The sequence below is a fragment of the Acinetobacter sp. YH12068_T genome, from assembly GCF_024606005.1.
Lineage (GTDB): Bacteria > Pseudomonadota > Gammaproteobacteria > Pseudomonadales > Moraxellaceae > Acinetobacter > Acinetobacter amyesii.
In genome coordinates, this window is the sequence record NZ_CP094555.1 from 173,015 (window position 1) to 230,685 (window position 57,671).

Annotated in this window: 49 protein-coding genes, 2 tRNA genes, 3 rRNA genes and 1 pseudogene (2 of these 55 running past the window's edge); 35 read left to right on the top strand and 20 right to left on the bottom strand. The window is 42.4% G+C overall.

Annotated elements, in window-relative coordinates:
* Window positions 1–349: the 3' portion of a hypothetical protein gene (locus tag MST18_RS00815; RefSeq protein WP_180105979.1), read on the top strand. The gene continues 119 nt to the left of window position 1, outside the view; 349 of the gene's 468 nt are visible here — the last part of the coding sequence; its start codon lies beyond the left edge, outside the window; its stop codon occupies window positions 347–349.
* 7 nt (window positions 350–356) lie between these two features.
* On the opposite strand, the gene MST18_RS00820 is transcribed toward MST18_RS00815, so the two are convergent.
* The 5 genes from MST18_RS00820 to MST18_RS00840 form a co-directional block, all read right to left on the bottom strand.
* The gene (locus tag MST18_RS00820) at window positions 357–1,370 is read right to left on the bottom strand and encodes a pirin family protein (protein WP_180133291.1); all 1,014 of its coding nucleotides are present in this window, start codon (window positions 1,368–1,370) and stop codon (window positions 357–359) included.
* Window positions 1,371–1,527: 157 nt separating this feature from the next.
* Window positions 1,528–2,151 carry a hypothetical protein gene (locus MST18_RS00825; protein WP_180133290.1) on the bottom strand — a complete coding sequence of 208 codons (624 nt, stop codon included), beginning with the start codon at window positions 2,149–2,151 and terminating at the stop codon, window positions 1,528–1,530.
* Window positions 2,152–2,297: 146 nt separating this feature from the next.
* A complete protein-coding gene (locus tag MST18_RS00830; RefSeq protein WP_257250150.1) occupies window positions 2,298–2,660 on the bottom strand; it encodes an RcnB family protein in 363 nt (120 codons plus the stop codon).
* Window positions 2,661–2,848: 188 nt separating this feature from the next.
* Window positions 2,849–3,394 carry a glutathione peroxidase gene (locus tag MST18_RS00835; RefSeq protein WP_078194016.1) on the bottom strand — a complete coding sequence of 182 codons (546 nt, stop codon included), beginning with the start codon at window positions 3,392–3,394 and terminating at the stop codon, window positions 2,849–2,851.
* A 144-nt stretch (window positions 3,395–3,538) separates the two neighbouring features.
* Window positions 3,539–4,297, bottom strand: coding sequence for a helix-turn-helix transcriptional regulator (locus tag MST18_RS00840; protein ID WP_180133289.1), 759 nt, complete (start codon window positions 4,295–4,297; stop codon window positions 3,539–3,541).
* 122 nt (window positions 4,298–4,419) lie between these two features.
* Between MST18_RS00840 and MST18_RS00845 the strand changes: the two genes are divergently transcribed.
* Window positions 4,420–5,301 (top strand): DMT family transporter, encoded by an 882-nt coding sequence (locus tag MST18_RS00845; RefSeq protein ID WP_180022164.1) that lies wholly within the window; start codon window positions 4,420–4,422, stop codon window positions 5,299–5,301.
* Window positions 5,302–5,739: 438 nt separating this feature from the next.
* Here MST18_RS00845 and MST18_RS00850 read toward each other — a convergent pair whose 3' ends face one another.
* From MST18_RS00850 to MST18_RS00860, 3 genes are all read right to left on the bottom strand, one after another.
* Entirely contained in the window at window positions 5,740–6,309 is a 570-nt protein-coding gene (locus tag MST18_RS00850; protein WP_180107636.1) for an L-threonylcarbamoyladenylate synthase, read from the bottom strand.
* Between the two features lie 31 nt (window positions 6,310–6,340).
* Complete coding sequence (gene dprA / locus MST18_RS00855) at window positions 6,341–7,522, bottom strand: DNA-processing protein DprA (protein ID WP_180107635.1); 1,182 nt, start codon at window positions 7,520–7,522, stop codon at window positions 6,341–6,343.
* A 110-nt stretch (window positions 7,523–7,632) separates the two neighbouring features.
* A complete protein-coding gene (locus MST18_RS00860) occupies window positions 7,633–8,787 on the bottom strand; it encodes a LysM peptidoglycan-binding domain-containing protein (protein ID WP_078191460.1) in 1,155 nt (384 codons plus the stop codon).
* A gap of 119 nt (window positions 8,788–8,906) precedes the next feature.
* Here MST18_RS00860 and def point away from each other — a divergent pair, with 119 nt between their 5' ends.
* The 3 genes from def to MST18_RS00875 all read left to right on the top strand — a co-directional run bounded on the left by def (window position 8,907) and on the right by MST18_RS00875 (window position 12,107).
* A complete protein-coding gene (def, locus tag MST18_RS00865) occupies window positions 8,907–9,437 on the top strand; it encodes a peptide deformylase (protein ID WP_078191459.1) in 531 nt (176 codons plus the stop codon).
* A gap of 90 nt (window positions 9,438–9,527) precedes the next feature.
* Complete coding sequence (locus tag MST18_RS00870) at window positions 9,528–9,947, top strand: DUF2946 family protein (RefSeq protein ID WP_180133352.1); 420 nt, start codon at window positions 9,528–9,530, stop codon at window positions 9,945–9,947.
* A 72-nt stretch (window positions 9,948–10,019) separates the two neighbouring features.
* Window positions 10,020–12,107, top strand: coding sequence for a TonB-dependent copper receptor (locus MST18_RS00875; RefSeq protein WP_180133288.1), 2,088 nt, complete (start codon window positions 10,020–10,022; stop codon window positions 12,105–12,107).
* Between the two features lie 47 nt (window positions 12,108–12,154).
* Here MST18_RS00875 and MST18_RS00880 read toward each other — a convergent pair.
* Window positions 12,155–12,973 (bottom strand): annotated as a pseudogene (locus tag MST18_RS00880) (oxygenase MpaB family protein); the annotation flags it as partial.
* 46 nt (window positions 12,974–13,019) lie between these two features.
* Between MST18_RS00880 and MST18_RS00885 the strand changes: the two are divergent.
* The 11 genes from MST18_RS00885 to MST18_RS00935 all read left to right on the top strand — a co-directional run bounded on the left by MST18_RS00885 (window position 13,020) and on the right by MST18_RS00935 (window position 26,698).
* Entirely contained in the window at window positions 13,020–13,427 is a 408-nt protein-coding gene (locus MST18_RS00885; RefSeq protein ID WP_373684468.1) for an AAA family ATPase, read from the top strand.
* Between the two features lie 215 nt (window positions 13,428–13,642).
* Window positions 13,643–14,686: a hypothetical protein gene (locus tag MST18_RS00890; protein ID WP_180133286.1), complete on the top strand. Its 1,044-nt coding sequence runs from the start codon at window positions 13,643–13,645 to the stop codon at window positions 14,684–14,686.
* A 452-nt stretch (window positions 14,687–15,138) separates the two neighbouring features.
* Window positions 15,139–16,677 (top strand): 16S ribosomal RNA (locus MST18_RS00895).
* A 61-nt stretch (window positions 16,678–16,738) separates the two neighbouring features.
* A tRNA-Ile gene (locus MST18_RS00900) sits at window positions 16,739–16,815 on the top strand.
* Between the two features lie 74 nt (window positions 16,816–16,889).
* Window positions 16,890–16,965 (top strand) — tRNA-Ala (locus MST18_RS00905).
* A 413-nt stretch (window positions 16,966–17,378) separates the two neighbouring features.
* Window positions 17,379–20,272, top strand: a 23S ribosomal RNA gene (locus MST18_RS00910).
* Window positions 20,273–20,462: 190 nt separating this feature from the next.
* Window positions 20,463–20,577: ribosomal RNA gene (gene rrf, locus MST18_RS00915) — 5S ribosomal RNA — on the top strand.
* Together the 16S, 23S and 5S rRNA genes with 2 tRNA genes alongside form the textbook arrangement of a ribosomal RNA operon.
* A gap of 155 nt (window positions 20,578–20,732) precedes the next feature.
* Window positions 20,733–21,932: an MFS transporter gene (locus MST18_RS00920; RefSeq protein WP_180133281.1), complete on the top strand. Its 1,200-nt coding sequence runs from the start codon at window positions 20,733–20,735 to the stop codon at window positions 21,930–21,932.
* A 317-nt stretch (window positions 21,933–22,249) separates the two neighbouring features.
* The gene (locus tag MST18_RS00925) at window positions 22,250–23,080 is read left to right on the top strand and encodes a M48 family metallopeptidase (RefSeq protein ID WP_180133280.1); all 831 of its coding nucleotides are present in this window, start codon (window positions 22,250–22,252) and stop codon (window positions 23,078–23,080) included.
* A 229-nt stretch (window positions 23,081–23,309) separates the two neighbouring features.
* Entirely contained in the window at window positions 23,310–25,721 is a 2,412-nt protein-coding gene (locus MST18_RS00930) for a YgiQ family radical SAM protein (RefSeq protein WP_180133279.1), read from the top strand.
* A 434-nt stretch (window positions 25,722–26,155) separates the two neighbouring features.
* A complete protein-coding gene (locus tag MST18_RS00935) occupies window positions 26,156–26,698 on the top strand; it encodes a DUF2726 domain-containing protein (RefSeq protein WP_078189487.1) in 543 nt (180 codons plus the stop codon).
* Window positions 26,699–26,774: 76 nt separating this feature from the next.
* Here the strand turns inward: MST18_RS00935 and MST18_RS00940 are convergent, their stop codons facing one another.
* From MST18_RS00940 to mdtD, 6 genes are all read right to left on the bottom strand, one after another.
* Window positions 26,775–27,131, bottom strand: a complete 357-nt coding sequence (locus tag MST18_RS00940) for a RidA family protein (RefSeq protein ID WP_180133278.1) — start codon at window positions 27,129–27,131, stop codon at window positions 26,775–26,777.
* Between the two features lie 29 nt (window positions 27,132–27,160).
* Complete coding sequence (shiA, locus tag MST18_RS00945; RefSeq protein WP_180133285.1) at window positions 27,161–28,477, bottom strand: shikimate transporter; 1,317 nt, start codon at window positions 28,475–28,477, stop codon at window positions 27,161–27,163.
* 235 nt (window positions 28,478–28,712) lie between these two features.
* Window positions 28,713–29,768 (bottom strand): DNA polymerase IV, encoded by a 1,056-nt coding sequence (gene dinB / locus MST18_RS00950; RefSeq protein ID WP_180133277.1) that lies wholly within the window; start codon window positions 29,766–29,768, stop codon window positions 28,713–28,715.
* A 63-nt stretch (window positions 29,769–29,831) separates the two neighbouring features.
* Window positions 29,832–30,773: an MBL fold metallo-hydrolase gene (locus tag MST18_RS00955; RefSeq protein WP_257250155.1), complete on the bottom strand. Its 942-nt coding sequence runs from the start codon at window positions 30,771–30,773 to the stop codon at window positions 29,832–29,834.
* A 130-nt stretch (window positions 30,774–30,903) separates the two neighbouring features.
* Window positions 30,904–31,689: a GH25 family lysozyme gene (locus MST18_RS00960; protein WP_180133275.1), complete on the bottom strand. Its 786-nt coding sequence runs from the start codon at window positions 31,687–31,689 to the stop codon at window positions 30,904–30,906.
* A 77-nt stretch (window positions 31,690–31,766) separates the two neighbouring features.
* Window positions 31,767–33,158 (bottom strand): multidrug transporter subunit MdtD, encoded by a 1,392-nt coding sequence (gene mdtD / locus MST18_RS00965; protein ID WP_180133274.1) that lies wholly within the window; start codon window positions 33,156–33,158, stop codon window positions 31,767–31,769.
* A 200-nt stretch (window positions 33,159–33,358) separates the two neighbouring features.
* Between mdtD and MST18_RS00970 the strand changes: the two genes are divergently transcribed.
* Window positions 33,359–33,496 carry a hypothetical protein gene (locus MST18_RS00970; RefSeq protein ID WP_180133273.1) on the top strand — a complete coding sequence of 46 codons (138 nt, stop codon included), beginning with the start codon at window positions 33,359–33,361 and terminating at the stop codon, window positions 33,494–33,496.
* Window positions 33,497–33,652: 156 nt separating this feature from the next.
* The gene (locus MST18_RS00975) at window positions 33,653–34,618 is read left to right on the top strand and encodes a hypothetical protein (protein ID WP_078189479.1); all 966 of its coding nucleotides are present in this window, start codon (window positions 33,653–33,655) and stop codon (window positions 34,616–34,618) included.
* Window positions 34,619–34,704: 86 nt separating this feature from the next.
* Here MST18_RS00975 and MST18_RS00980 read toward each other — a convergent pair whose 3' ends face one another.
* Window positions 34,705–35,325: a TIGR00730 family Rossman fold protein gene (locus MST18_RS00980; RefSeq protein WP_078192607.1), complete on the bottom strand. Its 621-nt coding sequence runs from the start codon at window positions 35,323–35,325 to the stop codon at window positions 34,705–34,707.
* Window positions 35,326–35,645: 320 nt separating this feature from the next.
* On the opposite strand from MST18_RS00980, the gene MST18_RS00985 reads away from it, so the two are divergent.
* From MST18_RS00985 to MST18_RS01010, 6 genes are all read left to right on the top strand, one after another.
* Window positions 35,646–37,217 carry a TerC family protein gene (locus tag MST18_RS00985; RefSeq protein ID WP_180133272.1) on the top strand — a complete coding sequence of 524 codons (1,572 nt, stop codon included), beginning with the start codon at window positions 35,646–35,648 and terminating at the stop codon, window positions 37,215–37,217.
* A gap of 130 nt (window positions 37,218–37,347) precedes the next feature.
* Entirely contained in the window at window positions 37,348–37,815 is a 468-nt protein-coding gene (locus tag MST18_RS00990; protein ID WP_180133271.1) for a YchJ family protein, read from the top strand.
* 59 nt (window positions 37,816–37,874) lie between these two features.
* Window positions 37,875–38,519 carry a trimeric intracellular cation channel family protein gene (locus MST18_RS00995; RefSeq protein WP_078189475.1) on the top strand — a complete coding sequence of 215 codons (645 nt, stop codon included), beginning with the start codon at window positions 37,875–37,877 and terminating at the stop codon, window positions 38,517–38,519.
* A 144-nt stretch (window positions 38,520–38,663) separates the two neighbouring features.
* A complete protein-coding gene (locus tag MST18_RS01000; RefSeq protein WP_078189474.1) occupies window positions 38,664–39,983 on the top strand; it encodes an MFS transporter in 1,320 nt (439 codons plus the stop codon).
* A gap of 163 nt (window positions 39,984–40,146) precedes the next feature.
* A complete protein-coding gene (parC, locus tag MST18_RS01005) occupies window positions 40,147–42,366 on the top strand; it encodes a DNA topoisomerase IV subunit A (RefSeq protein ID WP_180133270.1) in 2,220 nt (739 codons plus the stop codon).
* Window positions 42,367–42,515: 149 nt separating this feature from the next.
* Window positions 42,516–44,195 carry a long-chain-fatty-acid--CoA ligase gene (locus tag MST18_RS01010; RefSeq protein ID WP_180008091.1) on the top strand — a complete coding sequence of 560 codons (1,680 nt, stop codon included), beginning with the start codon at window positions 42,516–42,518 and terminating at the stop codon, window positions 44,193–44,195.
* 58 nt (window positions 44,196–44,253) lie between these two features.
* On the opposite strand, the gene MST18_RS01015 is transcribed toward MST18_RS01010, so the two are convergent.
* The gene (locus tag MST18_RS01015; RefSeq protein WP_180133269.1) at window positions 44,254–44,643 is read right to left on the bottom strand and encodes a hypothetical protein; all 390 of its coding nucleotides are present in this window, start codon (window positions 44,641–44,643) and stop codon (window positions 44,254–44,256) included.
* Window positions 44,644–44,751: 108 nt separating this feature from the next.
* On the opposite strand from MST18_RS01015, the gene MST18_RS01020 reads away from it, so the two are divergent.
* Together MST18_RS01020 and ppa are read left to right on the top strand one after the other, a co-directional pair.
* A complete protein-coding gene (locus tag MST18_RS01020) occupies window positions 44,752–45,150 on the top strand; it encodes an MAPEG family protein (RefSeq protein WP_180116065.1) in 399 nt (132 codons plus the stop codon).
* Window positions 45,151–45,265: 115 nt separating this feature from the next.
* Window positions 45,266–45,802, top strand: a complete 537-nt coding sequence (gene ppa / locus MST18_RS01025; RefSeq protein ID WP_078189469.1) for an inorganic diphosphatase — start codon at window positions 45,266–45,268, stop codon at window positions 45,800–45,802.
* A 103-nt stretch (window positions 45,803–45,905) separates the two neighbouring features.
* On the opposite strand, the gene MST18_RS01030 is transcribed toward ppa, so the two are convergent.
* Entirely contained in the window at window positions 45,906–47,198 is a 1,293-nt protein-coding gene (locus MST18_RS01030) for an OprD family outer membrane porin (protein ID WP_180084509.1), read from the bottom strand.
* 716 nt (window positions 47,199–47,914) lie between these two features.
* Here MST18_RS01030 and MST18_RS01035 point away from each other — a divergent pair.
* Both MST18_RS01035 and MST18_RS01040 read left to right on the top strand, forming a co-directional pair.
* Window positions 47,915–48,691, top strand: coding sequence for a TorF family putative porin (locus tag MST18_RS01035; RefSeq protein WP_180133268.1), 777 nt, complete (start codon window positions 47,915–47,917; stop codon window positions 48,689–48,691).
* A gap of 396 nt (window positions 48,692–49,087) precedes the next feature.
* The gene (locus MST18_RS01040; protein WP_180127000.1) at window positions 49,088–49,819 is read left to right on the top strand and encodes a TorF family putative porin; all 732 of its coding nucleotides are present in this window, start codon (window positions 49,088–49,090) and stop codon (window positions 49,817–49,819) included.
* A 43-nt stretch (window positions 49,820–49,862) separates the two neighbouring features.
* On the opposite strand, the gene MST18_RS01045 is transcribed toward MST18_RS01040, so the two are convergent.
* Together MST18_RS01045 and MST18_RS01050 are read right to left on the bottom strand one after the other, a co-directional pair.
* Window positions 49,863–51,353, bottom strand: coding sequence for a YifB family Mg chelatase-like AAA ATPase (locus tag MST18_RS01045; protein WP_180133267.1), 1,491 nt, complete (start codon window positions 51,351–51,353; stop codon window positions 49,863–49,865).
* Between the two features lie 66 nt (window positions 51,354–51,419).
* Window positions 51,420–51,647, bottom strand: coding sequence for an accessory factor UbiK family protein (locus tag MST18_RS01050; RefSeq protein WP_078189551.1), 228 nt, complete (start codon window positions 51,645–51,647; stop codon window positions 51,420–51,422).
* Window positions 51,648–51,925: 278 nt separating this feature from the next.
* Here MST18_RS01050 and glnK point away from each other — a divergent pair, with 278 nt between their 5' ends.
* The 7 genes from glnK to MST18_RS01085 form a co-directional block, all read left to right on the top strand.
* Complete coding sequence (glnK, locus tag MST18_RS01055) at window positions 51,926–52,264, top strand: P-II family nitrogen regulator (RefSeq protein WP_067763174.1); 339 nt, start codon at window positions 51,926–51,928, stop codon at window positions 52,262–52,264.
* 61 nt (window positions 52,265–52,325) lie between these two features.
* Entirely contained in the window at window positions 52,326–53,717 is a 1,392-nt protein-coding gene (locus tag MST18_RS01060) for an ammonium transporter (protein WP_078189464.1), read from the top strand.
* 138 nt (window positions 53,718–53,855) lie between these two features.
* On the top strand, window positions 53,856–54,314 hold the full coding sequence (gene nrdR / locus MST18_RS01065) for a transcriptional regulator NrdR (protein WP_067763170.1): 459 nt from the start codon (window positions 53,856–53,858) through the stop codon (window positions 54,312–54,314).
* A gap of 36 nt (window positions 54,315–54,350) precedes the next feature.
* The gene (gene ribD, locus MST18_RS01070; protein ID WP_180133266.1) at window positions 54,351–55,454 is read left to right on the top strand and encodes a bifunctional diaminohydroxyphosphoribosylaminopyrimidine deaminase/5-amino-6-(5-phosphoribosylamino)uracil reductase RibD; all 1,104 of its coding nucleotides are present in this window, start codon (window positions 54,351–54,353) and stop codon (window positions 55,452–55,454) included.
* On the top strand, window positions 55,451–56,743 hold the full coding sequence (locus MST18_RS01075; protein ID WP_078189462.1) for a DNA adenine methylase: 1,293 nt from the start codon (window positions 55,451–55,453) through the stop codon (window positions 56,741–56,743). Before ribD ends, MST18_RS01075 begins: the two co-directional genes overlap by 4 nt.
* A 33-nt stretch (window positions 56,744–56,776) precedes the next feature.
* Window positions 56,777–57,436, top strand: a complete 660-nt coding sequence (locus MST18_RS01080; protein ID WP_078192598.1) for a riboflavin synthase — start codon at window positions 56,777–56,779, stop codon at window positions 57,434–57,436.
* A gap of 112 nt (window positions 57,437–57,548) precedes the next feature.
* Window positions 57,549–57,671 carry the start of a VTT domain-containing protein gene (locus MST18_RS01085; RefSeq protein ID WP_078192597.1) on the top strand. 423 nt of this gene lie beyond the right edge of the window, so only the first 123 of its 546 coding nucleotides appear in the window; its start codon is at window positions 57,549–57,551; the stop codon falls past the right edge of the window.

The window sequence follows — 57,671 nt, forward strand, 5'->3', positions numbered from 1 at the left end:
GGTTGATAATGGCATCAGTACGGAGCTTAAAATCCCATATATGACCGCCTTTCGAAATCTGCGACAAGCCTATAATCACTGTGTTGCGTTTACCGCGAACAATCGCTACGTCTATACCGATAATCGTTTAGAAGAGCATTTGGAGCAGGGGACATTGATGGCACGAACTGAGCATGGGGCGTATTTGCATAAAATGTTGGTCGAAAGTTTAGATCCGCAGACGACACGTATTACCTTATTTTTACCGAAGCAATATAGCTTTGCCCAAGCACGTTTTAAACAAGATGTTCAGCGCGCACTTGGACAAGATAAAAACTGTAATACCTTTGAATTTGCTCAATCCAACTAATTGAACTTTAAGACGCTTGTGAGCTTTCCTGCTCTGGGTGTTCTACACGTTTACCGCCTTCATAACTGGCAAATCGAGCCTGATCACGTTTGAAGACCGGTGCGGGTGTTGGCCAAGGCCAATCTCCAAAATGGGTTTCACGATAGCGTTTAAAAGCCGCATCGAGTTCTTCCGTGGTATTGAGCACAAATGGACCGCGCATCGCCACGGGTTCATTAATCGGTTCACCTTCTAACCACAGAATCCGTGCTTCTAATCCACCTGCTTTGAGATGGACGTCGGCATCTGATTGGAGTTCAATCAAATGCTTCATCTGAATGGTTTGACCTTCTATTTCTAATGTATTGCCTTGATAGAAATAAGCAAAACGGTTGGAGCTACTTGTTGTTGCGGGAATCACCAACTCTGCACCTGCTTGCATGGTGATTAAATAAATGTTGACCTTATTTTCTGCGGCAGCCGCCCATGAGTGTGGCGGTCGGGAAATAGCATCAGTGGATTTAAACTGCCCTGAAATCACGCGAATATCCGATTTTTTTCCTTCACTATCCGTTTCAAAGACGTGAGGAATCTCTTCACGCCAAAACATTTTATAGTCGGCATCATGGGTTTTCTGTTCAGCTGATGAATTAAACCAAATTTGGAAAAGTTCAAAAGGATTGGCTTTATCTTCATGCAGTAGGGGGAACATTTCACAGTGTTCAACGCCATTGCCTGTAGACAGCCATTGCACATCACCTGCAGCATAGCGTCCGCCATTGCCTAATGAGTCAAAGTGATCGACATAGCCTTGTTCAACCAAGGTAATGGTTTCAAAGCCAGTGTGTGGATGCTCTGGGAAACCTGGAACCACATCGCCATAGTACATATTGAATTCATCTTTCTCTGCGGCTGTTTTTGGCCCCATGTCTGCATTTGCAGCAGGAAAATGATCGATATGATGAGCTGTAAATAAGAAAGGATCTTTTAAATCTAAACGAAAGGTAATGGGTGTAATGTTATAAATCACAGCGTTTGACATAACTGTTCCATCATTGGCTTTATTATTCAGCATTAATCTAAAAGGAAAAACAGTCGTGTTCTATAGCGGAACTGTAAGAAAAAAGCGTTAGCTCAAGGTCTAACGCTTTTTTGATTTACAACAGGTTGAATGCAATGGAAATGCTAGATTTAGCTATTTATTCAGTTTCAGTGGGTGCATTAGATGAGCTTTTAGCTGCTTGGTCTTGGATCAACATACCTGCCAATTTCAGCATTTCCGCTTGAATATTTCCCATTTGATTTTGGATTTTCTGAAAATCAACTTTGCTTAAATCGACTTGTCCATTGAGAAAAGGTGAGGCCAATACTTGCTGATTCGCTGCCTGTAGATTGCTGCGAATATCATTAATCTCAGTGCTTTTTAGATTTAAATCATTCAAAGCTTGATTGAAACCTTTGAGCTGCTGTTGCAGCTGGGTTGCCGCTTTTTGCAATTGGAGATGATCTTGGTTGCTGACTGCGGTTTCTAAATCGACCTGCGTTTGTTTGAGTTGTTCAACATAAGTGCCCGCTTTAAGTTGCATATCCGCAACATCGCGAACGATATAAAACATATTGCCACTTTTTAATTGGCTTTGATCGGTCGCCTGACTTTGTGTCGCGGATTGATTTTCACTTGTTGGTGCAGTTGCAGGATGATCATTTTCTGCAGCGATTTCTTGTTCCTGTTGCGGTGCTGTAGCAGGTTCACAACCAATCAGCACCAAAACACCACTAAAAATGGCAAAAGGGAGAAGAGCATTCTGCACGAGCTTTTTCATTCAATGATCACACTATAAATTAATTCTATACTTTAAATATAGGGGTAGAATATGGATTAAAAATAGATTGTTGCAAAGCAATAACAAAATAATCGCTTGAGCAAAAAAAAGAGGGCATTTGCCTTCTTTTGATATTTTATAATGTGTTAACCCGCAATGATTTTAATCATGGCATGGCTGACAGCATTCATTAAAATGTAGTCACTATTCACTTTAATCCATTGTTGGTTTTTGCCTGATTTAGACAATTTTTTATATTTGTTGAGGTCACCTTTGTAGCGATGACCACGGTATTCAGAAGATACTTTTCGTCCAGAACGCCAGGTATGTGATGGATTTACCACTTTTTTCTTGTTCTGGCTTTGGTTTTTACCCCGTGTGTATTGTTTAGTGTGCTGTTGGGTTTTCGCCTTTTGAGTATTTTGCCGTGCATCTATTGTTAGCGCAGATACACGTGCTGTCAAAAAATAGATAAAACGATAGCTTTCATTAATGTATTTTAAGTTCACCTGTTTACTGCTGGATGTGAATTGATAAGACTCATCATAATGAGTATTTACAGGGAAGCTTTGAACAATGTGTAAATTATCAATATATGGTAATTAATAGCTATTATTGTGATAATTTAAAATGATCAATCTCAGTTAAAATCATAATAATCTTAACTGAGATATTGAGATATTGAGATATTGTCGAATTATTTGGCTAACTCAGCGTTGATGGCATCGACAATACGTGCATCATCTGCCTTGATGTCGGGTGCAAATCGAGCCACAACTTCGCCTTGTTTATTCACGAGGAATTTTTCAAAGTTCCAGAGCACTTCAGGCTTTGGATTTGGTGTTAAACCGTATTCAACTAAATCATCCCACCATGGGCCTTCACCAATGCGTTCAGGAATGGCTTGGGTTAAGGTTTGATAAAGTGGGTGTTTATCCGCGCCTGCCACAGAAATTTTTGCAAAAAGTGGGAAATCAACCTTGTAGTTGATCGAGCAAAATTCTTGAATTTCAGCTTCAGAACCAGGTTCTTGTTCTAAAAAGTTATTGGCAGGAAAACCTAAGACTTCAAAACCTTGTGATTTCTTCTCTGTATAAAGTTTTTCTAGGCCTTCATATTGCGGTGTTAGCCCACATTTAGAGGCTACATTGACCAATAATAAAACCTTGCCTTGGTATTGATTGAGTGTGATGTCATCACCTTGGATGGTTTTTACTGGGATATCGTAAACTGAAGCTGACATATTCGTTCCTAATTAAAGTTGTGCCTTTCATCCTTGTTTTAAAGGGAAATCTGGTGAACAGCAAGCTTTTATCGATAGGCTTTTCGCATAATTTTTGTAGTAGTTTGCAGAATTCGAGCTGATGCTTGGTTTATTGCTTTGTATTTAACTTGAGGCACGATGTTGGTTCGGGGTTTTTCCTGTATAGCGTTTAAAAAACTCAATAAAGCTTGAACTGTGTTGATAGCCCAATTCATAGCTGAGAGCTTTAATAGACTGACCAGCACGGAGTTGTTGAATGGCATAAATAATTTTTGCACGGTTTCGCCATTCAGAAAGGCTCATTTGCAGTTCGTTCTGACTCAGCCGCAATAACTGACGCTCACTCAAACCGACATTGGATAAGCATCGTTGTAGGCTCAAACTAAAATGATCTACATCTGCAAGCTGCGCCAAGATCGGCTTTAACACCGCATCATGGCTTTGCGGTAAATAATGTTGATGTTTGGGCGCAGTTTTTAACTGGTCGAATAAGACCTGTAGCAGGTGTCGATAGGGTGGTGTGGTATGTTGCTCTGTAGGAAAGGCCAAAATTTCTTGCACCAATAAACGAAAGAAAGGCTGGATGCTAAATACTTCCGTCTGCTTGGGAAAATCTATGCAGAGATCTGGTGCCAGTCGGATTGCCACATAATGAATAGGTTGCTCATCAATTGCGACTGAGCAATGTTCTGTATGTGGAGGAATCCACACCCCATAACTGGCAGGTGAGAGATGGTGTTGCCCTTGTATCTCATATTCGAAAATACCATCGAGACAAAAATTAAAATCACCCCAAAGACAACTGTGCGGGTAGACCGTATCTAATGCTGTGTAGTGTGCTTCAAAAAGTTCGATCTGTTGTTCAATTGGTGGTGATGTCATATAAGCCTAAGAGTCAATGTCGGAACTACAATATAAATGTCTGAAATCATGTATTTCAATTAAAACAGACATCACTCAAAATACCTAAACCAATCTTTGCACGATATATTGAGGAGTCAGACATGTTGCTTCAAGCGCGTTGGGCGAAATTTGCAATTTGTTTGCCTCTGATCGCGGTATTTATATGGTCCTTGAATATTACCGTCACCCGCTATGTGACTGATTATATTTCACCAGTCAGTATTAGTTTTTATCGATGGTTTATTGCATTTTTGATTTTAACCCCCTTTATGCTGAAAACCGTTTGGCAGCAAAGACAGCTTATCAAGCAGCATTGGCAGCAATTGGCTGTGCTGAGTGCTTTTGGCATGGTGTTATATCAAGGTTTGGGCTATACCGCTGCGCATTATACGACGGCGACCAATATGGGCATCATCAATGCCTTTATCCCTGTTTTTACGATTGCCGTTGCATTTTTCATACTTAAAGATGTACCCAATCGCTATGCCATCTTGGGCTGTGCGATCTCATTTACAGGTCTTTTGTTTGTCATTGCACAAGGCGATTTCAGTCAATTACTGAATATGGGCGGACATTTCGGCGATATCCTCATGATCTTCGCAGTGTTCTTTTATGCCTTTTATGGGGTGTTTTTAAAAAAATGGCAATTGAAACTTCCGCTACTGTTGAGCTTATATGTACAAATTTTCTTTGCCGTTTTATATCACTTGCCATTCGTGTTGTATTTAGGCATTGACGCGATTAATCCTGCCAATGCGCCAAGTGTATTTTATGCGGCAATTTTTCCATCATTGATTGCACCGTTGGTATGGATGTTGGCTGTGCAACATCTCGGGCCGAATCGCACCAGTATTTTTATGAATTTGATGCCGGTATTTACCGCGATTATTGCCTATTTCTGGTTGGCTGAGCAGTGGATGTTTTATCATACCGTCGGCACAGTGATGGCGATTACTGGGGTGATCTTGGCGCAGCGTAAGTAAATCTAGTAAAAAGATGAAAATTTACGAGAAGTATTGATTAAAAAATAAACAAACAAATTTATTTTTTTATAGAGCAAATCTTTTGAAAATTGATTTTTGAGTGTAAAACTGAATTAAAAAAACAAATTCTCGTCTTAAAAATCAATCAAAAATAGATACATATTTTGACTAAGTATTTATAAAATCACAAATAAAGTGCTTATCAGTAGTTTTATTTATATAAAAAATATATTTGTTAAATTTAAAAAAATATTACATAATACTTTCATCGTAAATGATGAAGTAATTCTTAATAATTACTTGATATTTACCCAGAGATTGCAAGACCCTCTGGATGTGATTTTATACACATCCTTTTTTATGCTCAGCCATCCCTATATGGCTGAGCTTTTTTTTGTTTGTATTTTCTAAAAGGCAGGTATAGACAGGCATCCGAGCTTATGCACGGATGATGTCACCTGTTTCAGCATCAATAATTTTGCTTGGTTCTTGGCTTAGGCCGAGATCACCATTTAAGTAATTTAGTTCATTGGCAAAATACTGATTGGCTTCTTGTAAGGAACGTGCAGGGGTTAATCCCGCAGGATTGGCGCTGGTAGACACAATAAAGCCATTAAAAGCTTGGCATAAAGCCACACATAAAGAGTGGGTAGTCACACGGACTGCGACTTTTGGATGATTGCCTTTAATCCATGTTGGGATATGGTCGCCAGCCGGTAATAACCATGTGGTTGCACGTTCATTGGGTTTACGGTTGGTCCATGTCGCAACGACTTGCTGACGCATATCATCTGTTAAGCCTTGAAGCAGGTGTTCAACTTGAGCGACATTGGCCGCCAACAAAATCACACCTTTTTCAATGGGACGTTGTTTTAAGCGCAAAATTTCAAGAAAGGCTTGCTCATTGTAGGGATCACAGCCCAATCCCCAAACAGCCTCTGTAGGATATGCGAGAACCTGACCTTTTTTAAGACAGGAAGCTGCTTCTGCAACAGAGGTGGTAATCATTTCTATAGACCTTATCTGATTCGACAAAGGACTATTGTGAACCTAATTTACCCATTCGACAACGTAAGTAGTGTCCGGCTTGTTGTGCGGCATAGCCCATTAACTCTAATTCCATCAGTTGACTGGTCAATGTCGCGGTATCAATTTTGAGTTGAATGGACAATTGATCAAGGCTTTGGCCGACCCAATCAAGCTGCCGATACAGCGCAATTAAATGTTCTGGTATAAGTTCGGGTGGAGGGGTGTCTGGTGTTGCTGTTTTGGGTGTCTCGATTTCGGTGGTTGTTAAGGTTTCGGCAGCCTGCGATTGCCATTGTGTAGCCAATGCCAAGTCTTCAATAACCTGTTGTGGATGATCAATCAAAATTGCACCTTCGCGTATGAGTTGATGGCAACCTTGATGCGACTCACTATAAATATGGCCTGGAATGGCAAAAATAGATTTGCCTTGTTCGGCAGCGCGTTGAGCCGTGATCAGTGAACCACTTTTTAATGCCGCTTCCGCCACGATGACACCAAGGCTGAGCCCACTGACGATACGATTTCGATGTGGAAAATGGTGTTGCAGGGGTGGGGTATGTGGTAGAAACTCACTAATCACGGTGCCGCCATGTTGGATAATCTCTTGTCTTAAACGCTGATGTGCGGTCGGATAAGTTTGATCTAAACCTGTGCCCATCACGGCAATGGTTCTGTGGTGTTGTATGGCAGCGCGATGTGCCGCTTCATCAATTCCTTGTGCTAAACCGCTATTGATATAGAACCCTTGCTCACTCAGATAATAAGCAAAATCATAGGCAATTTGTCGACCTTGTGGGCTGGGTTTGCGGCTACCAACGATTGCAATCTGGGGTTGCATCAAGGCTTGGGCATTACCTTGCCCAAATAGAATGGGCGGCTTGTCGCTATAAGGTAACAGCTGTTGTGGATAGTTTAGGTCTTCAGGAATCAGTACAAAGTCACTGTATTGTTCAATATCCTTGAGACATTTTTCAAAGCTAAGCTGTCCACTTGGGCTGTGAAATTCCTCAAAGCGCTTTAAATGATTTTTATGCAGTCCTAATTTTTGCCATGTGGTGATTTGATTAGGCTTAAGGGCGTAGTGTAGGGCAGGATAGTGCTGCTGAATTTTATAGAAACTACGAAGTGAGTGTTGCACCACAAACCACAGGCGAATGTAATCTAAATGCAAGTCAGTCAATGAGTTGAGCATAATGAGACCTTTGAATATGTCTTCTTTTTATGGGTTAAAATTATTAGTGATATCGTTGTTGGATAATAAAAAATGAGGCTGAATACAGCCTCATTTTTATGGATTTGGTCTTAGTCATCCATCAGTGGTGGCTGAATCGTTGCACCCACTTTGATTGGTAATTCGCTCTCAAGTACATAAGCATAGCTTAAGTTATCAAACGTTTTGAATACCATGATGTTGCCAATACGTTGTCCTGGAAGTTGAACACGTTCTTTGGTTTTCGGATCAGTCACGATTTCACCTTTTTGGTTCACGCTAAAGACTTGACCAGATTGAACGCCTTGCAAGCTACCACGGTCGATTGTCACAACACTGTGAACCGCTGCAGTACCAATCGAGCCCATGACACGAACAATACTACCGCCAGCAGTGACATTTTCAGCATTGGTTGGATAGAACAGCGTTGGTAGCATTGGGTCATATTCAGGAAGAACACGATCGCCACGACGAACTTCGGCATTATAAGTATCGGTCAGTTCTAAAGTGGTAATGTCATTTTCACCACGAACGGCAACACCTGAAGCGACTTGAGTCAGTTCTAAACCTGCGTTGTATTTTTTGCCGTTTGCATCGGTAAAGATGTACGGTTCGCCTTCACGGTAAACAGCATAACGTTGACCGACTTGCATACCTTGGCCGCGTGCATAAACTGTTTGACCTTTGGCAGCTAATACGCGTTGATCAGCTGTACCTAAAATGTAAGGTGTGCCTTCAACAGAATCAGCGGCAACAATCATGCTGCGCTCAAGCCATTGCTTAATATATTCTAATGGGATAACCGGAATCGCACTGTTGAGGGATTCAACACGAACTTGTGGTTGAAGTTTAGTGCCACCTGTATAGCGACGAATAATACCTTCACAGCCATCACCTTCATCCTTACCGATGATTGGGCGGCCATTGTAGGTACACATTAATAGGCGGTCACCTGGGAAAATCCAGTGCGGATTTTTCACGTGTTTATTGCTCGCCCAGATTTCAGGCCAGCGCACGGGATTTTTTAAGAAACGCTTGGAAATATCCCACAACGTATCGCCTTTTTTCACCACATAAACTTGAGGCGCACCTGCCTTCAATGATGGTGGATTGACGTTACGAGCAGGGGCAGCTTCTGCAACACTGACCATTCCCATCCCCACACTTACACAGACTGTAAGTGCCAATAATTGTTTTTTAAACCCCAAGGCACTAAAAGTTGGCATGCCCTTCAAAACCTTTTTCATTATCATAATTCCTAAAATTATGTATGCAACTGCGTTATAATAACGATATTACACACAATTTTTTGATGAAGCATTCCTTCATTTTGTTTTTTGATCAATGGCATAAGTGAGGACGTCGTATGGCCTTATTACCTATTTTAAGTTTCCCCGATCCCCGTCTTCGTACCATTGCAAAACCAGTCGAAGAAGTTACTGATGAAATTCGTCAGTTAGCAGCCGACATGTTTGAAACTATGTATGAAGCACCGGGAATTGGCCTGGCAGCAACACAGGTAGATCACCATATTCAGCTGATAGTCATGGATTTATCTGAAGAAAAAGATCAACCCATGGTGTTTATTAACCCCAAAATTACGCCATTGACGCAAGAGACGCAGCCCTATGAAGAAGGCTGTTTATCAGTGCCTCAAATATACGATAAAGTTGAGCGCCCGTCACGTGTAAAAATTCAGGCAATTAACCTTGAAGGTCAATCATTTGAAGTGGAAGCAGACGGACTTCTCGCAGTTTGTATTCAACATGAAATGGATCACTTAAATGGTAAGTTATTCGTCGACTATCTATCGCCTTTGAAACGTCAACGTGCACGTGACAAAGTGGAAAAATTGGTGCGCCAACGCCAAAAAGATAAAGTCGCAGTTAAGCGTTAATTGATCGCGGTTAAAAAATACCTGAGACAAGCCCAATTTCGATTGGGCTTTGTTATACTTGGTTCAGACAAATGTTAGGGTTTGCCTGTATTGTTTCGTAGTGGAGTGCTGCTGTCCTTTGCAGCCGTTTTTTTGCAGATTGCTGTTTTTTTACAGCCATTGTTGCCCAAGCAATATCAAGTTGCTCCGGTCTGCGAAACCATTACGCGTGCACTTTTACTTCCCAATGTTCATGCTGAACATACCGCACATTCACACCATTCATCTTCCGTTCATGTAGAGCAAGTTCAAGTCGATCATACAGCCCATGAACATGATGCCAGTCATCAATGTCAGTATTGTACGGTCTATGGCAATTTGGTTTTGCCCCCTGAACTTGATGTGAAAGAAGTGCTTGATCGAATTCAAGTTCGTTTAATTGCTTTTCAAAAAGCTTTCAAGCATGTCTGGTTTGTTCTTCAACAACTCTTTTTACTTCCGCAAGGTCGAGCCCCGCCACTCGCTGCATAAATCCGACGTTTTTTTAACTTGGGTCTTTGAGGACTCAGGTACGCCTTTATTTATGTATTTTGTGAGATAAACATGGCTCAGCCTAAATTTTTTCTACAGCCTCTTGCGGCTGCAATTTGTGTTGCCTGCTATTCAACTACGGTGATGGCTGACGAGATGTCCGTAGAGATGACGGAAACCAATGCTGTTCAGACTTTGGCACCGATTGTGGTGACATCACATCAGGGTAATGATGCCAATGGCCTGATTGTTCGTGCCAATCCTAAACAGCCGATTCAACCGATACCTGCCAGTGATGGGGCCGATTATTTAAAAAGTATTGTGGGGTTTAGTGCCATTAAAAATGGGGGAACCAATGCAGATCCAACCTTCCGTGGCATGTTTGGTTCACGCATTAAAATTTTGACTGATGGTACTGAAAATTTAGGGGCTTGTCCGAGTCGTATGGATGCACCATCTTCTTATATTTCCCCTGAAAGTTATGACCGAATTTCAGTAATTAAAGGACCTCAAACGGTTCAATATGCCAATACAGGTTCTGCTGCAACAGTCTTGTTTGAACGTAAACCTGAACAGTTGGATGCTGATAAAAACTACCGTGGTCAAGCCAGTGTGATGATCGGTTCTTATGGTCGTTTAGATCATAATGTCGAAGCGGCCGTAGGGGATGAACATAAATATGTCCGTTTAAATGCTAGCCGGTCTGTTGCAGACAGCTACCAAGATGGAGATGGTAATACTGTGCCGTCAGACTGGGAGCGTTGGAATACAGATTTGGCACTCGGTTGGACGCCAAACGAAGATACATGGGTAGAACTTACTGGAGGTAAAGCCGATGGTGAGGCGGTATACGCAGGCCGTTCAATGGATGGTTCGCAATTTGCCCGTGAAAGCTTAGGCCTTCGTGTCGAGAAAAAGAATGTCACGGAGGTGATTAAAAAAATCGAAGCACAGGTCAACTATAGTTTTAATGATCATGTCATGGATAACTTCAGCTTACGTGAGTTTCAACCAAGTGGCATGATGAATATGCCAATGGCATCGAATGTTGCTCGCAGAACATTAAATGCACGTATGGCTGTGACACATGAATGGGATAAGATTGACTTTGTCACAGGCATTGACACACAGAACAATGAACATAGTATTCGCAAAGGGATGCGCAATAGCTATAAAGACAAAGCACGTGAAACAGATATGAAGTTTCAGTCATATGGTGGTTTTGGAGAAGTCAGTTATCAATTGAGTGACAACAATAAGTTGGTTTCAGGTCTTCGTCTTGATCAAGTGCAAGTGAAAGATGAGCGTGCCGCTTCGAAAGCGAGTGGCTATAACACGGAGCTGAATGAAACTTTGCCAAGTGCTTTTATTCGTTTTGAAAATAAGCACCCTGAACATGACAATGGTAAAACCTATATCGGTCTAGGCTATGTGGAACGCATGCCAGATTATTGGGAATTATTTAGCCCTAAACACGGTAATGCAGGCACAACAAACACCTTTAATGGCGTCGAGACTGAAAAAACCTTGCAGTTAGATGTGGGCTATCAACATGAACATGGCGCATTCAGTTCATGGGCGTCTGCCTATGCGGGACTGATTCAAGACTTTATTTTGATGAGTTATCACGATCATCCAAATACAGGTGAGCATGATCATGGTTCAACCTTTAGCGCGGGTGCGAAAAATGTCGATGCGACTATTGCGGGAGCTGAAGCGGGGATTGGCTATCAATTTAGCGATCATATTCAAGCCGATGTCAGCGCAATGTATGCGTGGGGTAAAAACACCACAGATGGCAAGCCATTACCGCAAATCTCACCTTTAGAAGCACGGATCAACTTACGTTATATCCAAGATAATTATACTTTGGGAGCGTTTTGGCGTGTGGTTGATGGACAAAATCGTATCAGTGCGCACCAAGGCAATATCGTGGGTTATGACCTGAAAGAAAGTACAGGTTTTGGCACACTGTCTTTAAATGGTACTTATCATATTAATGAGGGTGTAGATGTATCTATCGGTGTGGATAATCTCTTGAATAAAACCTATACCGAACATCTGAATAAACTGGGTGATGCAGGGACAGGTTTAGCGACCGATCAACAGTTTAATAATATCGGCCGCAATTATTGGGCACGTATTTCGATGAAATTCTAAATCTTGATATTTGTCATCCAAAAAGCAGAGCCATCGCTCTGCTTTTTTTATTGGTGCATACTCGCCAGTTGTTTGGCTTTACTTTGATACAGTGCTAAACCGAGTTTTTGAATTGTACGGCCTTTTTGCTGTAACTTTTGATTTAAACTCGGAACATGCTTAGCACCTGAATATAGGACGAGATTTCTAGCCAATAAATAATAGGCAAACCATGCGGCGGATTGGGGTTTGAGCCCTAATTTATGCATGCGTTTTTTGCCAATAAAAAATTGTGTCAGCTCCAGATGTTGTCGATAAGCCAGTTTTTGCTGAAATGGTCGGAGGTATTTGTATTGTCTTTCAAAAGGTTCTTTAGAGAGAGTGGCGCCGAGAGCCATACTGCTTGCATCAGATTGGGGGCATACAAATTGCATCCAATACAGCAGTTTCCAACCGTCAGATTCTTTTTCAATTAACTATTTTTCATCAATACCCATTAACCAACCCACATATCGCCAAAAATGCAAAAAGCTTTCGGTTTCTTGTTTTGATGGGAAAATTCCTAAAGCGCGAATGCCCAAAAGCACCACACTGCTAAAGGCAAGATTGGTCATCGCCAAGTCAAATTGATTCATCGGTGCCCCCCACGTTGCAAAATCCCAGTCTTTGCCTTTTTGGAGTTGATGCCGTACCAAAGCGTGAATAAAACGCACATAAATCGTCGATGTAAATCCCGCATGCAAACGTTCGAGTCCGCGTTCTTCAGTGATATCTACCCACCATTTGGTAGTTTCAGCCAGCCGTGTACCGGCTTGTTTATTTAAAGCACCGGTCAGCATGAGCGGCTGATTGAAACCGGGGAAAAGATAACCGACCATCATTTTGATTAATGATCAGCAATATGCCCCTCACAACAATGAATACAAGAAACTTGTGGCCTATGTGCCAGATAAAAGCCCTATTTATGATTTTTTACAAGGGCAGGAGTTTCTGAATTTAATGTGTGATATTCGAGGGATAGCGCATGAGCAGTATCAAATCTTCATTGAAAAATTTAAATTAGAACACTATTTAGCCACGCCGTTTGCTGACATGTCTTTTGGCACAACCAAAAAGTTTTTATTGGTTGCTGCCTTAATGACTTCGGCACCTTTACTGATTTTGGATGAACCGAGCACTGGCTTAGATCAAAACGCCTTGGCTGAATTAACAAGCATACTTTTACAGCAGAGCCAATCCAAATTGATTCTATTGTCTTGCCATGATCCTGTATTTAGAGACAGTCTTGCAGCAAAAATCATCGAGCTAGATCGGCTAAAGTCCAATGAGCAGGCGGCATGAATAGACAAAGACATGTTGGGCAGCGAACAATCATAAAAACGCTTTTGAAATACCGATGGGCATTTTATGTCAAAACCACAGCAGACGCAGTTGCACGGCAAAAGCATTTACTTATTTTAATCACATTAATTCTCGGACCAATGCTATTCGGACTTCTCTTATCTTTAGTGCAGCCCATTATTGATATGGTTTATTGCAAATCAATAATCACGAATGTGTTTATTTGGACAGGCTTTCTTGCCTTAAATGTCTTTTGGTGTGCGATACAACGTAAAGCTTTGAGCGGTGGAGAAGGGTATCGCTATCTAGCGCTATTGCCCATCACGCTCAAAAGTCGCTTTGCAGTGGAAATCAAATTTTTAGGCAGTTTAAGCTTTTTGCTGATACTGCCATTTATTTTAGCGCTTCTATATGTTTGGGTTGAGTATGAATTCTTAGCTTCCATTGGCATCAGTGTATTGATGCTACTTTGGATCTTTAATTTATTAATTTTACAAATGCTGTTTTTACAACAGAATCAATATTGGGTTTTAGTCTGTCTTTTGACATATTTGCCCATTTTGAGCCTAGCGATATTGGACGCTCAACTCGTTGCGGTGTTGTTATCTACTTTCATCTGTATAGCGGCAATAAAATTTTGGCTGCTCGGTAGGAAATCAAAACCAATTAAGCTGCAAGTACCTAGCGTATTTCTGATACAGAAATATAGCCCACTCTGGCTCAATCAAAATAAACTAATTATTCGTCAGGCATTTCATAAAAGATTTCTAACCCATCGTATTGTTAGTATCGGTATGTCCGTTACAGCGGTCGTGATTTTGTATTGGTTTGCCACACAGGCAGATACTTGGAACATCATGAGCCTTGATTTTACCGCTTCACAATTATTCCAATTGATGTGTGCCATCTATATTGCACTGAGTTTATTCAATCTAGGTGTGATAAAAATGGACTTAAAATCAAATTTTGAATCTGCAGAGCGATTCTGGATCATTCAGGGGTTCACACTTTGGCAGCTCAGGAAATACGAATACTGTGTTTTATTGATAATTGGCTTGGTGATGAGTGTGCCAGTATTGCAGTGGCTACTGCTGAAAGGTGGATTCATTGATGTGCTATTAATGGCGACATTATTTGGTATCGTCATTCCATTTATTCAGTGGTTGTATAGAAAGCCTGAAGAAGTGCACGGTGTTATGCCAGTTTTAATGTTTATCTTATGGGTGCCTCTGGCATATTGCATGCTTTCTGTACGCTAAAAGCACTTTTTTAAGTAAAAAACTTAATTTAGTAGAATAAATAAACAAACGTAATGAAAAATTAAAAATAAATGGAAAAGGGTGTTGCGTTGGATCAGAAATGCTGTAGAATGCACATCCATCGGCGGTGATGAAGATTAAAACTTCTGATAAAACAATGACTTGGTTGAATTGATTGAGTTGGGTTTTATTTAATGGGTTTAAAAATAATTTGAATTACCGGTTGACTCTTTAGAAATAAAGAGTAATATAGCCGACCTAGCTTGCTGGTGACGAACCAACAAGAAGATCATTAAGAGATTATGAAGAACAACTTGTGTGGATTTTTACTGGTTGATTGATCGAAATTATTTTCATTGATTGATGGTAGAAATTACTCGAAGTTTATTTGAGCAAATTTTTGTCAGTAATTGATGAGCCAAGATTGGTACACTATATGTACTATTGATTTTAAACTGAAGAGTTTGATCATGGCTCAGATTGAACGCTGGCGGCAGGCTTAACACATGCAAGTCGAGCGGGAATAGGTAGCTTGCTACCGATTTCTAGCGGCGGACGGGTGAGTAATGCTTAGGAATCTGCCTATTAGTGGGGGACAACATTTCGAAAGGGATGCTAATACCGCATACGTCCTACGGGAGAAAGCAGGGGATCTTCGGACCTTGCGCTAATAGATGAGCCTAAGTCGGATTAGCTAGTTGGTGGGGTAAAGGCCTACCAAGGCGACGATCTGTAGCGGGTCTGAGAGGATGATCCGCCACACTGGGACTGAGACACGGCCCAGACTCCTACGGGAGGCAGCAGTGGGGAATATTGGACAATGGGGGGAACCCTGATCCAGCCATGCCGCGTGTGTGAAGAAGGCCTTTTGGTTGTAAAGCACTTTAAGCGAGGAGGAGGCTACTTTGGTTAATACCTAGAGATAGTGGACGTTACTCGCAGAATAAGCACCGGCTAACTCTGTGCCAGCAGCCGCGGTAATACAGAGGGTGCGAGCGTTAATCGGATTTACTGGGCGTAAAGCGTGCGTAGGCGGCTTTTTAAGTCGGATGTGAAATCCCCGAGCTTAACTTGGGAATTGCATTCGATACTGGGAAGCTAGAGTATGGGAGAGGATGGTAGAATTCCAGGTGTAGCGGTGAAATGCGTAGAGATCTGGAGGAATACCGATGGCGAAGGCAGCCATCTGGCCTAATACTGACGCTGAGGCACGAAAGCATGGGGAGCAAACAGGATTAGATACCCTGGTAGTCCATGCCGTAAACGATGTCTACTAGCCGTTGGGGCCTTTGAGGCTTTAGTGGCGCAGCTAACGCGATAAGTAGACCGCCTGGGGAGTACGGTCGCAAGACTAAAACTCAAATGAATTGACGGGGGCCCGCACAAGCGGTGGAGCATGTGGTTTAATTCGATGCAACGCGAAGAACCTTACCTGGTCTTGACATAGTAAGAACTTTCCAGAGATGGATTGGTGCCTTCGGGAACTTACATACAGGTGCTGCATGGCTGTCGTCAGCTCGTGTCGTGAGATGTTGGGTTAAGTCCCGCAACGAGCGCAACCCTTTTCCTTATTTGCCATCGGGTTAAGCCGGGAACTTTAAGGATACTGCCAGTGACAAACTGGAGGAAGGCGGGGACGACGTCAAGTCATCATGGCCCTTACGACCAGGGCTACACACGTGCTACAATGGTCGGTACAAAGGGTTGCTACTCCGCGAGGAGATGCTAATCTCAAAAAGCCGATCGTAGTCCGGATTGGAGTCTGCAACTCGACTCCATGAAGTCGGAATCGCTAGTAATCGCGGATCAGAATGCCGCGGTGAATACGTTCCCGGGCCTTGTACACACCGCCCGTCACACCATGGGAGTTTGTTGCACCAGAAGTAGGTAGTCTAACCGTAAGGAGGACGCTTACCACGGTGTGGCCGATGACTGGGGTGAAGTCGTAACAAGGTAGCCGTAGGGGAACCTGCGGCTGGATCACCTCCTTAACGAAAGATTGACGATTGGTAAGAATCCACAACAAGTTGTTCTTCATGACGATGTATCTGAGGGTCTGTAGCTCAGTTGGTTAGAGCACACGCTTGATAAGCGTGGGGTCACAAGTTCAAGTCTTGTCAGACCCACCATTCTGACTAACGAAGTATTTGAATAAAATACGGAAGCAAACAGAGAATCAGAAACATTGACTTATTGATAAGCTGGGGACTTAGCTTAGTTGGTAGAGCGCCTGCTTTGCACGCAGGAGGTCAGGAGTTCGACTCTCCTAGTCTCCACCATACATTCCTTCGGAATGTATAAAGAACGAAGCTAAAATAAACAATCAAGCGATTGTTAGCTTAGTCCTTAAGCGATCAAGTGCTTAGGTTATAGAGCTTAGCAACAAAGTGGCGTATGATTCGCTGCATTGTTATTAAGCTCTGTGATTTATCACAGTTTCCTGACCTGACGAAGGCTGGAAAAATCATTAACAGAATATATTTGAGTTGAAATAATTTGTTCATACTCGTTTGATTTAACTTAACAAGCAATTGTGAAAGTTGAATGAAATGAGTTACTAGCGAAATTAACTGAATCAAGCGTTTTGGTATATGAATCTAATTGAAGCTGTACAGTGATTAAATTCACGAAGCTCTAAACTGTAATGTTGGTTGATCTACTTGTAGGATCAAACGACTGTTTGGGGTTGTATAGTCAAGTAATTAAGTGCATGTGGTGGATGCCTTGGCAGTCAGAGGCGATGAAAGACGTAATAGCCTGCGATAAGCTCCGGGGAGGCGGCAAATATCCTGTGATCCGGAGATTTCTGAATGGGGAAACCCACCCGCTATAAGGCGGGTATCATAAACTGAATACATAGGTTTATGAGGCGAACGAGGGGAAGTGAAACATCTCAGTACCCTTAGGAAAAGAAATCAATTGAGATTCCCTCAGTAGCGGCGAGCGAACGGGGAAAAGCCCATTAAGTTATCTAAGCTTTAGTGGAACGCTCTGGGAAGTGCGACCATAGTAGGTGATAGTCCTGTACACGAAAGGGCTTAGATAATGATGTCGAGTAGGGCGAGGCACGTGAAACCTTGTCTGAATATGGGGGGACCATCCTCCAAGGCTAAATACTCCTGACTGACCGATAGTGAACCAGTACCGTGAGGGAAAGGCGAAAAGAACCCCTGTGAGGGGAGTGAAATAGATCCTGAAACCGCATGCATACAAGCAGTGGGAGCCAACTTGTTTGGTGACTGCGTACCTTTTGTATAATGGGTCAGCGACTTACATTCAGTAGCAAGGTTAACCGATTAGGGGAGCCGTAGAGAAATCGAGTCTTAATAGGGCGTTTAGTTGCTGGGTGTAGACCCGAAACCGGGTGATCTATCCATGAGCAGGTTGAAGGTTGGGTAACACTAACTGGAGGACCGAACCCACTGTCGTTGAAAAGCCAGGGGATGACTTGTGGATAGGGGTGAAAGGCTAATCAAACTCGGTGATAGCTGGTTCTCCCCGAAAGCTATTTAGGTAGCGCCTCGGACGAATACCATTGGGGGTAGAGCACTGTTTCGGCTAGGGGGTCATCCCGACTTACCAAACCGATGCAAACTCCGAATACCAATGAGTACTATCCGGGAGACAGACTGCGGGTGCTAACGTCCGTAGTCAAGAGGAAAACAATCCAGACCGCCAGCTAAGGCCCCAAAATTATAGTTAAGTGGGAAACGATGTGGGAAGGCATAGACAGCTAGGAGGTTGGCTTAGAAGCAGCCACCCTTTAAAGAAAGCGTAATAGCTCACTAGTCGAGTCGGCCTGCGCGGAAGATGTAACGGGGCTAAAACTATATGCCGAAGCTGCGGATTTACACATTAGTGTAAGTGGTAGGGGAGCGTTCTGTAAGCCGATGAAGGTGGATTGAGAAGTCTGCTGGAGGTATCAGAAGTGCGAATGCTGACGTGAGTAACGACAAAACGGGTGAAAAACCCGTTCGCTGAAAGACCAAGGGTTCCAGTCCAACGTTAATCGGGGCTGGGTGAGTCGACCCCTAAGGCGAGGCCGAGAGGCGTAGTCGATGGGAAATTGGTTAATATTCCAATACTTCAGTGTAATGCGATGAGAGGACGGAGAAGGTTAAGTCAGCCTGGCGTTGGTTGTCCAGGTGAAAGGAAGTAGGCATGTATCTTAGGCAAATCCGGGGTACTCTATGCTGAGATCTGACAGCAAGCTGTACTTGTACAGTGAAGTGGCTGATACCATACTTCCAGGAAAAGTCTCTAAGCTTCAGTTACACTGGAATCGTACCCGAAACCGACACAGGTGGTCAGGTCGAGTAGACCAAAGCGCTTGAGAGAACTCTGCTGAAGGAACTAGGCAAAATGGTACCGTAACTTCGGGAGAAGGTACGCTGCTTTTGGTGATGGAACTTGCTTCCTGAGCTGAGAGCAGCCACAGAAACCAGGCCCCTGCAACTGTTTATTAAAAACATAGCACTCTGCAAACACGAAAGTGGACGTATAGGGTGTGATGCCTGCCCGGTGCTGGAAGGTTAATTGATGGGGTTAGCGTAAGCGAAGCTCTTGATCGAAGCCCCAGTAAACGGCGGCCGTAACTATAACGGTCCTAAGGTAGCGAAATTCCTTGTCGGGTAAGTTCCGACCTGCACGAATGGCATAATGATGGGGGCGCTGTCTCCAGCAGAGGCTCAGTGAAATCGAAATCGCCGTGAAGATGCGGTGTACCCGCGGCTAGACGGAAAGACCCCGTGAACCTTTACTGCAGCTTGACATTGAACTTTGATCTTACTTGTGTAGGATAGGTGGGAGGCTTTGAAACCGAGACGCTAGTTTCGGTGGAGCCAATCTTGAAATACCACCCTGGTAATATTGAGGTTCTAACTCTGCTCCATTATCTGGAGCGAGGACCATGTCTGGTGGGTAGTTTGACTGGGGCGGTCTCCTCCTAAAGAGTAACGGAGGAGTACGAAGGTGCGCTCAGCGTGGTCGGAAATCACGCGTAGAGTATAAAGGCAAAAGCGCGCTTAACTGCGAGACCCACAAGTCGAGCAGGTACGAAAGTAGGTCTTAGTGATCCGGTGGTTCTGTATGGAAGGGCCATCGCTCAACGGATAAAAGGTACTCTGGGGATAACAGGCTGATACCGCCCAAGAGTTCATATCGACGGCGGTGTTTGGCACCTCGATGTCGGCTCATCTCATCCTGGGGCTGAAGCAGGTCCCAAGGGTATGGCTGTTCGCCATTTAAAGAGGTACGCGAGCTGGGTTTAGAACGTCGTGAGACAGTTCGGTCCCTATCTACCGTGGGCGCTGGAAATTTGAGAGGATCTGCTCCTAGTACGAGAGGACCAGAGTGGACGAACCTCTGGTGTACCGGTTGTGACGCCAGTCGCATCGCCGGGTAGCTATGTTCGGAAGGGATAACCGCTGAAAGCATCTAAGCGGGAAGCCTACCTCAAGATAAGATTTCCCTTGGACTTTATGTCCACTAAAGAGCCGTTGAAGACTACGACGTTGATAGGTTGGATGTGGAAGTGCGGTGACGCATGAAGCTGACCAATACTAATTGCTCGTGAGGCTTGACTATACAACACCCAAACAGTTGTATGTAAAGCATCAATTGATTCGATATTAAGCAAAATAACTTGATTTAGTTAACGCTTAAGAACAAAATACTGCAACTCAGATATGATCTGTTAATAACTCATTTGGTAGAAAACTTAGCACGAAGAGCACTGCTCTGAGATTAGACTAAGCGAGTATCCATAAACAGTTGTGCTGGCGACAATAGCAAGAGTGAACCACCTGATCCCTTCCCGAACTCAGAAGTGAAACCTCTTAGCGCTGATGGTAGTGTGGGGTTACCCATGTGAGAGTAAGTCATCGCCAGCTCATTATTCGAAAACACCCCCTGATATCTCAGGGGGTGTTTTTTTATGCGGGGAGAAAAGGGGCGAAGAAAACAAAGAATTCTTCATTAATTTTTATGTGATTTTTAAATTAAAGGCTGAAAGGCGTATACTATCCTTGTCATTGATGGAAAGCTCATGTCTGATTTAGCCTCAAATTCTCCATATATTGAATATGGCACACGGCCATTTCATGCCATTTTATTTTCTTTATTCTTAGCTGGCTTCGCAATTTTTTCATCGTTGTATTGTGTACAACCGATGATGCCCATCCTTGCGGATTATTTTCATGTCAGTCCGACACATAGCAGTTTCCCTTTATCTTTTTCTACTATTGCTTTAGCAATAGGACTACTTTTCACTGGTTTAATTTCAGATCGATTCGGCCGCAAGCCTGTGATGGTCACCGCTTTATTTTTGGCGGCGTCACTTTTAATAATCAGTTCCATATTTCCACTTTGGGAAATATTTTTACTGAATCGCGTGCTGATCGGATTAAGTGTTAGCGGTGTAGCTGCTGTCGCAATGACTTATATTGGAGAGGAAATTGCGCAAAAAGATATAGGCTTTGCAATGGGCCTGTATATTTCAGGGACCGCTATTGGCGGAATGGGTGGTCGTCTCATTGCAGGGGTATTGATTGACTATATTAGTTGGCAAAATGCCATGATGATTATCGGTATCATTAATCTCTGTATAGCCACAGCGTTCTTCTTATTACTTCCAGCATCTCAACATTTTCAAGCTTATCCCATTCGTTTCAACCGATTTTATGAATCTTTCGTTAAAAATTTAGTAGATCCTAAGCTTAGAATTTTATTCCTTCAAGGTTTTATCCTCATGGGATGTTTTGTCTCTATATTTAACTATATGAGCTACCACCTATTAGAAGAACCTTATCAACTTTCTCAAACATGGATTGGCCTAATTTCAATAGCTTATTTGGCAGGAATATATAGTTCACCTCGGGCTGCAAGTTGGGGGAAACGCTTTGGACGGACAAAAGTTTTACCTTCGATGCTGATCATGATGTTGTTGGGGCTGTTGATCATGCTCATTCCGGCATTTTGGTCAGTCATTTTGGGGCTGATTGTATTCACTTTCGCTTTTTTTGCAGCGCATTCCACTGCGAGTAGTTGGGTTTCGGTTCAATCCCTGCAGTACCGTGCCGTAGGTTCATCTCTGTATTTATTTTGCTACTACTTAGGTTCTAGTATTTTGGGTAGTAGTAGTGGTTTGGTTTGGGAGATGTCTGGTTGGATTGGGTTGACGAGCTTTATTGCTGTTATCTTGATGATCGGTTTATTTTTAGCAATACAATTGAATAAATTAAAATAGAAATATGTGAATAAGCTATTATTTAATTTTCGTTTTACATCTATTTTTTAATATAAATAACACTATAAAAATGGCTGAATTTACTATTTTTTATGATTATACAACTTTGGTCTAATATTTCTTTTAAAAGGTGCCTCATAATAATGAAACGCATCACAATATAATAAATAAAATATTTTTGGTTATCATTTTTAAAATCTAATATATTTTCAAGTTGTTGATATTTATCATTTATACGTATTTTTCGTATTTTTTTTGCATTTATTTTTAGTTGGAATTATATATGGATCATCATTGGTTTTAAACTGAAGGTGATTATGAAAAATATAACTATTTTAATGATGGCTTTGGTTTTTATCTTAATTTCAGCTTGTGCAAATACCACGAATTTAGGGACAGCAGGTGCAGAGCGGAAACAGTTTTTTATCGTTCCTCAAAAGTTATTAACTAAACAGGCGGATAGATCGTATCAACAATTTATTCATCAAGCGAAAGACAAACAACTTTTGATCATTGATCCGAAATTGGATCAGGTTTTAAATAAACTCAAAAAAAATGCGGAGTTTTACCGTCAAGGTTCGAGTCAATGGGATTGGCAAGTCAGTGGGAATCTCAATAAAGATTTAAATGCACATGGTTTTCCAAGTGGGAAAATTGTCATTAACACGGGTTTGTATTGGAGTTTAAAGCTGACTGAAGATGAATTGGCATTTGTGATGGCGCATGAAATGGCACATGCATTACGTGATCATCATCGTGAGAAGATTTCCTTGCTGTTTGCTAGTCAGGTGGCGATGATTTCTTCAACTGCGGGTATCGGTGCGCTTGCTACTGCGGCCAGTAGTGTGACTGGGCAAGCTGTTTTTTTGCCTAAAGTTTCAAATTTTGAACTAGAAGCTGATGTCCTTGCAATTGATCTGATGTCGAAAGCGGGCTTTGATCTAAATGCAGCATTGAGTTTTTGGCAAAAATATCAGCAGGAAACGACATGCCGTCAAATGCTTGATGTAAAACCATTGATGACTCAAGACAATATAGATAAGCGTAAGATTTATATTGAAAAATATTTACCTGAAATGCACATTCAATTTCAACAGGCGCAGGCTTTAATGTTGAATAAAAATGCGATAACTCATAGCACATTCTAGGTTGATTTAAACTAAAGCAAAGTTACAAATGATTTATTTAAATCTTGTTTTATAGTTGTGCTACAGCACGATTACATCTGATGTCTATATAAAACAATTCAATGATTCTGTAGCTATTGTATAAATTATAATCAAGCATGATGAATGGAATTCATGGTAAAATGATCGGCTTTCATCTTCTTTGATCTTTTTTCAGATCATTCCATCTGCCAGCCGAGAATTGCTAGCCATGTCTACTGCTTATACTATGCAGACTGCGCCAAAAGCGTTGTTTGATTACGACAAATATTGGGCGTCTTGTTTTGACCCTGCGCCATTTTTGCCGATGTCACGCGAAGAAATGGATCAACTCGGTTGGGACAGCTGCGACTTTATTTTGGTTTGCGGTGATGCGTATATCGATCATCCATCATTCTGTTCAGGCATTATCGGCCGTACCCTTGAAGCGCAAGGCTTCCGTGTCGGGATTATTGCTCAGCCAGACTGGACCAATGTAGAAGCGTTCCGTGTATTGGGTAAACCGAATATTGCTTGGGGCGTGACTGCCGGCAACATGGATTCGATGATCAACCGTTATACAGCTGACCGTAAAATCCGTTCAGATGATGCCTATTCTCCGGATAATCAACCGAATAAACGTCCAGACCGTGCAGCAACGGTATATTGCCAACGTGTGCGTGAAGCTTATCCAGATGTGCCTGTATTATTGGGCGGTATTGAAGCCTCGCTGCGCCGTATTGCACATTATGATTATTGGTCAGACAAAGTCCGCCGTTCAGTATTGATGGACTCGAAAGCCGATCTATTGATGTATGGTAATGGTGAACGTTCAATCACGGAAATCATGCATCGTTTGGCCCGCGGTGAAAAAATCCAAGAGATTACGGATGTTCGCGGTACTGCATTTATTGTGAATAAAAATAACCGAGCTTCAAAAGCGAAGTTTGTTGAAATCGCATCGAATGATGTCGATGCGATTGGCCGTGTCGATCCGATCATTAACCCTTATGTGATGACCGAAGACCTTGAAGGCTGTGAAATCGAGAAAGGCAAAGACAGCGTTACGCAATATCAGGGCTTCCAAAAAGAGGCGGTAGCAAATCCGATTGTTCGTGAAGGCGATAATTTAGACGCCGACACGCAAATCGTGCAGCTGCAACCTGCATCAAAAGCCATTAAGCATAAATTGCCGCCGCGTGAATTGGCGGTGATTCGTTTGCCTGCCTATGAAGATGTGGCGAATGATCCTGTGCTGTATGCACATGCCAACCGTATTTTGCATTTGGAAACCAATCCGGGCAATGCGCGCGCGATGGTACAAAAGCATGGTGAACGTGATGTCTGGTTAAATCCACCACCGATTCCATTGACGACGGAAGAGATGGACTACGTGTTTGATTTACCCTATGCACGTCTGCCACATCCTGCGTATGGTGAAGCGCGTTTTCCTGCCTTTGACATGATTAAGTTCTCTGTGAACATTATGCGCGGCTGTTTTGGCGGCTGTACCTTCTGCTCAATTACAGAGCATGAAGGGCGTATCATTCAAAACCGTTCTGAAGAATCGATTTTGCGTGAAGTTGAAAAAATTCGTGATACCGCACCGGGTTTTACTGGGATCATTTCTGACTTAGGCGGTCCAACGGCCAATATGTACCGTTTGGCATGTAAAGATCCTGAGATTGAAAAGAACTGCCGTAAGCCGTCGTGTGTATTCCCGGGTGTATGTCAAAACTTACATACCGATCATGCACCTTTAACGCAGTTATACCGTAAAGCACGTTCATTGCCGGGGATTAAAAAGATTCTGATCGGTTCTGGTTTACGCTATGACCTTGCGGTGTTAAACCCAGAATATGTCAAAGAATTGGTGACACATCACGTTGGCGGTTACCTGAAGATTGCGCCAGAACATACCGAAAAAGGCCCATTATCGAAGATGATGAAGCCGGGGATCGGGACCTATGACCGTTTCAAACAAATGTTTGATCGTTTCAGTAAGGAAGCAGGGAAAGAGCAGTATCTCATTCCTTACTTTATCGCAGCGCATCCGGGTACGACGGACTATGACATGATGAACTTGGCGATTTGGCTGAAGAAGAATGGTTTCCGTGCCGATCAGGTGCAAACCTTCTATCCATCACCAATGGCGACTGCAACGACCATGTATTACACCGGTAAAAACCCGCTGGCTAAAGTGGCGCGTTATACTGAAAATGTCGATATCGTGAAAGGTGAAAAACGCCGCCGTTTGCATAAAGCCTTCTTACGTTACCATGATCCAAACAACTGGCCGTTGCTACGTGAAGCGCTTAAAGAAATGGGGCGTCAGGATCTGATAGGGAACTCAAAACAGCATTTGATTCCGACGTATCAGCCTGCGGGTAGTGCTGAGGGCCAATACCAATCTGCACGTAAAAAGAACTCAAGCATTGCGGGTGATTCACAAAAACGTACAGGCGAACAAGGTAATCGGATGAAGGCTGCTCAATCGCGTCCTTCAAATACCAAGAAGCGTCCTGAGCGCGGTCAAATCTTGACGCAGCATACTGGTCTGCCGCCGCGTGAAACGGGTGATGCGAAAAAACCTTTTGGCGGTCCGAAACCCAAAGGAAAATCGAAGCCTAAATCACGCGCTTAAAATGATTAAATAAAAAAAGACACTTCGGTGTCTTTTTTTATGGGTGTTATGCTCGGCAGCATAAGACAGTTTGCATTTTTATATGCTGTTACAAGCTCAATGTCATATGTGTGTCGGTTATCTCAATGAAATACGAGCAAAATTTGACAGCTTATCGGAATTGTCTGACAGTGAGAGGAAATGCACTTGCTGTCGTTTTAGCGAATGATCTAAAGTATCTGTATATAGCAATGGATGCTATTACTCTGAACGAAGTGGCATGTGATGTTTAACGCTTTAAGTTTGCAACTTTTTGTCAGTTTAAATACGTATTGTGTGAAAGTTAGAGTTATTTTTTTTAATAGGAAATTAAAAAAATAATACTGGTTGTATACTTCGTCTTCATAAGAAGTATGTCAAAAACCAAAAATATAAGAAATATAAAGGATTATGAGATGACTATATACATAGTAATAGGGAGTATTTTACTCTTCTGTGTGCTCATAATGGCTTGGAAAAGTTTAGAAGGTGATTCTAAGCAACAAGATAGCGCATTGAAACAACGTGCTATTTTCAACATTAATGAGCAATTAACCTACACGCGTTTAAAAGAAATTTTGCCTAAGCATACGATCCTCGCGCATGTGTCTTTTGATGCACTGTTGACCACGAAATATTATCGTACGCGGAACAAGTATCGAAATATGGTGGCGGACTTTGTCGTCTTAGATGAACAGCATCAGATCTTGGCGATCGTCGCTTTAGATGATCCGATGGTGCTAAAACGGATGCAGCAGTCGCAATATCAAGATGCTTTGCTCGCTTTGGCAGGCTATCGGGTCATTCGTTATGATGATGTGCCTGAGTACGTTCAATTACGCGAAGATTTCTTAAATGAGCAGCGTGTACAAGCGCCATTTGTACCGGTTAATGATCTGAAAAAATATCATTTATATTCAGATTTGGAACGTAAAAAGATCAAAATTATTGGATCTTAGGGATTCAAAGAGCAAAATCTTTTACAAAAAAAAGCATGTATTCAGACATGCTTTTTTTGTAATTCAGGCTTAATGGTTATTCAGGCTTAACGGCTACGACGGTTAATTCTACCAGTACACGCGGGTCGTATAATTTGGCTTCAACACAAGTTCTGGGTAATGCTTCAATGTCTGACACCCACGTATCCCATACCTCATTGAATGCGGCATAATCCTGTTCAATATCTTTAAGATAAATGGTCACTGACATAATGTGGCTTTTATCTGTACCGGCATCTGCAAGGAACTGATCAATAAGCTCAAATGTTTGCTGTGTTTGTCCTTTGATGTCTAAATCAAGGTCTGTTGCCAATTGACCTGCCAAATGGATCAATTGACCAGAAATAGCGATTTCGGAAAAGCGTTTTGAAACATGCAGGCGTTGGATGGTCATGCGGAATATCCTGAAAGCAAAAAGAGCACTTAATCTTGAGTTTTAGGCATCGTAGCTGCAACTAAGGCCGTCAATAAACAGCCGACAGCAAGGTAGATTGCCACATAATGCCATGAACCATCACCCCAAATCACCAAAGCTGCTGCAATCATTGGGGTAAAGCCACCACCGATAATGCTAGCCACTTGATAGCCGACACCTGCGCCACTGTAGCGATAGGCGGTACCAAACAGTGAGGTGAAAATCGGTTGGTGTACACTCACCACCATATCATGGGCAATATTGGCAAGGAAAATCGCACCGACAATAATCAGCCAAGTATTTTGAGCATCAAGGGCCATGAAGAAGGGAAAGGCAGAAAGCGCACCAATTAAGCCACCCAATACACACATCTTACGATGATCAAATCGATCTGCTAACCACGCAAAGAAGGGAATGCTGAAGCAGCTAATTGCACCAACCATTAAGGTGATATTCAGGAAGAACTGTTTGTCCATGCCCAATTGAGCGGTGGAATAATTCAGTGCAAAGTTCGTCACCAAATACATGGTGAGTAACTCGGTCAGGCGCAGCGCAATAATGTAGAAAAAGGCTTTGGGGTGTTGGCTAATCGCTTGCAGAATCGGTAATTTTTGCGGCGTTTGTTGAGCTTTGACCACATGGTCGACGAATTCTTGTGATTCGTCTTGATCACGTCGAATCCACATCGCGATAGCCAGCAAGACAATACTGGCAATAAAAGGAATTCGCCATGCCCAATCGGCAAAAGCATCTTCACCCAAAGTGGCAATAATTAACGATACAGCGCCTGTTGCCAGAACGAGTCCGACGCCATAGCCAATTTGTACACCACTACTGTAAAAGGCTTTTTTGCCTTTCGGGGCATTTTCTACAGCCATCAGGGCAGCGCCGCCCCATTCACCACCGACAGCAAAACCCTGTATTGCCCGAAGTGTTACGAGCAGGATCGGGGCCCACCAACCGATGGCCGCAAAATTGGGTAATAAACCGATACCGACAGTCGAAATCCCCATCAGGATGACGGTGAGCACCAACATTTTTTTCCGACCCAGCTTGTCACCAAAATGTCCAAACACAATGCCGCCTAAGGGGCGGAACAGGAAGCCGACGCCAAAGGTCGCCAAGGCTGCCAAGGTTCCCATATTGTTGCCAATACTGGGGAAAAACTGATCTTTGAAAATGAGTGCGGCAACAATGCCATAAAGTAAAAAATCGTACCAATCGACTACGGCACCAATGAAGCTACTTAATGCGGCTTTACGCGCACGTTGTTCTTGATTTTGTGAAATATTTTGAAGATTTGGAGCAGATTTTGCAGAAGGCATACAGCGGGGTATTCCATGATTGACAACAGAGTTGCCCTGTAATATTCGGATTTGATCGTCACGCCAATCACAGGACAGCATGCTGAAAGTAAAGGTGATTTTCAGCATCTCAGCGCATACACGGATAATGTAGTGCGCTGATAGAGTACTCTAATTTTAGGCTTTGTGAATAGCAAATTGCTTTAATTTTGTTCTTCTGCCTAAATCTTAAGCAAATACGATCTTCTTGAAGTTTTTAGAGCAGCGAAAGTTGTGTTTCTTGGTTTTGCGCACTTAATTGATAGACACCTACGCCAATCAGACGAAATTGATCGTCCTCAGAAATATGCATTTCATGCAGTAATTGCTGCAATACCTGCGCAAGGTCTTCACGATGATTCAGTGACGTTTTAAAACTTTTACTGTGCTGTAGCACTTGGAAATTCTTCAGTTTTAATTTGGCCGATACACCGCGCGCGCTTAACTGCTTTTTTTCTAAACTAGACCAAACTTGGTCAATCAGTTTGGGCCAATAGGGCTGACATTGGTTCAGGGTGAGATCATCATCAAAAGTGGTTTCTTTGGAAATCTGCTGACGCTCGCGGCTAGATTGGACCGGTCGTTCATCAATCCCTTGTGCATACAGATAAAGTTGTCGTCCATATTTACCGAAATGATGAATCAGAAAGGCTTCTTCAATTTGTTGTAAATCACCCAATGTATTGAGTTGCATGGCTTTTAATTTTTCTTGAGTCACTTTTCCCACACCAGGAATTTTTTTCAGTGCCAAGTCATGGATGAAATGCAGAACTTGTGAAGGTTTGATAATACAAATGCCATTGGGTTTGTTCCAATCAGAAGCGACTTTAGCCAAAAATTTATTGGGCGCGACACCTGCGGAGGCAGTTAAACCAGTGCTTTGTAAAATCTCTGCCTGAATTCGCATAGCGACTTCGGTGGCGCTCGGAATGTGTTGTAAATTTTCTGTGACGTCCAAATAAGCTTCGTCTAAAGATAGCGGCTCAATCAGAGACGTATAGCGTTGAAAAATGGCATGAATTTGCGCCGAAACAGCACGATATTTTTCAAAATTAGGTTCGATCACCACGACCTGTGGGCAGAGTTTACGGGCCTGTGCCATCGACATTGCTGAGCGTAAACCAAACTCACGTGCAGGATAGGATGCGGCACAGATGACTGCACGGGGGTGATGTGAAGACACAACAACAGGAAGCTGCTTGAGTTCTGGACGTTCCCGCAGCTCTACTGATGCAAAGAATGCATCCATGTCGATATGTATGATTTTCCTCATGCCTAGTTAGATCAGTGCCTAAAAATTGAATGTCAGTATCGCACAGTCAATCCAGCGCTTTCCTCAATTTTTTAACTCGAACGACACAGGTTGACTGAGTAAAACCACCTTGGTGTTTTGAGCTGATGCCGAGCGTATAAATAGATTTAAGCTTTGAGGGGTGTCATCGGCAAAGCGGGGTAAAAATTCGAGCTCTGGATTCAGTAGTTTGAAAAAATTATCCCAATGAATTGGAATCACGGTACTGGGTTGAAGAGTCGCTAAGGTTTCTTTGAAATATTGCTGTTGAAACGCTGTCGTTTGCTTGGAAAGCTGAGCGATGCCTAAAAATAAAGTATCGACTTTTAGTTCTTGCAACTGTTTGGGCACAGCACTCGTACTGGCTTTGACTAAACTGTAATGCGGCCCATGTTGGATGAGATAATCATATGATCCACCTTCTTTAAACTGGCTAAAATGTGCAGGGAGTTGTAGTGGCTGCGAAATTTCTTCCCCCAAATCATCATTAACGGCCGTTGGCGGAGTATGCTGTGAAGGGATCGCAGTAATGGTGAATTTACCGATTTGCATCGGCTGCCAAGCTTGAACTTCGTGCAATTGTGATTCAGCGATTGGCATTGCCCGTGCGATATTTAAGGTGCTTTTAGAGCCGACAATCATGGCCTTGGGGAGCTGGTGGGCCAACATTGGAATATCAAGCGCATGATCATAATGTGAATGAGTCACGAAAATAGCACGAGTGCGTTTTAAGTCGTATTGGTCGATATAGCTTTTTAATAAAGGCTGATCACTTTGAATCTGAGTGAATATGGTCTGACTAAGCGATGGACGAGTAAAGAAGCCATCGATGAGGATTTGCTCTTGGCCATCGTCAAACAGTAAAGTCGAAACGTCAAAGAATTTGACGTGATAGGGCGCCGCTGAGCGAGTATCTGCAGTGCTTTGTGCGGGATGTTGATAATGCCACGTTTTAAACACTGCCAAGGTCCCCGAAGGTTGGACCATATAAGCCAACATCCCGATGCGAGGATTATAAAGACTGAAAATATAATAAGAAAAATTTTTAAAATACGCATCCTGCGACTCAGTTTTCATGGATTATTTGCTTCGATGTTGTCCTGAGTCGGTGAATAAATCAACGGGGTTTGAGCGGCGAAACGCCATTTTTGTCTAAAAACTCAGTCCATGCCTTGGCATCACCTGAAAATACATTTAAATCGACAGTGGTCGAGATGCCTTGAATTTGTCCTTGATTGGTATGTTGCCAAATCAGCCATTTCGGATTGTTTTTTAGATCGGGTGGGCCTTTATATTCACGGACCCACAGCGGCGTCTGTTTAAACTCGCCTGCTAAGACAATATTATAAAAAGACTTCGATGTATAAAAAATCGGTTGTTTGCCATAATGGCGGTGCAAGCGATCATGCATATAAGTGATTTCTTTGAGTAACTGCTCTTTGCTGTAGGTGTTAATGCAGTTGGTGTCATATTCCAAATCAATCACGGGAGGAAGGGCATCGGCTTTTTTCGGCACGGAAGCAATAAAATTTTCCGCCTGAATCTTGCCATCACGGCACAGACGGTAAAAATGATAGGCCCCAACTAAAAAGCCGTTTTCCCGTGCTTGTAACCAGTTGTCTTGAAATTTTCGATCTTTAAAATCGCCACCTTCTGTGGCTTTGAGATAAACGAATTGGTATTTTTTAGGTGAAATTTTTGACCATTGAATATCTTTTTGATGATGGGAAACATCAAAGCCTTTGACAGAATATTCTTCTGCAGATGCAGGGCGATGCGGCATCACGGCTAAATAACCTAGTCCTGCCACTACCATGACGCCGCTGATAGCGCTAAGTGCAATAATCGGGCTGTATTTTTTGAGTGAACTTTTTGTGGTACGTGATTTGGCTTTTTTAGGCATGAAAATGTATCCAAGTATCCCTTTTATCATAACCCTTTAAAGGTTGATCTGTCATAGATTTGCCCGATGACACAGGTTTAGACATCCACATGTTTAGGAATCTGCCAAAAAATCGCTGCGGTAATCAGGTTAATGCAGCCGAGTAAAATCAAGGTGCTATGGAATGCTGTTTCGATTTGTGCAGGACCATAATAGGCCGTAAACACGTTGACTAAAGTCCCTGCCAAAGCCACACCGATACTCATCGAAACCATCATAATCATCGACAAGAAACTGTTGCCACTGCTGGCATCTTGTTGGGGTAAATCTTTGAGGGTTAAGGTATTCATCGAAACGAATTGCAGCGAGTTTAAAATACCAAAAATAAAAAAGTGTAAGGCACGTAACCAAGTGGGGGTTTCAGCCGTAGAGAGTGCAAAACTGCAAATACAGGCACCGACCAAGAAAGTATTTACCAATAACACTTTACGATAGCCAAAGCGTTGAATAATTTGACGAATAATCGGTTTTGATGCCAATGAACCGAGTACTGTCGGTATCATCAATAAACCTGTGATAAAAGGCTCAAAGCCAAAAGCCACTTGCAGCATTAAGGGAATCAAAAATGGCATGGCATTGCCGGCAAGGCGGGCAAAGAAGTTGCCGATAATGCTAATGGCATAGATCCGATTTTGAAATAATTTACTGCGAAACAGCGCATTGGCATGGGTATGTGCATGAAAGGCATAGATTAAACTGGCGATAATCCCCGCAGCGACCAAAAGTAGGCTCCACCATAGCGGCAGATGCGGGCTGGCAAAGTTTTCAATGCCTAATGATAAACCCACCATGGCGACGACCAATAAGAAAAAACCCATCAAGTCGAAGCGTTGTACGCTCGGTTCGGTCACATTGGGCATGGCTTTAAAGGTAATAAGTACCCCTAGCAGTCCCATTGGAATGTTTATTAAAAAGATCCAATGCCATGTTGCGATTTCCACCATCCAACCACCAAGGGTAGGACCAATTAAGGGCCCCATTAAACCAGCAAGGCTCATCAGACTCATGGCCGATAAAAACTGTGTCCGAGGAATTACTTTGAGCATTGCCAAACGCCCAACAGGTAGCAGTAATGCGCCACCTATGCCCTGAATTACCCGATAAACCAGCAGCTCATTCAGGCTATTGGCCATACCGCAGCCTAATGATGCTAATGTAAAAATAATAATGGCTGTGAAATAGGTATTTCGTACACCAAAACGATCGGCCAACCAACCACTTAAGGGAATACACGCTGCGACAGACAAGACATAGGCCACGACCACACTATGCATTTGAAGCGGGTCTTCGCCCAAACTTCTTGCCATCGCTGGGATTGCGGTATTGACGATGGTCGTATCCAGGCCTTGCATAAAAAAGCCAATAGAGACCAACAGCACTAGAAGTCTAAATTCGGGTTGTAAAGCCTGATGCGTTGGCGTGCTATTCATAAGTCAATAAAGCTGAGATTTTTAAACAGTTTAAATGAATATTGCCATTTGGATGTAGTAAAAGCTTTGCATAATTGAGCCAAAAAATTGCAAGAAAAATGCAATGAAAGTTTCATCTCTATGCAACCTAATGTTTATAACTTGGTCATATTGAAATAAAAGACGAATGAAAACATGAAACTACAAGTTTCGGCACTGATGTGGTTAAACAAGGCGATGTGGGACCTGAAGGTCTGATTTTTATTGCCGCCAAAGATTCGCCCAATGCTCAACCTTTGTTGGTGGTTGGAAATGAAGTGAACGGTAGCTCTGCGGTTTATCAGATTAAATTGAAATAATTTAATTTTAAATTGTTGTTTTATCTAAAATTTTTATTTTAATGTCGAGAAAAGCACGGCACAAAATTGTATGAACGCCAGATAAACTGTCATAATGCGCTCAAGTCCTTCATTTATTGGAGGGCTTTTTCTTTATGGCAAAGGTGTTTTGTTTTCATGACAATCGAAATTCTGATGGTCATAGGCTTCTGTCTCGCGGCCTATTCTATTGTCGGTAATGATGTGCCACAGACATTGGGAACCTTTATTTCATCCAATGCGCATCGCCCTTGGTGGCTGTTGTGGATCTATGTCAGCAGTATTCTAGCCATTGTATTGGTTTATGGTTGGTACAGTTCTGGCGTGGGGGATGCATCTTATGGTCGTTTAGAAACGATTCCATTTCCCGCAGAAGGGGTAACGTGGCTCTATATTGTACCACCGATCTTACTGATCATTTTGACTCGCTACGGAATCCCAGTCAGCACCACATTCTTAGTGTTAACGATTTTTTCTCCGAGTAGTCTCGGGTCGATGTTAACCAAGTCCATGATGGGTTATGCGGTAGCTTTTGTTGTCGCGATTATTGTTTATCGTTTTGTGATTAAAGGCATCTCGGTTTATTTCAGTAAAACACGTGATGAAACCCCCTCGAATATTTGGGTGGGATTACAGTGGGTTTCGACGGCATTTTTATGGAGTCAGTGGCTGATTCAGGATTTGGCCAATATTTTTGTCTACGTCCCTCGTCAGGTGCCGCTGGAGTTCCTGATTTTTGCAATTGTGGTGTTTATCGTACTGCTTGGGATCATTTTGTACCAACGTGGCGGGGCGATTCAGGGCATTATCGACACCAAAACGGGTGTGGCTGATATCCGCTCGGCAACCATTATCGACTTTATGTATGCCTTGATTTTATTGGTGTTCAAAGAGTGGAGTAATATTCCAATGAGTACCACTTGGGTGTTCTTGGGCTTACTCGCAGGACGTGAATTTGCCATGTCCATGCATTTACATGAAGTGAATAAATATCGAACTTCACGAAATGTCAGCAAAGATGCGATGAAATTGATGCTTGGTTTATTGATGAGTATTTTCTTAGCAACAACATTGCCATGGTTCTATCGTGTGGTGTCAGGTTAAGTCGGCACGATCTTGATTTGAAGTAGGACATCGAGCAATAAAAAAAGGGGAATACTTTATTCCCCTTTTTGACATCTAAAATACAGTTAGACCACGAAATTTTTCGGGCAATCTAAATTTTTCAGTGCGCTAAAGATCTGCTTCGAAGAATTACATACGATCAGTTTGGCACGATGCTGCGGCGGCAAGAAACCTTCAGCGACCGCATGGTCTAATTGTGCAATTAGTGCATCATAGAAGCCATTGACGTTATAAAGCATCATCGGTTTTTGGTGTTGATTCAACTGTCCCCAAGTGGCGATTTCTAAAATTTCTTCGAATGTACCGAGACCACCGGGCAGAGCAACAAAGGCACTTGCACGTTCTGCCATCATGGCTTTACGCTCATGCATACTGCGCACGACGTGTAGTTCAGTCAAATGATTATGTGCAATTTCATAATCCAACATAAACTCAGGAATCACACCCACGGCTTCGCCGCCATGATCGACCACAGCGTCAGCGACTTGACCCATCAGGCCAATACTGGCGCCACCATAGACCAGACCAAAACCATGTTCAGCCAAGCCTTGCGCTAATGCGATGGCTTTTTCTTGATAAATTGGATTGTTACCAGAGCGGGAGCCGCAATACAGTGCGATTAAAGGTTGTGTTGTAGCAGGAGAAGGATTACCACGTTTTTCTGTCATTTTTAATCCGCTATTCATTACGTTTTAATTTTACCTTAGCATGTTATTTTTTATGACACTACATTGGCAGCTAAATATGACAATTTAATGTCATCATTGGGTTTAAATTCTTCCATACTGAGATTGTACTTTGGTAAAAAAGGGTGAATTTTTACCTTAACTTGCTATACTTGAAACTTCATTTTAAGCTAAAGAACCGTCATGGGTAGTGGTTGTTGTCACTCAGCACACATCAAAATATTAGAAAGAACGCCATTAAAAGCGTTTGCGCATGTCCAATGCATTTCATCTTCAAATCAGCATGATCCACGTGTGAATAACATTCAGGAGATACAATTATGATCTTTGAATGGATGTCCGACCCATCTGCATGGGTGGGTTTATTGACACTGGTGGTGCTTGAGATTGTTTTAGGTATCGATAACCTGGTTTTTATTGCGATTCTTGCGGAAAAATTACCGCCAGAACAGCGTAATACTGCACGGATTGTCGGCTTATTGCTTGCACTGTGTATGCGATTGATCTTACTGGCCTCGATTGCATGGGTGGTGACTCTAACCAACCCACTGTTCCATATTTTCGACCATCCATTTTCCGGTCGAGATCTAATTTTACTGTTTGGTGGGGTGTTCTTGCTATTTAAAGGCACCATGGAACTGCGTGAACGTCTTGAAAACAAGCCTATGCTAAAGGAAGAAAATCCTGTGCATGCGACGTTTTGGATGGTGATTGTGCAGATTGTGGTGCTCGATGCCGTGTTCTCGCTCGATAGCGTGATTACCGCTGTCGGGATGGTGAAACACCTTTCTGTCATGATGATTGCGGTCATTATTGCTGTCGGCATTATGCTGTGGGCATCTAAACCACTGATGAACTTCGTGAACCGTCACCCAACGGTGGTGATTCTGTGCCTGTGCTTCTTAATGATGATCGGTTTCTCGCTCTTGGTCGAAGGCTTTGGTTTCCATATTCCAAAAGGTTACTTATACGCGGCCATTGGTTTCTCTGTCATGATTGAGTTCTTGAACCAAACCATGCGTCATAATCAGGAAAAAATGGTCACAACCACAGACTTACGTTATCGCACAGCCTCAGCTGTGATGCGTATGCTCGGTGGGAAAAATGTTGCAGACAATCAAAATGAAAATGAAGATGTGCTTGCAACACGTGCTTTTGCTGATGAAGTCTTTGATGAAGACAACGGGGTTTACCACAGTGTCATGGTACAAGGGGTACTGGGTTTATCTGAGCGTCCAGTAAAGTCCGTGATGACACCTCGTCCTGAACTGGAATGGATTGATTTAGATGAAGAACCTGAGGCGATTCGTGCTCAATTACTCAGTACCACGCATTCACGTTTAATTGTGGCCCATGGTGAGTTAGACAATATCGCGGGTGCGGTACTGACTCATAAAGTCATGAATGACTATATTGAAACAGGCGTACTCGATTTCGAAAAACATCTCCGTGAGCCTGTGGTGGTGCATGAAAATGCACAAGTCTTGATGGTGATGGAACAGCTACGTCAAGCACCGTTGCAAATGGCTTTGGTCTTGAACGAATACGGTTCAATTGAAGGGATTGCAACACCGATTGATGTCTTAGAAGCGATTGCTGGTGAGTTCCCTGATGAAGATGAACCAGAGACGGCAGCAGAAAGCCTCGATGATGGTTCATTGTTACTCGATGGCTCAACCGATATTCGCCACGTGTCTTTATTGTTAGGTCGTGACTTGGTGGATGATGCTGAACAGTATTCGACATTGTCCGGATATATCTTATTTCATTTGGGCCGTTTACCAGCCAATGGTGAAAAACTCAAAGCGGATGAACACATCTTTGAAGTGGTCACAATGGATGGCCATAAGATCGAAAAAGTGCATGTCATTCCCATGCCAACTGAAGATTAAGCTGAGGCCAAGAGAACATTCAGCTTAATCTATATAGATCAATATTGATTAACATACTGCTGATGAAAATTGTGTGGAAAGATCCGTTAAAATAGCCTGCATTGTCAGGCTATTTTTTATGGAAACAAATATGTCACAAGTCCAGTGTCCATGTGGCAAAGGTGAGTATGCTAGCTGTTGTCAGCCCTTACATGCGGGGCGTGAAAATGCACAAACTGCAGAGCAATTGATGCGTTCACGTTATAGTGCATTTGCACAACATGAGATTGATTATATTGTACAAACAACTGCAATTGGACAGCAGCAAGCCTTGGATGTGAGTGCCATTGCAGCGTGGAGTCAGGCCAATCAGTGGTTAAAACTTGAAGTTGTACAAGCCCAAGAAAAACTCGATAAAAACCATGCTCAAGTTGAATTTAAAGCGCATTATCACGATGGGCAGCAAGCGCAAGTACATCATGAAATTTCACACTTTGTGAAGTTCGAGCAGCGCTGGTATTTCCTTGATCCGACCACAGAGATGAAAATCACCATGAAGCAGCCGTGTATTTGTGGTTCTGGACGAAAATTTAAACAATGTTGTGCGCAATTTTTATAACATTTGAGCAGATTTAGCTTAGAATAGCGCGCATCTCAACCCTCAGTGGAAGAAGGGCGATGTTACTTACCGTTATTTATATTATCGCAATCACGGCAGAAGCAATGACAGGTGCATTGTCTGCGGGTCGGCGGAGTATGGACTGGTTTGGGGTAACATTGATTGCCTGTGTCACGGCACTGGGGGGCGGTTCGGTTCGTGATGTGCTACTTGGGCATTATCCACTGACGTGGGTTAAGCATCCTGAATATCTCATGCTGACCTGCTTTGCTGCATTTGTCACCATCCTGATTGCGAAGTGGATGCGTCATCTTCGTAATATCTTCTTGGTTCTCGATGCCCTTGGTCTCATAGGTTTTACCATTATTGGCTGTCAAATTGCTTTAGAAATGGGCCATGGTTTTGTCGTCTCTGCAGTAGCAGGAGTGCTAACAGGTGTTTCTGGCGGTATTCTACGAGATATTCTATGTAACGATGTGCCGCTGGTGTTCCGTCGTGAACTTTATGCCAGTATTTCTTTTGTGTCCGTGATTTGTTATTGGCTCTGCATTGAGATTGGCTTATCGCTAGAATTGACCGTCATTGCGACGCTCATTTTCGGTTTCACCTTACGTCTGATCGCCATTTACTTTGGCTTAGAAATGCCTAAATTTATTTATAAAGATGATGATGATCAGTCAGTATCTTCAAAAGATTTGTCGTAACCGCGTTGCCATAACATCACATTAAAATGCTAAAAAGACGGATCAATGGTCGGTCTTTTGCATGGATCTATACTAAAAAACGCAAAATCATACATCCTGTTGGGAAAGCAGTGTTCATCCTTCCACCAGTTCAGAGATCTTGTTATGGACTTAGTCTCACGTATACAACGCTTACCCATCGGTAAGTTTCACTACACTTTACTTTGGGTTATTGGCCTTGGCTGGATGTTTGATGCCATGGATACGGGACTCATTTCCTTTATCTTAGCGAAAATGGCTGAAGATTGGGCCATGACGCCAAATGATAAAAGTTGGGTGGTCTCGATTGGTTTTGTTGGGATGGCGATTGGCGCGGTGTTTTCTGGAGGACTGGCAGATCGCTTCGGCCGAAAAACAGTGTTTGCATGGACATTGGTGATTTATAGCTTAGCCACCGCTGCATGTGCGTTTGCACCTAATCTAACTTGGTTGTTGGTATTTCGTTTTATTGTCGGCCTAGGTTTAGGTGGGCAACTCCCAGTCGCGGTGACTTTGGTCAGTGAATATATTCCAGCGCATGTACGTGGACGTTTTATTGTCTTACTAGAAAGTTTTTGGGGGCTGGGCTGGTTGGTTGCTGCATTGGTATCACGCTTTATTATTCCGGATTTTGGTTGGCATGCGGCTTTCCTGATTGGCGGTATTCCTGCTTTATATGCGATCGTGATTTGGAAAATGGTGCCCGAATCGGTGCCTTATTTAATTAACCGTGGACGTTTTGATGAAGCACACGCATTGGTGAAAAAGATTGAAGCCAAATGTGGTGTAGAAGTTGTTGAAATCTTTGAAGTCAAACCAGTTGCAGAAAAGCACAATATCAGTTTTTCACAGTTGTGGTCAGGGATTTTTGCACGTCGTACTTTAATGCTGTGGCTCATTTGGTTCGGTATCGTTTTTTCTTATTACGGTATTTTTACATGGTTACCAAGTTTATTGGTCAAAGAAGGCTACACCATTGTTCAATCCTTTGAATATGTTTTGGTCATGATTTTGGCACAATTACCGGGTTATATTGCAGCTGCATGGTTGGTCGAAAAATTAGGTCGTAAAGCTACGTTGGCGGGCTTCATTGGGATGTGTGCAATTTCGGCATATTTCTTCGGTCAGTCTGGCAGTGTGACAGAGATTGTGATTTGGGGCTGTTTAATGTCCTTCTTTAATCTCGGTGCTTGGGGCGTACTTTATACCTATACACCAGAACAATATCCGGCCAATATTCGTGCCTTTGGTTCGGGCTGGGCGGGTGCCATTGGTCGGATCGGGGGCATTGCCGCGCCTTTTGCTGTGACACATATGATGGATATGGATCATGGTTTTAGCTATGTATTTATGATGTTTACTGCAGTCTTAATTGCCGTTGCCGTGGTGATTTTGGTTTTAGGTGAAGAAACCAAGGGCAAAACTTTAGAATCCATCGGTCTATAAAGACTGTTGAATTTTTAGTTGATCATGGTGAATAAAATGGATATTTTTACGCCATAAGACACAATTTGTCGCAGAGTGTTAGATCATCCCCTTGTATAGGGGACACCTGCGACATAGCATAAGAACCCAATAAAGAACGAACAATTTAGGATTACAGGTTGTTATGACAAGCCTTGCGCATCATGCGACAGAAAACCGTTCCGTAGCAGAATTTACCGAACAAGCATATCTCAACTACGCCATGTACGTGATTATGGATCGTGCATTGCCACATATCAGTGATGGTCTAAAACCCGTTCAGCGTCGTATCGTCTATGCGATGAGTGAACTCGGGTTAAAGCCAACGGGTAAGCCAAAAAAATCTGCACGTACGGTTGGTGATGTACTGGGTAAATACCATCCTCACGGTGACTCAGCTTGTTATGAAGCCATGGTCCTCATGGCGCAGCCGTTTAGTTATCGCTATCCATTTATTGAAGGTCAGGGAAACTGGGGCTCACCAGATGATCCGAAATCCTTCGCAGCGATGCGATATACCGAAGCAAAACTGTCTGCTTATAGTGATTTATTATTGTCTGAGTTAGGACAAGGAACCTGTGATTGGCAGGATAACTTTGATGGTTCGATGAAAGAGCCAGTGAATTTACCGGCACGTGTTCCAAATATTTTACTCAACGGCACAACGGGTATTGCAGTGGGTATGGCAACCGATATTCCACCGCACAACTTACGTGAAGTGGTGAAGGGTACCATCGCCTTAATTCGCAATCCTAATTTAACCGATGAAAAAGTCGCAGAATATATTCCTGCACCTGATTTGCCTACACGTGCGGAAATTATTAGTTCTCCAGAAGAATTACTTAAAATTCAAACCACGGGTCGCGGTAGTTATCGAACTCGTGCGGTGTACAGCATTGAGAAAAATGAAATCGTGATTACGGAGCTGCCGTATCAGGTTTCAGGTTCAAAAGTGATCACGCAGATTGCAGATCAAATGCAGGCGAAGAAGTTGCCATTGGTCACGGATTTACGTGATGAGTCAGATCATAAAAACCCAACACGTTTAGTGATTGTCCTGCGCTCAAACCGTATTGATGCTGAATCGGTGATGAGTCATCTATTTGCAACCACTGACTTAGAGTCGAGCTATCGTGTCAATATGAACATGATTGGCGCTGACGGTCGTCCGCAAGTGAAATCGATCCGCCGTATTTTGTTGGAATGGATCGAAATCCGTAAGAATACCGTGACACGTCGTTTGACTTATCATCTGAATAAAATTGAAAAACGGTTACATATACTTGCAGGCTTGATCATTGCCTATCTGAATATTGATGAAGTAATTCGTATTATTCGTGAAGAAGATCAGCCTAAACCGGTGTTAATGACGCATTTTAATATCGATGAAATTCAAGCCGAAGCGATTTTAGAACTCAAGTTACGTCATTTGGCAAAACTTGAAGAAATGGAAATGCGCCGCGAACAAGAAGAATTGGAAGCCAAAGCTGCCATTATTCGTGAACAATTGGCGAACCCTGAGTCATTAAAAGCATTGATCATTAATGAACTTAAAGAAGATGCGAAGAAATTTGGTGATGACCGCCGTTCTCCAATTGTGAAGCGTGCAGAAGCCCATGCGATTAATGAACAAGATATGCTTCCTGCAGATCCTGTGACTGTGGTGTTGTCTGAAGCGGGTTGGATTCGCTCGGCGAAAGGTCATGAAGTCGATGCTGAGAACTTAAATTTCCGTGCAGGTGACCAATATCTCAGCCATGCGCAAGGTAAATCGAATCAACGTGTGTATGTATTAGATGATGCCGGTCGAAGCTATGCTTTGGGCATCAATACCTTGCCATCCGCGCGTGGTTTAGGTGAGCCTCTGAGTTCTAAACTTGCACCTGCAAGTGGTGTCGGCTTTAAACAAGTGTTTATTGCCGAAGATGAAACAGAAGTCTTGGCGATGAGTAGTAAAGGCTATGGCTTTAAAACCCAAGCCAAAAACCTCGATACCAATGCAAAAGCGGGTAAAGCCTTCCTTAGTTTATCTGAAGGCGCGGCGGTCATGAATTTAACGGCGATTGAGAATGCAACACATCTTGCACTCCTCAGTTCTGCGGGTCGTTTGCTGTTGGTTGAACTTGATGAATTACCAGTATTGAATAAGGGTAAAGGTAATAAATTGATACAACTTGAGGCGAAAGATCAAATTGTATCCATGACAACTTTGAATTTAGATGAAATAATTCAAGTGCTTGCAGGAAATCAACAATTAAAGCTTAAAGGCGACGATCTGCAAAAATATGTGGGCAAACGTGCATCGAAAGGCGTGTTGTTACCACGTGGATATCAAAAAGCAAATAAACTGTTCATTCAAAGATAATACTAGCATCCATGGAACGAAATACGTTATATATGCTGTTATTCGTGAAATGGATGCAATATTAAGCACAAACAAGTTAAATAATGACCGCTTAATATTGAAAAAAAACAGTTGGATTATTAAGGATTACGACAGGAGAATTGGGCGTTATGGAAAAGATTTGGTTCGCTGAATACCAAAAGACAGGGATTCCAGAAACTGTAGAATTACCCGCAGAAAATACCTCATTGGTCGATATTTTTGAGCGTAATTTTCAGAAGTTTGGCTCAAGAGATGCCTTTATCTTCATGGATAAAGTCTTAACTTTTAAAGAACTTGATGAAGCAAGCCGTAAATTTGCAACCTATTTGCAAAGCTTAGGTTTGGCTAAAGGTTCACGCGTTGCAGTCATGATGCCGAACGTTCTTCAATATCCTGTTGTTGCATTAGGTGTATTCCGTGCTGGCCTGGTATTGGTCAACGTGAATCCACTGTATACCTCTCGTGAGCTTGAGCATCAATTGAATGACTCTGGAACAGAAGCTCTTGTTATTATTGAAAACTTTGCATCTGTTTACCAAGCGATTATTGGTAAAACCCCAGTAAAACACGTGATCGTGGCATCTGTGGGTGACATGCTTGGTACGCTGAAAGGCACATTGGTTAACTTTGTATTACGTTCAGTACGTAAACAAATTCCAGCTTGGAACATTCCAGGTCATATTCGCTTTAATGCAGCAATGTCTAAAGTGAGTGCAAATAATTACAAGCGTCCAAACCTAACTTTAAGTGATACTGCAGTACTTCAATATACTGGTGGTACAACTGGCGTATCTAAAGGCGCAGAATTGACACATCGTAACCTTGTGTCAAACATGTTGCAGTGTGATGGTATTTTCCAAAGTAAATTTGGTCAGCAAGATGGTCAGCCAGATGATCGTATCTTCTGTGCATTACCGCTGTATCACATCTTTGCATTTATGGTGTGTGCACTTTACGGCATGTACAAAGGTCAGGCGAACGTATTGATTCCTAACCCGCGTGACCTACCTGCGGTAATGAAAGAATTACGTAAATACCAACCTTCATTCTTTCCAGCAGTGAACACTTTGTTTAATGCTTTGGTGAACAATGAAGAGTTCAAGCAACTTGACCACAGCAAGCTAAAAATGGCGATGGGTGGTGGTATGGCAGTACTTCCTTCGACTGCAGAAGCGTGGAAGAAAGTTACCGGTACCAATATCATCGAAGGTTATGGCTTATCAGAAACTTCACCTGTTGCAACTGCAAACCCTCCAGCATCGATGGAATTCAGCGGTACGATTGGTATTCCATTGCCACTGACTGAAGTTGCTATTTTAGATGATGATGGCAATGAAGTTGCTCAAGGTGAGCAAGGTGAAATTTCGATTCGTGGTCCTCAAGTCATGAAAGGCTATTGGAACCGTCCAGATGAAACTGCCAAAGTAATGACGGCGGACGGTTTCTTCCGTACTGGTGACATTGGTGTCATGGATCCACGCGGTTATGTGAAGATTGTAGACCGTAAAAAAGACATGATTTTGGTATCGGGTTTTAACGTTTATCCTTCTGAAATTGAAGAAGTTGTTGCAAAACATCCAAAAGTACTAGAAGTTGCTGCGATTGGTGTTCCTGATGAAAAATCAGGTGAAGTACCTAAATTATTCGTTGTGAAAAAAGATCCATCTTTAACGACTGAAGAAGTTTTGGCATTCGCAAAAGAAAACTTAACTGGCTATAAACGCCCACGTTATGTTGAATTTATGGATGAATTACCAAAATCGAATGTTGGTAAGATTCTACGTAAAGATTTGCGTAAAACAGCATAATATAATGCATAAAAAAAGCGCCTTCGGGCGCTTTTTTTATCGCTTTAAATTTAGAGCATTAAAGCTTACCTTTATTCATCGACCAGCGATCAAAGTAGCGACGTCCTACTCCAAAAACACCTAAGAAAATAAACATCGCACCGAACTGACGACTAAAGCCAGATTGGTTATAGCTGCCATAGGTTAAAATATTGTCGACTAAACAATATAGGGCAATGACAATGATCCAATGCCAAAGGGGAAGTTGCTTGATAGAAACTGCATAGAATGCAATCCACATGATGACAAAGCTGAAAACAGTCGACCATACATTTAAGTTGGCGCAGATCACAGCAAGTAAAAATGCAGTCACAGGAATGACGATTTTTAAAACACGATCGACGCGAAGCTGATGGCGTTTTTGCTCTTCAAGAACTTCAAATAATTGATCTTGATCAGAAGTGCTCATAGAGGATCCTTTCATCTGCCGATTATAAAAACACTATATTTAACAAAAATTATTCACGAAATGCCATGGTATTATAGCAGCCATAAAAATCTTCCTGAGAAAAAACACATGCACAGCATCAGTGGGATCATCTATCTCATTTTGGCCGCTTGTTTACTGCCATATGTATTTACATTTATTGCGAAGCGAGCTGCAGGTTTTAAGTCGAGTGATAATCAAAATCCACGTGAAGTTTTAGCGCGCTCTACAGGGGTGGCGAGCCGCGCACATGCAGTGCAGCAAAATAGTTTTGAAAGTTTACCTTTATTTATTGCGGCTATTCTAATGGCCGAATACATGGTGATTCATCAGCAATACATCATGACCTTTGGGATTGCCTATCTCGTTTTACGCGTCATTTATGGGCTATGTTATTTAGCCAATTGGGCAACTTTACGTTCAATCATTTGGACCTTGTCGATGTTATGCCCAATTTGCCTGATGTTATTGGTCATTAAATTAAGCTAAATGTTCTGCTTGATGATTAAATTATCAGCATGATCGCTAAAATCACAAAAAAAGCGATAAAACCGTTATAATTGTGCCGGATTAAAAGATTTAACTTTGTTTAAAGAGTGATGCTATGAGCTACAGCAATATCCCAGCGGGTAAAGATGCACCAAACGACATCTATGTCATTATTGAAATTCCTGCAAATGCAGCACCAATCAAATACGAAATCGATAAAGATTCTGATGCGTTATTTGTAGACCGTTTCATGGGTACTGCAATGTTCTACCCAGCGAACTATGGTTATGTTCCAAATACATTATCTTTGGATGGTGACCCACTAGACGTACTTGTGGTAACTCCACATCCAGTAGAGCCAGGTTCTGTAATTCGTTGCCGTCCTGTTGGTAAATTGAACATGGAAGATGACGGTGGTGTTGACGCAAAACTCGTTGCTGTTCCACACGACAAATTGACTCCGCTTTATAAAGATGTTCAAGAATATACAGATCTTCCTGCGTTATTGATCAATCAAATTGAACATTTCTTCCAACACTACAAAGACTTAGAGCCTGGTAAATGGGTTAAGTTAAGTGGTTGGGAAGGTGCTGATGTTGCTAAACAAGAAGTACTTAGCTCAATTGAAGCTTACAAAGCTGCGAACAAATAATATTGTTTTAAGCTGAGCATCGTTGTTATATGAAAACGATGCTCATAAAAAAACCTGCACACTGTGCAGGTTTTTTTTTCGCTATCTTAGAGTAGCTGCGAAATTAAAATAATTTCACAGGAATGTCTAAGAATAAACGCCATTCGTTTGTATCACCGATATAAGCATTTGTTTGGTAATCATCGCTAGCACGGTAGTATGAGTGACGAACACGTAAGCTTGCATCTTTGGCAAAACCAGATTGAACAGTATATTTCACTTGGTTAAAGAATTCGCGTTCTTGTGCATCGTCAGTTAAGCCAGCAACTTTGATGTCCCAACCATATACAAATGCAGTTGTCCAAGTTAAACCAGGAACATTCATACCCGCAAAGTTATATGTGTATTGAACCTGAGCAGATTTTTCATCATTACCGATGAAGTCAGATAGATAAGAGTTTGGTAGGTAGATACTTTGACCGCCATCAGCATTTTCGCCATAGTCATAACCAGTGTTGCCACTGTTTTGTTGGTAAGCCAACATTACGTTATGGTTACCCGTGTTATACGTACCTGAAACCGCCCAAATCGAGTTTTGACGATCTGAGTCATCTGCAACGATTTGTGAATAAGTACTACCTTCTTTGTCCCATTCTGTATGGTAACCACTAAAGTCAAAAGTTAATGTATCTTTGTTTGCTAATGGGTAGGTATAGTTCACATTTGCATAATGGCGCTCAAGCGCTTCTTTGCTGTCTAAACCGTAGTATGACGCATTAAGCTGATCATTAAATTTGTATTTAGCACCCCAAACAATTGCGCGGTCTAATTTACGACCATCTGTATCAATTTGGTCTGAGTATTGGTTTTTAGTGAATTTACCAGCTGTCAGTTCTAAACCATTAATTTCACGGCTTGTCGCTAACACACCTTCAAAATATTCAGGAACCAAACGAGCTGTGTTACTTGCAAGTACAGGTAGATCTAGAACTTGAGTACCATAAGTCACAGTTGTATTTGAAATACGTGCTTTTACGTTCGCGCCACCACGAGCCCAATGATCATAAGTATCACCAGAGTTTTCTTTGCCATTCAACGTTTCACGAGGAATCATGTTGTTGCCGGCATTGTTGTTGTCACCGATTTTAAATGAACCATCACCAACAACACCTACACCAAAGCCAACAACACCTTGAGTGAAGCCTGAATCTAATTTCACAATCGCAGTTTGTGCCAGTGAGCTAGTGTCATCTACACCATTTTTCTTATCGCGCTTAATGTAACCTGTACGAAACAATACAGAGCCTTCGGCATCTTCCACAAAGCCTTTAGATTCACTTTGTTCGCTAGCAAAAGCAGTAGAAATAAGAGCAGCGTTTACTAATACTGCAAGTGTTAGTTGTTGAGCTTTAAGCATTGGGAGAGAGCCTCATGCAAATTTGGTTAATATGTAGTGCGATTGTATATTTTTTCTTAAAAAAATCACTATTTTTAATGCGCTTATTACACTAAAGTTAGAAAATGGCCAGATCATTGATCAATCTGTAATAAGCAAATGTTTCGTATGTTATTGTTGTTTAACAAATAGTTTATTTAAATTGAATATATATTAAGCTAAAGAGAAGTTTATTCATTGCTTATCATAAAAAAATATAAAAAATGGTAAAAACTTTCATTTAACTTGCTGATTTATCATCACTCTTTGCGACAAATTGTGCCGAATCTAAATTCGTATTTTGATCAAAAAGTATATCAATGGTTGAGGTGCATGGCATCTATGTTCAGGCACAGTAAGCACCGTTGGCGTGTTTTTTGTAAATAGAGAATGACTTTTAGCGAAGTCGTCAGAAATTTTTCCTTAAAAAAACAGTTCAATAAAAGATGATAATATTCGTGATAAATACATATAAATGAATGCATTAAATCATTGTTAAAGACTAGAACAAGATAAAAGATATTTTATGAATCAAAAGCTTGGTTTTTACTGTTTTATATAATCTTAGCTTTGTTTTTAAATGATTTAATTGATCAAAATAAGAAAAAAAGGGGATATACAGGGCGGTAAAATCGATTAAAATCGGCGCTAAATTTTACTCAACCCAATCCACGATCGATCCGATGTGGGGACTAAACATGATTCAATTTTATAAAAAAGCAATTTTAAGTATTTTAGTGACCCTAGGTACAATCCCTGCATTTGCAGAACAAACTGAACAAGCCACAACTGCACAAGGGAATTGGTCTGGAAGTCTGGGCGTGGTAAACAAATATGTGTACCGTGCGAGTGAAGAAAATGATCAAGCGGCATTACAAGCCGGACTTGAATATGCACACAACAGTGGGCTGTTCGCGGGCTATTGGGGTTCTACACTCAACTATGATCCTACGGACGACAGTCAGTCGCATGGTTTTGAACATGATTTCTATGTCGGATATGGACGTGAACTGAATGAAGATTGGAGCTATAAGTCACAAGTGATGGCTTATGTCTATCAAGGTGGAGGTTCTGTTTATAACGACGACCGATCTGAAAAGCGTCGCACGACAGGCGTCGAATTTATTCAGGACATAAGTTATAAAGATTTAACTGCAAGCATGGCTGTATTGTTGTCTGATGTTAATTATGGCAACGCAGGCGATGTATATCTGAATGCTGCTTATAGCTATGCATTACCTTATGATGTTTCATTAAATTCATCGCTTGGTGTTTCTGTTTTTAATGACAGTCGTGATGACAGCCTATTAACAACCACAGAAGATGTGGTGTTTACTGAAGCACGTTTGGGCTTGAGTAAACCGATTGCAGATACTGGATTTGAAATTGCTGCTGACTATGTATGGGGCGGTAAAGATCGTGAAGGCGAGCAATTAGACGATAACGTTGTAGTTGGATTGACCTATTCTTTCTAACATTAACGAGTTGACTGTATTTGGTCATATTCTTGAAAGTGCATAATGGTGATTGTGCACTTTTTTTATGCATTTTTGAGATCGGTGTTGAAAAAATATACTCAAAAAAGCGCATTTTTAAAATCCTGTTACAACTATCAACCTGAAGATTTAAATAATCTAAATAGATGAAAATCTGCATTCTAAAATAAATTAAAGAGAAAAAAGGCCAAATAGGATAATTAAAAAATAATAAATAAAAACAGTAATATATTGGTTTTTTATAAACCAAAATGGTGACTTTTATAAAAAAAATATGCGCTTATTTTTAAACATGGCACAGCGCTTGCTAATACCTCATTGAGTTCAATGAAATAACCAAAAAATACGTCGTCGCACGATGTGGGGGAACAAACCATGAAATTTGCACTTAAAGCTTTATCAATCGCTGTACTAGGAACAGCATCGATGTTTACTTTTGCTGAAGCACCTGCTTCTGAGCATTCTGTATCCGGAAATATCGGCGTACTGTCTAGCTATAATTTACGTGGTATTACCAATGTGCCTGAAAATAGCGGCGCAACTATTCAAGGTGGTTTGGACTATAGCCATGCGTCAGGCTTCTATGCAGGTTACTGGGGTTCAACTTTAGATTATGCACTTGGTGAAGAAGGGCGTGATTCTTTTGAACATGACTTTTATGCAGGTTATAACGGCAAAATTACTGAAGATTTAGGTTATACCGTCGGTGGTACGTATTATTACTACTATGAATCGGATGTTGATTCAGATGGTTTCGAAACACTTTTAGGATTGAACTACAAAGACTTTAGCGTAACTGCGCAAACCTTAACGCAAAATACGACTTGGGGTAACAAGGGCGATACGTATATCTTAGGTAGCTACAGCTATGCATTGCCAAAAGATTTTACGCTAAATACTTCATTGGGCCTATATGCATATGGTGATGATGACGAATTTGTAGAAACCACTGAAGACTTTGGCTTCCGTCATTTTACAGCAGGTTTAAGTCATCCATTGGGTGACACTGGTGCGAGCGTAAATATGGATTATATCGTGGGTGGTTATGACCGTCTGGATGAAAAACAAAAGAATAAAGTCGTATTTGGCTTGAAATACGAATTCTAATTTTAAAAAGCATTAAAAATGGCGACCTAGGGTCGCCATTTTTTTAAGCATTGAGTTGGCTTCGATAAGACAGCGCTTCAGATACGTGTTGAGCTTGAATGTGTTCACTTTGAGCCAAGTCGGCAATGGTTCTGGCAACACGTAATACCCGATGATAAGCACGCGCAGATAAATTCATTCGTTGCTGTGCTAACTGTAAAATATTCTGCGCAGTAGCATCCAAAACCGCTTGTTGTTCCAATTGCGTCGGCGTGAGTGCCATATTGGATTTTTGCTGACGTTCTATTTGTAACGCATAAGCTTGTATAACACGATGCCTAACCGCACTTGAACTTTCAACCTCTTGCGAACTTTGTAATTCATGCGCTGCCAGTGGCGGGACATCAATATGTAAGTCAATTCGATCTAATAATGGACCTGAAATACGGTTTTGATAGCGTTTAATACTTTCAGCACTACATTGACAGCGGCTGTCTTGGTTAAAGGCATAGCCACATGGGCAAGGATTCATCGCCGCAATTAGTTGAAAATTTGCAGGGAAGGTGATTTGACGAGAAGCCCGTGAAATCACAATTTCCTTGGATTCGAGTGGTTGCCGTAACACCTCCAACACCTTTCGATCAAATTCAGGCAGCTCATCTAAAAATAAAACTCCTAAATGTGCCAAGGTGATTTCACCCGGTTTAGGATTTGATCCTCCACCGACGAGGGCAATCGCAGATGCGGTATGGTGTGGCGCACGAAATGGACGCTGCCCAAAATGATGATTTGCACCTGCAATGGAATAAATACTCGCGACTTGCAAATTTTCTTGCATATCTAAGGGGGGCAGAATACTGGGTAAACGCGAGGCGAGTAGCGTTTTGCCTGTGCCTGGTGGGCCCCGAAATAGTAGAGAATGACCGCCAGCCGCGGCAATTTCTAAAGCACGACGTGGTCTGAGTTGACCTTTCACATCAGATAAATCAAAAGGGTAACTGTGTTGATTGGCTGACGATGTCGAGGGATGGCTACTGATTAAGGCCGAACGACTCAAATGTTCACATACATCCTTAAGATGCTGTGCAGGAAAAACTTGGAACTCCGGCAGTTGCGCCGCTTCATCGGCATTGAGTGCCGGTAGAATCAGATGATGCCCGATATGCTGACAGGCAATGGCTATGCTTAAGATGCCACTGACAGGTCGTAAATAACCATCAAGTGCTAATTCTCCAATAAATTCAAAACCATCTGCTGCATTTTCAGGAAGTTGTCCCGACGCGATCAGAATCCCTAAAGCAATGGCGAGATCTAAACGTGAACCATCTTTCGGTAAATCTGCGGGTGCAAGATTAATGGTCAGACGTTTGGTTGGGAACTGAAAGCCGCTATTAATAATCGCAGAGCGGACACGGTCTTTACTTTCACGGACGGCGGCCTCAGGTAGGCCAACAATGGTCAATGAAGGCAGACCTTGGCTGACATGGACTTCAACTTCAATTTGGGGTGCATTTAAGCCGAGCAAACCCCGAGTATAGATTTTGGCAAAAGACATATTATTGTTCCGTTATGGTGCATTATTTTTAATCGTTATGCGTCTTTTGTTGCACTAAAAAGGTGCTTATTTTTTGTTCTGAATTTTTTGTTCGAGTTCTTCGACGTGTTTCAACAATTCATTTAAACGTAAATTGGCATTATTCAGTGCAGTACGTTGGCGTTCGATTTCTTCTTTCGACACGAGATCCATTTTGCTCACAGCTTCATTGAGTAAGCTGCGAAGATTATGTTCGACGTCTTTTTTCGGCTGATCGATTTGTTCTAATATCGCTTGTAATAAGGTTTCAATCATTGTTTGGACCATCCTCAGTGAATTGGTGGCAGCAGTTTAACATCGCCACATTCATGACCATAGTGCTTTCATTTAAATATGCGTTTAATCGATCAGTAAAATCGTAATTCTTCTAGTAAAAACGTCTATTTTTATAAGCATACGCAAGATTATCCGTATAAAATAGGTTATAAAGAAATCTCATGCTGGGCTGACTATTTTCCCCCGACTGTAGTCATATTGGCATGAAAATTGAACATAAAACCTTACAGGTGAAATAAGCCGAAGGAAAACAAAACATGAAGCTCGTAACTGCAATTGTAAAACCTTTTAAATTAGATGACGTGCGTGAAGCACTCTCTGAAAATGGTGTTCAAGGGATCACTGTCACTGAAGTTAAAGGCTTCGGTCGCCAGAAAGGTCACACTGAACTTTATCGTGGTGCTGAATATGTGGTTGATTTCTTACCAAAAGTAAAAATCGAAATCGCAATCAGTGATGAAATGGTCGATACCGTAATTGAATCAATTACTCGTGTTGCAAGCACAGGAAAAATTGGCGACGGTAAAATTTTTGTAAGCAATCTGGAACAAGTCATCCGTATCCGTACTGGTGAAACAGGTGCAGATGCCGTTTAAAAAATTGGCATGAAGTTTGCTGAGTAGCTAATAACTCAGAAAATCAGGTCGGGGGATACGAATGAAAAAGATGCTAATTGCACTCGGCTTGTCCAGTGCACTTTTAGGTGGTTCTGTTGCGTGGGCTGAAGAAAGCGCAACAGCACCTACAGAAGAAGTCACAGTAGTTGATACTGCAAATACAACAACGCTAAATACAACAGAAGCTGCAGTTCCAGTTGAAGCAGCGCCAGCACCTGCAGAAGAAGAGCCTAAGCTCGATACAGGTGATACAGCATGGATTTTAGTGTCCACTGCACTTGTTTTACTCATGACAATTCCCGGTTTAGCATTATTTTACGGCGGTATGGTCCGTAAGAAAAATGTACTCAGCACCATGGCACACAGTTTCGTTGCGGCAGGTGTCGTGAGCTTAACGTGGGTGATTGTGGGTTATACCTTAGCATTTGGTGAAGGTAATGCCTTTATCGGTAGCTTAGACAAATTTATGTTGTCGGGCATCACCACAGAAGCTTTGTCCGGTACGATTCCAGAGATTCTTTTTGTTATTTTCCAAATGACATTTGCCATCATTACCGTTGCCATTATTAGCGGTTCGATTGCAGAACGTATGAAATTCGGTGCTTTCGTTGCCTTCATCGCAATTTGGAGCGTCGTGGTTTATGCACCAATTACCCACTGGGTATGGGGCGGTGGTTGGTTAGGTAACGACGGTGCGCTTGATTTTGCGGGTGGTACGGTTGTTCACATCAACTCGGGTGTTGCGGGTCTCGTTGCAGCGTACATGCTTGGTAAACGTATGGGGCTTGGTCGTGAATCTATGGCGCCACATAACCTAACTTTAACCGTCATCGGTGCAAGCCTTGTATGGGTAGGTTGGTTCGGTTTCAACGGTGGCTCTGCACTAGGTGCAAATGGTTCAGCTGGTTATGCATTGGTGGTAACACAAGTTGCAGCAGCGGCAGCAGCAGTGGCATGGTTAATTACTGAAAAAGTGGTTCGTGGTAAAGCGTCTGTCTTGGGCGGTGCTTCTGGTGCGGTAGCTGGTCTTGTGGTGATTACACCTGCGGCAGGTTTCGTAACAGTTGGCGGCGCTCTAGCGATGGGTCTGATCGGTGGTGTGGTTTGCTTCTGGGGTATTACTGCGCTGAAACGTGCGTTGAAAGCGGATGACTCTTTGGATGCGTTTGGTCTACATGGTGTCGGTGGTATCGTGGGTGCGATCCTTACAGCATTCTTTGCCAGCGAATTCATCATGGGTGATAAAGCACCGAGCAACTTAATGCATCAATTATGGGTTCAAGTCGAAGGTGTACTAGCGACCATCGCTTACTCAGCAGTGATGACATTCATTATCTTGAAAGTGATTGATCTAGTGATTGGCATCCGTGTTGAAGCTGATGACGAACGAATGGGTCTAGACTTAAGTCAACATGGTGAACGTGTAGAATAATAAGATTTCAGTAAATCAATATATTGTGTAAAACAGCCCAAAAGGGCTGTTTTTTTTCCATATCTAGCGTAAAGCTCTACAAATTTCAAAAATTTTGCTACACTCTAAATCCATTCGGATTTGTTCAATTTAACCGCTATGCATTGTCCATTTTGCAACGCTGAAGACAGTAAAGTGATTGACTCACGTCTTGCTGCTGAAGGCTGTCAGATACGCCGCCGCCGTGAATGTATTAGTTGCGGTGAACGTTTTACAACTTTTGAAAGCTATGAAGTGGTGATGCCGCGTGTCATCAAGTCTGATTCAAAGAGCGAACCTTTTGATGAGGCCAAGCTCCGCCGCTCGCTGATGCATGCCTTGCAAAAGCGTCCAGTAACGCAAGAGCAAATTGAAACGGTACTCAGTGATATTCAATTGCAAATTCGCCGTTTGGGTGAACGTGACGTGAAATCACGCACCATTGGTGAAATTGTCATGCAGTCTTTGTTTGCTTTAGATCATGTGGCTTATGTGCGTTTTGCTTCTGTGTATCAAGACTTCCAAGATGTAGAAGCTTTTCGTCGTCAAATTGAACAAATGCAGCAGCGTGAGCACTAATGCACATCTGCTTCCATTTTTATCATGAGTGATTACATGTCTGAGTTAGATCAAGTGACGTTGCAGCAGCATCAACAGTGGATGCGGCGTGCAATTGCATTGGCACAGCAGGGGCAATACAGCACGCGTCCTAACCCCAATGTAGGCTGTGTGATTGTCAAAGACGGTCAATTGGTTGGTGAGGGCTTTCATCCCAAAGCGGGTCAGCCGCATGCAGAAGTCTTTGCAATGCGTGATGCGGGTGAGGCCGCACGTGGCGCAACCGCTTATGTGACTTTGGAGCCTTGTGCACACTATGGACGTACGCCACCTTGTGCCAAAGGTTTGGTGGAAGCAGGTGTTGCTCAAGTCGTTGTGGCCTGTCCCGATCCCAATCCATTGGTTGCGGGTAAAGGTGTACAAATCCTACGTGATGCTGGCATTGACGTGATCACAGGTATTTGTGAAGCAGAAGCGCATCAATTGAACTCGGGCTTTTTAAAAGCCATGGCGACGGGCATGCCTTATGTCCGCCTCAAAGTTGCATCAAGCCTTGATGGGCGTACGGCCATGGCCTCGGGTGAGTCTAAGTGGATTACGGGTGCAATGGCGCGACAAGATGTACAACATTGGCGTGCGATATCAGGTGCCGTAATCACTGGGATTGAGACTGTATTAGCCGATGATTGCTTACTCAACGTACGTCAGCTCGATGAGGCTGTTGACATGCATAACGTGGTTCAGCCGAAACGTATCGTGCTAGATCGCCAAGGCCGCTTGCCATTAACTGCAAAAATATTGCAGCAACCTGAAACCGTGATGGTCATGGGGCCATATCGTCAGGAACTTGCTGACTTGGGCGTGGTACAATTTGAAATTCAGCCATTGGCCGATCTGTTAGCAGTCTGTGTTCAACAGTTCCAAATTTATGATGTCCTTGTGGAAGCTGGTGCGACACTTTCGACCGCTTTCTTACAAGAACATTTGATCGATGAAATGATCAGTTATGTTGCACCGACCTTGTTGGGTCAGTCAGCACGTGCGATGTTTAATGCGGAATTTGACCGCATGGCAGAGCAGCTTCGATTTAAGCTGAAAGATGTCACTCAATTGGGTGATGACATTCGCTTAAGGTTAATCCCTTCTCAAGAGACGCTATGAATTCAGAGTCTACGGTTTATCACAAACGTCGTCATGCGGCTCGTACCACAGACGAATATCTTTTCCATCAATTGGTTCCTTATTTGGGAAACAAACGCCGTCTATTACATCTGATTTTAGAAGCACTTGAGCAAACGGGAACCTTAAAACGCGAAGATGGTCGTGCGCCGATATTTGCTGACTTTTTTGCAGGTTCGGGTGTGGTATCACGGTTGGCTCGTCAAAACGGCTATCGTGTTATTGCCAATGACTGGGAACCCTACAGCCATGCTTTGAACAGCGCGATTCTCTCTTGTGTTGAAGCACCGGCGTTTAAAGAGTTGGGTGGCTATCAGAAAGCCATTGATTATCTGAACCGTTTGCCAGAAGTTAAAGGTTGGGTGACCCATAACTTGTGTCCACGTAATGATGAAATCTACGATCCGGCACGTGACCGTTTATTCTTTAAACGCCGTAACGGTATGCGTATCGATGCGATTCGTCAGCAAATTGCAACTTGGCAAGCTCAAGGCGCGATTGATGATGTGGAAATGAGTGCTTTGTTAGCGCCGTTATTGTATTCAGCAAGTTTTGTCAGTAATACCAGCGGTGTATTTAAAAGCTTCCATCATGGTTGGGGCGGTAAAACCCAAGCGGCCTTGGATCGTATCGGTTCTTTGTTATGGCTGACCCCAAGTCGTTTTTGTGAAATTGGTGATCCGAAAAAACCCGCCGCTGAAATGTGGTGTGTCGACGCACAGCATTTGGCTAATCAAATGAGTGGCTTTGAAGTGGATGTGGCTTATCTCGATCCACCATATAACCAGCACGCTTACAGCAGTAACTACCATGTGTTGAATGCCTTAACGTTATGGGATCAGGTGGATTTACCAACACCAGACACCAAAGGCTTTAAGAGCGGAATCGACCGTGCATGGCGTAAAGAACGTCCAAGTCCGTATAATTCTTCGAAGCATGCGAAAGAAGCTTATGAAAAATTATTAGAAACCATCAATGCACGTTACATCCTGACGAGCTATTCAACCGATGGTAATATCAGCGCCACAGATTTGTTACAAGCCAATTTAAAACGTGGCCGAGTAAGCTTATTGACGCAAGATGTACCACGTTACCGCGTGAGTAAGCAGCGTCAGTCTGAACGTGCACGCGTACTAGAGTTTATTGTCATCACGGATACGCATGCCAAATCAGGTCCACCAATCCGTCAGTTGTTGAGTCAATTGCACCATTTTGCAGAATTAGGTGGTGTCGATACCTCTGGCGTGAGCACGCAACTTGATTTGTGGTAAAAATCATCGCCCCATATTTTTCAGGGATTGAACATGTTTACAGGCATTATTGAAAGTCTAGGTAAAGTTGAAAGCATTCAAAACGTGGGTGGCGATGTCCGCTTGCGTATCCAGACAGATTTAGACATGTCGGATGTGCATTTGGGGGACTCGATTGCCACCAATGGCATTTGCTTAACCGTGATTGACTTTGGTAGCAATTGGTATGCAGCCGATGTTTCACGTGAAAGTTTAAATCGGACCACTTTGGAACACTGGAAAGCAGGGCAGGCAGTAAATGTGGAAAAAGCCATGTTGCCGACCACGCGTTTTGGTGGACATATTGTCAGTGGTCATGTCGATGCAGTGGGTGAAATCACTCAAGTTCGTTCAGATGCACGTTCAATTTATTTTGAAGTGACAGCACCGAAAGAAATTGCACGCTATTTAGCGGAAAAAGGCTCTGTGACCGTGGATGGTATTAGCCTGACAATTAACCATTTACGTGGCAATGTGCTGAGCTTAAATTTAATTCCGCACACGGCTGAACGAACCAATATCGGTACGTGGAAAGCTGGGGCGAAAGTGAACTTGGAAGTGGATGTTTTAGCACGTTATATTGAGCGTTTATTGCTCGGCGATAAAGCCGCTGAGACCACAGCGCAATCTAAAATTAGCTTAGATTTTCTCGCTGAAAATGGCTTCTTGAAATAAGTTGATACCGAAGAAAACCAAACAGTCTGATTGAAAAATTAGACTGTTTTTTTATTTTTGGTGATAATGCGTCGCGGAATGACATATATGATGAATAATCAGACAGGTGATAATGATTGATTTCTTACTGAATCTGGAACAGTGGTTACCCATGTTATTGGAAAATTATGGTGTGTGGATTTATGCCATTTTATTTCTGGTGATATTTTCAGAAACGGGTTCAGTATTTATGTTT

Bases quoted from the DNA above. Each gene is read 5' to 3' on its own strand.
- ribD (WP_180133266.1), top strand. From the start codon at position 54,351: ATGTCTGAGTTAGATCAAGTGACGTTGCAGCAGCATCAACAGTGGATG.
- nrdR (WP_067763170.1), top strand. From the start codon at position 53,856: ATGCATTGTCCATTTTGCAACGCTGAAGACAGTAAAGTGATTGACTCA.
- MST18_RS00980 (WP_078192607.1), bottom strand. From the start codon at position 35,325: ATGAATAGCGGATTAAAAATGACAGAAAAACGTGGTAATCCTTCTCCT.
- MST18_RS00875 (WP_180133288.1), top strand. From the start codon at position 10,020: ATGGCTCAGCCTAAATTTTTTCTACAGCCTCTTGCGGCTGCAATTTGT.
- mdtD (WP_180133274.1), bottom strand. From the start codon at position 33,158: ATGAATAGCACGCCAACGCATCAGGCTTTACAACCCGAATTTAGACTT.
- MST18_RS01075 (WP_078189462.1), top strand. From the start codon at position 55,451: ATGAATTCAGAGTCTACGGTTTATCACAAACGTCGTCATGCGGCTCGT.
- MST18_RS00960 (WP_180133275.1), bottom strand. From the start codon at position 31,689: ATGCCTAAAAAAGCCAAATCACGTACCACAAAAAGTTCACTCAAAAAA.
- MST18_RS00925 (WP_180133280.1), top strand. From the start codon at position 22,250: ATGAAAAATATAACTATTTTAATGATGGCTTTGGTTTTTATCTTAATT.
- MST18_RS00845 (WP_180022164.1), top strand. From the start codon at position 4,420: ATGTTGCTTCAAGCGCGTTGGGCGAAATTTGCAATTTGTTTGCCTCTG.
- glnK (WP_067763174.1), top strand. From the start codon at position 51,926: ATGAAGCTCGTAACTGCAATTGTAAAACCTTTTAAATTAGATGACGTG.
- MST18_RS01060 (WP_078189464.1), top strand. From the start codon at position 52,326: ATGAAAAAGATGCTAATTGCACTCGGCTTGTCCAGTGCACTTTTAGGT.
- MST18_RS00975 (WP_078189479.1), top strand. From the start codon at position 33,653: ATGACAATCGAAATTCTGATGGTCATAGGCTTCTGTCTCGCGGCCTAT.
- def (WP_078191459.1), top strand. From the start codon at position 8,907: ATGGCCTTATTACCTATTTTAAGTTTCCCCGATCCCCGTCTTCGTACC.
- MST18_RS00985 (WP_180133272.1), top strand. From the start codon at position 35,646: ATGATCTTTGAATGGATGTCCGACCCATCTGCATGGGTGGGTTTATTG.
- MST18_RS00940 (WP_180133278.1), bottom strand. From the start codon at position 27,131: ATGACCATCCAACGCCTGCATGTTTCAAAACGCTTTTCCGAAATCGCT.
- MST18_RS00930 (WP_180133279.1), top strand. From the start codon at position 23,310: ATGTCTACTGCTTATACTATGCAGACTGCGCCAAAAGCGTTGTTTGAT.
- MST18_RS01015 (WP_180133269.1), bottom strand. From the start codon at position 44,643: ATGAGCACTTCTGATCAAGATCAATTATTTGAAGTTCTTGAAGAGCAA.
- dprA (WP_180107635.1), bottom strand. From the start codon at position 7,522: ATGCTCAACTCATTGACTGACTTGCATTTAGATTACATTCGCCTGTGG.
- shiA (WP_180133285.1), bottom strand. From the start codon at position 28,477: ATGCCTTCTGCAAAATCTGCTCCAAATCTTCAAAATATTTCACAAAAT.
- MST18_RS00935 (WP_078189487.1), top strand. From the start codon at position 26,156: ATGACTATATACATAGTAATAGGGAGTATTTTACTCTTCTGTGTGCTC.
- MST18_RS00990 (WP_180133271.1), top strand. From the start codon at position 37,348: ATGTCACAAGTCCAGTGTCCATGTGGCAAAGGTGAGTATGCTAGCTGT.
- MST18_RS00850 (WP_180107636.1), bottom strand. From the start codon at position 6,309: ATGATTACCACCTCTGTTGCAGAAGCAGCTTCCTGTCTTAAAAAAGGT.
- ppa (WP_078189469.1), top strand. From the start codon at position 45,266: ATGAGCTACAGCAATATCCCAGCGGGTAAAGATGCACCAAACGACATC.
- MST18_RS01020 (WP_180116065.1), top strand. From the start codon at position 44,752: ATGCACAGCATCAGTGGGATCATCTATCTCATTTTGGCCGCTTGTTTA.
- MST18_RS00835 (WP_078194016.1), bottom strand. From the start codon at position 3,394: ATGTCAGCTTCAGTTTACGATATCCCAGTAAAAACCATCCAAGGTGAT.
- parC (WP_180133270.1), top strand. From the start codon at position 40,147: ATGACAAGCCTTGCGCATCATGCGACAGAAAACCGTTCCGTAGCAGAA.
- MST18_RS00955 (WP_257250155.1), bottom strand. From the start codon at position 30,773: ATGGTCCAACCTTCGGGGACCTTGGCAGTGTTTAAAACGTGGCATTAT.
- MST18_RS01035 (WP_180133268.1), top strand. From the start codon at position 47,915: ATGATTCAATTTTATAAAAAAGCAATTTTAAGTATTTTAGTGACCCTA.
- MST18_RS00825 (WP_180133290.1), bottom strand. From the start codon at position 2,151: ATGAAAAAGCTCGTGCAGAATGCTCTTCTCCCTTTTGCCATTTTTAGT.
- MST18_RS01000 (WP_078189474.1), top strand. From the start codon at position 38,664: ATGGACTTAGTCTCACGTATACAACGCTTACCCATCGGTAAGTTTCAC.
- dinB (WP_180133277.1), bottom strand. From the start codon at position 29,768: ATGAGGAAAATCATACATATCGACATGGATGCATTCTTTGCATCAGTA.
- MST18_RS01050 (WP_078189551.1), bottom strand. From the start codon at position 51,647: ATGATTGAAACCTTATTACAAGCGATATTAGAACAAATCGATCAGCCG.
- MST18_RS00820 (WP_180133291.1), bottom strand. From the start codon at position 1,370: ATGTCAAACGCTGTGATTTATAACATTACACCCATTACCTTTCGTTTA.
- MST18_RS01045 (WP_180133267.1), bottom strand. From the start codon at position 51,353: ATGTCTTTTGCCAAAATCTATACTCGGGGTTTGCTCGGCTTAAATGCA.
- MST18_RS01040 (WP_180127000.1), top strand. From the start codon at position 49,088: ATGAAATTTGCACTTAAAGCTTTATCAATCGCTGTACTAGGAACAGCA.
- MST18_RS01030 (WP_180084509.1), bottom strand. From the start codon at position 47,198: ATGCTTAAAGCTCAACAACTAACACTTGCAGTATTAGTAAACGCTGCT.
- MST18_RS00840 (WP_180133289.1), bottom strand. From the start codon at position 4,297: ATGACATCACCACCAATTGAACAACAGATCGAACTTTTTGAAGCACAC.
- MST18_RS00920 (WP_180133281.1), top strand. From the start codon at position 20,733: ATGTCTGATTTAGCCTCAAATTCTCCATATATTGAATATGGCACACGG.
- MST18_RS01010 (WP_180008091.1), top strand. From the start codon at position 42,516: ATGGAAAAGATTTGGTTCGCTGAATACCAAAAGACAGGGATTCCAGAA.
- MST18_RS01080 (WP_078192598.1), top strand. From the start codon at position 56,777: ATGTTTACAGGCATTATTGAAAGTCTAGGTAAAGTTGAAAGCATTCAA.
- MST18_RS00995 (WP_078189475.1), top strand. From the start codon at position 37,875: ATGTTACTTACCGTTATTTATATTATCGCAATCACGGCAGAAGCAATG.
- MST18_RS00860 (WP_078191460.1), bottom strand. From the start codon at position 8,787: ATGAAAAAGGTTTTGAAGGGCATGCCAACTTTTAGTGCCTTGGGGTTT.